Consider the following 57,671-nt stretch of genomic DNA (forward strand, 5'->3'; position numbering starts at 1 on the left):
TCCAGTGTAGCAACATCCAGTTCCTCAAACGATCTAACGTGCCACATGCCATTTCCTCCCTACTATCATCCATGATGCAAAATCAAAATGCTCATGTGTCATTTTTTATATTTTTATTCTTCAGTATAGCGACACTGAGTATATGGGGGATCGTGTGTACCGTATCGGGGAAGTGTTCTTCCAGATATGAGGCTACACGCGCCAATGTGTTCTTCCGCTGCTTCTCCTTCATTCCTGCCACCCAAGACACAGAGGACAGTCTGCCGATCCACTCTTCATTGGTGAACTTTACATCATAATCGATCTTGAACAGTTCCATTAGATCAAAACGTGCAGATTTCCATTCCTCAAACCACTCAACCGGAAAACTGTTGATCATCTGAGTCGCATTATCTTTTGTGCCTGCTGGCCGGATCTGTCTGTCTGGTGAATAGTTCTGTATCGTCTTCATCGATTCTTTGACGATTTTGGATGCGGAGGTAAACCCTGAATCCATGATGATCAGATGCCCACCAGGCTTTAGGATCCGCTGAACTTCTTTAATAGTCGCTTCCCGATCGAACCAATGCCAGGCGCGCATGACCGTGACGATATCATAATTTTTATCGATCAATCCCGTGTCTTCAGCATATCCTTCTCTGAAGACGACTTCCAGCTCATCTCCAATATGTCTTCGTCCAGCTTCAATCAATTCAGTAGAGGGCTCCACAGCATCTATGACAGCACCTCGTGCGCTGAGCATTTTACTGAGCAGGCCAGGTCCTGCGCCAAGTTCTGCTACTTTACTGCCTGAAATGACGACTTCACGCATCTCCAATTCCGTAACCAGACGTTTTGGAATATCATTTCTATACTTAAGGTAATTGTCCGCCACATTGCCAAAATCCACTTGCATTTTCCTACCCCCATATGAAGATATGATTGATAAATGGATCCATTTAAAACTCTAGTTTCCATTTAAGATTAAGTATAACATGATAAGGGTAAATCAAATAGAAAGGAGAGGATATCACTATGAGTAAATCAGTATTGATCATCGTAACCAACCATGGAACGATAAACAATGATGACAGTAGGCCAACAGGATTATGGCTGAGTGAAGCGGCGGAGCCGTATCATGTTTTCCAGGGAGCGGGTTATAGAGTGGACTTCGCATCACCGAAAGGCGGGTCAGTACCGCTCGATCCAAATTCCCTAGAAGGTGAACAGAACGAGAATGAGAAAGATATCATCAAGCTGCTTCAAGACACTAAACGTGTCAAAGACATGGTCTATGAAGGCTACGATGCAATCTTCTTCGCCGGAGGGCATGGCACAATGTATGACTTCCCTGGCCAGGCAGATATTCAAAATATCCTTGCGTTCTTCAAAGATGACGGCCGCACGATCGCAGCAGTCTGCCACGGCCCGGCAGCATTTGCAGATGCCAAGACGAAAGACGGCAAATATGTGGTCGATGGCGTCAAGCTGACAGGGTTTACAAATGAAGAAGAGAAAGCCATGAAACTCTACGACGATATGCCCTTTGCACTCCAATCCAAGCTGGAAGAAAACGGTGCAGGATTCGTAGTTGGAGAAGCGATGGAGGAACATGTCGTAAAAGACGGCAACTTCATCACGGGACAAAACCCTGCTTCAGCTGAAGCCGCTGCCCAAGCAGTCATAGATAAACTTGGAAAATAACATTTATACGCCGGCCTTTCGGGCCGGCTATTTTTATCCTCTGGAATCCTGATGGCATCAGAAAAAAAGGATCGGCATCCAAATGGATGCCGGTCCTTCAACATTTTATCGGTCTATCTTAGGAGACTCCCCTATTATCCAATACACGCTTCATTTCCTGCATTTTGCCTACATGCATCGCTTCATGGAGTGCAATGAATCCAACCTGTTCAAAGCGTTTGGTCATGCCCATGAATTCACGTGGGAGATCTTCCTGAAGTACTTCTTCTTCCATATCCTCAAGGCGAGCCATGTGACCGCGCAGTAATGCTTCGATTTCTTTAGTGTCTGGTGTGTCATCATCGAAGTCATCTGGGCTTGTGCCTGTACCGAAATACTTCGCATACCTTTTATAGGCGTCTGTATTTTTGTCCGTCACAGCGGCCGTCACCATTTCCATCATTGCAGCGACATGCCCGAATTGCCAATGCAGGCTGTTGTTGAAACCTTCAGGTATGTGATGCATATCTTCTTCATTTACTTCATCAAAGAGTCCGGTCGTCCAATTGCGTACAGTGTTCAATTCAAAAAGCAATAATTCTTTAGCCATTGATGTTGTACCTCCAATTTCTTTTCTTTCCGTCTATACTTTACATACCCGTTCACTGCGATTTTATTCATATGAATTCTTCCAACCCGCGCATCTTCCATTTTCACTTGCACAGATTTCCGGCCGATTGCATTTTCACCTTGGTAAAGAGATAATGATTTTAAGTAAACGTTTTCAAACATCGTCTCTGAGCATCGTATTACATTTTGGAGGTGCCTTTTATGGAACATCATCAAATTCTGATCATCGGCGGGGGTACAGCCGGCATTACTGTGGCTGCCCGCTTAAAACGGTTGTCACATACCCTGGATATCGCAATCATGGATCCTGCAGAGGATCATTATTACCAGCCTCTATGGACCTTGGTCGGTGCGGGCGAGGTGACGAAGCAGGAAACCGGACGCAAGGAAGCCGACCTGATTCCTAAAGGAGTTAAATGGTACAAAGACGCCGCCTTGGAAATCGATCCTTATGGACAGCGTGTTAAAACGCAATCAGGCGCTGAACTGCACTATCACTATCTTATAGTCTGCCCGGGACTTCAGCTTGACTGGGATAAAATTGAAGGTTTGGTGGATGGGCTTGGAAAATATGGCATATGCAGCAACTATTCCTATGAACATGTCCAATACACATGGGAAATGATCAGCAGCTTCACAGGAGGACGCGCCATCTTTACCCACCCTGCCTCCCCCATCAAATGCGGGGGCGCGCCCCAGAAGATCATGTATCTTGCAGAAGATGCCTTCCGAAGGCAAGGCGTGCGCGATGACTCTGAAGTGATGTTCATGTCAGCCAGCCCTTCCATCTTCCCCGTCGAAAGATACAGCAGGACTTTGGACGCTGTAATAGAACGGCGCGACATTAAGACCGGCTTTAAAAAAGATCTGGTTAAAATAGACGGACCCAATAAAAAAGCAACTTTCAAACATGTGGAGACCGGCGAGACCGAGACACTGGACTATGATATGATCCACGCTGTCCCCTACATGAGTGCGCCTGACTTCATCAAAGGCAGCGCCATTGCAGATGCGGAAGGCTGGGTCGATGTGGATGCATCTACACTCCAACATAAGAAGTTCAAAAATATATTCAGCTTGGGTGATGCCTCCAACCTACCGACCTCAAAAACGGGAGCGGCAATCAGAAAGCAGGCTCCTGTAGTCGTCTCCAACCTACACGCCCTGATCAAGAATAACGCGCCATGGAGAAGATACGATGGTTATACTTCCTGCCCTCTAGTCACAGGTTATGGCTCACTTGTCATGGCGGAATTCAAATATGATAATGTACCTTCTGAAACTTTCCCCTTCAACCAGGCTAAAGAGAGAAGGAGCATGTATCTCATGAAGAAATACGGCCTGCCGGTCATGTACTGGCACGGTATGATGAAAGGGCGCATGTAGCAGCGGCATCAGCTGCACTGGTTTACTGGAACAGAATAAAATATTAGATATGGGAGTGGACACCATGAGCCCGAAGATCCGTGAAATGACGAATTCAGATATTAAAGTTGTACAGGAGACTGCCACCGCCAGCTGGCATGCGGCATATGAGGGGATCATCCCCTCTGGTGTCCAGGAGCGTTTTTTAGACATGGCCTACAGCAATGACATGATGCACCGTAAACTTGCCCAATCGCATATGTTCGTAGCAGTAGAAGGCGGAAAAGTAATTGGCTTTGCCGAATTCACCCAGCCTGACACAGAAGGAAAGATCGTACTCAACGCCATCTACCTGCACCCGGACTCGCAGAATAAGGGTGTGGGTACTCTATTGCTGGAATACGGATTGGAACAGATTGAAGGTATAACCAACATCTATGTTGAAGTAGAAAAGGAAAATATGGTTGGCAGACGATTTTATGATGCCAGAGGGTTCAAGACGGTCAAGGAATATGACGATGATTTCGATGGCCACATCCTGAAGACCGTACTGATGACCCTCCATGTTTAATGGAATTAGAATATGCAACGTGCCTTGCATCGCAGGCGCGTACAAAAAAACATTCGGGTGCCTCTATGTGAGGTTCCCGAATGTTTTTTGTCGTTAATTTTTTATTTTCTCTCTTAAGCGCTCATATTCCTCTTCTGAAATTTCACCTTTGGCGAGGCGTTCGTTCAGTATATCGAGCGCACGATTCTCTGTCGGCTGACTATTATTTCTGTTATTCCCCCTCAGTGCCCAGATGAGTATAAGGAACATCGCAATGACGATGATCAGTCCGAAAAAGCCAAATCCAAAAAACCCGTCCATACCATAACCGTGCATCATTCTATGTCCTCCTCCATTCAATTTATCCTACTGTCCATGATACACCAAAAATGTGCATGAATTGTGCACAGTTTCTCGAAACTATTGGGTTATCCTGATAGCTGAGCGCAACAAAAAATTTCATGGAACAGAAAGAAGGTTTATGATAAATGGATAGAAAGTCTTCAGCAATGGGCGCATTCGCCCTAGCACTTGTAATCATCTTATCAGCCTGCGGAATCAGTGAGGCAGGCGAAGCTCCAGGGCAGAATTCGGATGGAAAGATGGGGATGCATGACGACTCCATGAATGGAAATAGCGAATCTCCACAAGGAGGCGAAATGGGAATGGGGGGAATGGGCAATCAGCATATGGATCATGATGATGTAGCCGCCCTGGACAGTTCCAGCGGAGACAACGAGCTGAACATCCCCCCTGTCCTAAAAAGTGACAGCACTGAAGAAACCAAATATACGGTGCGTGCCAAAATGGGAGAAACCGAAATATTCGACGGTACAAAGACGCAGACCTACGGTTATAATGGAGACTTCCTAGGACCGGTGCTGCAATTTGAAAAGGGAGAGACCGTGACCATAAACCTGATTAATGAGTTGGATGTGGGCACCACTTTCCATTGGCATGGCCTGAAGATTCCCGGAGAGGCCGATGGTGGCCCCCATAATGTAATCGAGCCGGGTGAAGAAGATACAATCAAGTTTGAAGTGACCCAGGAAGCCGCGACACTATGGTTCCACCCCCACCCGGATGGTGATACTTCAGAACAGGTATATAAAGGTTTGGCTGGACTGATCTATATAGAAGATGAAAATATAAAAGAACTTGATCTTCCTGATGACTACGGGAAAAATGACTTCCCACTGATTTTCCAGGACAGGACATTTGATGAGGATAAGCAGCTTAACTATGACGCAGTGATGAATGAAGACGGGACGGTTGGAGATGTCTCATTGATCAACGGTACTGTCAATCCAAAATTGACCGTCGGCCAAGAAAAGGTCAGACTGCGGCTATTGAACGGTTCCAATGCACGCAATTATACTTTTAAGATGAACACAGGAGATACTTTTGCGCAGATCGCCACCGATGGAGGGCTACTGAACGAACCAGTGGAAATGGAAGAGTTGACACTCACTCCTTCCGAGCGGGCGGAAATCGTCATCGACTTCTCCAAAATCGATGATGAGCGAGATGTCGCGCTGGTCAATGATTCGGATGATATTCTGCTGCCCTTTGAAGTGACGGATGAAGCAGCAGCCGAGATTGATATACCGGATAAAATGAACCAGTTTTCAGTTACAGAGGCAGAAAAAGACTTGCCGGTGACAAAGGAAGTCGAACTATTCGGCATGATGGATATGGTGACGATAAACGGCAAGAAATTCGACCCTGAGAGGATTGATTTCACACAGGAAAGAGGCGTCACTGAAGTCTGGGAGATATATAATAAACCCGATATGATGGGCGGGATGATCCATCCTTTCCATATTCATGGCGCACAGTTTAAAACCCTTTCCCGAGATGGAGAAGCACCTCCTAGAAATGAGCGCGGATGGAAAGATACCATTTCTGTTTCACCAGATGAAACCGTCAGACTGGCAGTCCAGTTTAATGATAAGGGCGTCTATATGTTCCACTGCCACATCCTTGAGCATGAAGATAACGGGATGATGGGTCAGATAAAGGTTGAATGATATCGAGCTTGACTACTGATCCACACGAATTGTCCGATATTGTCAAAATCTGCAGCATCCATCGTCAGATTATCAGAAGCACTATCAAAAAAGCAGCAATCCGACCAGAAAAACATCTGGCCGACTGCTGCTTTTTCAATTCCCTCTTCAACACGCTACACCTATGCTCCCCTATGAGTTTTGGGGGTGATTACTTTATTCATTTCTTAAGCCACTTGTAGCCGACACCCCATACTGTCTGAAGGTATTCATCCAATGGAAATCCGGCCCTTCTTATCTTATCGCGTATGTTCCGGACATGCGAATCCACTGTACGCCCTTCCGTTTCAGACTCCATCCCCCATATCAGTTCAATCAATTGCTCACGTGGAAACACCCTTCCCGGGTTTTTCATCAACATCCCGATCAATGAGAATTCCTTTGGCGTCAATCTGATCTCCTCGTCATTGTATGACAACTCAAATTGTTCCTCATCCCATACCAACCCACTCACCCTGATTTGGGTCGTTGGTTTCGTCCGCCTTAACAACGCATTGATGCGCGCAATCAACTCCCCTTCATCGAATGGTTTTGTAATGTAGTCATCCGCGCCCAGGCTGAGGCCTTTGACGATATCCCTCTGCTGTTCCCTGGCCGTCACCATGATGATCGGCACTTCAGAGAATCGGCGGATTTCTCCACAAAGGGCGAACCCGTCCATCCCTGGCATCATGATATCGAGCAGCACCACATCAAAAACTTCTTTTTCCAAGGCCCTCAACCCCGCTTCAGCGCCCAATGCCTTAGTGCATTTGAAGCGGTGCGGCTGCAGGTATAAGCTTAAAAGCTCCAGCATCCTTTCTTCATCATCAATCAGCAATACATTCTTCATATAGATCTCCTCTCTCTAAAGATACGGTGAATACGGTGCCTTCCCCTGGGGTGCTCTGTACACTGATCTGTCCACCATGCAGTTCGACGATTTCTTTGGCTATGGTCAGGCCAAGACCTGCGCCCCCCTGCAGCCTGCTCCTCGATTTTTCTGCACGATACAACCGTTCGAAGACATACGGTTCATCTGCCTGGTCAATCCCTATACCAGAATCCGAAATGGCTGTTATGATCTCATTCCGGCTTCCGGTGACTGATACTCCAATCCTGCCCGCCGGCGGGGTATATTTTATGGCGTTATCCAATATATTCAAAAACACCTGCTGCATCCTTTTTGGATCGACGACGGCCTCCAGCTCCCCTGAAGAAGAGAAAGTGAGTTCTATATTCTTTTTATCGACTGCAGGTTCGATACGTGCTATGACTGTTGAAATCAGGTCATCGAATGCAACTGCCTCTTTCTTGATGGCGAACTCATTCTGGTCTATTTTGGCCAGTTCAAATAAATTTTTGATAAGCCCGTTCAAATGAATGGTTTCTTCCTGGATTATGGTAAGATATTTCCTTCTGTCCTCCTTGGACAGATCCTCCCGCCTGAGAATGTCTGTATAACCCTTCAAATAAGTCAAAGGTGTACGCAATTCGTGGGAGACGCTGGCGAGAAACTCATTCCTCTCGTTCTTCAGCCGCTCCAAATCTCCAGACAACCGGGTGATGGCAGCAGCCAATTCTCCGAACTCATCCTTACGGTGAGGATAAAGTACCACTTCATGGTCTCCCCGGCTCAATTGTTCCGTTGCTTTTTTCATCGTCAGGACAGGCTGGGTGATGATCCGTGACAGGACGAGCACGGTCAAGATGGTCAAGACGATGGTCAACAGTCCGACAAAAAGAAATTGACGGCTCAAATGATCAATGATCCTTTTTATATCGGCACTATCAGCAAACATGAATACATGTCCGTTGTGTGAACCATCTTCAATGAGCGGACTCGCTGTTGACACATATTTTTCTTCCGACCAATCCGATACCAGAATAGATTCCTCCCCGGATATGCGCTCGTCATCCACATGGTCGATCACTTCAGCCATTTCCGCCTCAACTGGGTTGGAATGGATGACTATGTCCCCTTCCTGGTCTGTGATCACCACATTGAAATCCGATTCTGATTCCATAATCGCCACATGTTCAAGTGTGGTGGCATTATAGTGCTCTTCAAGTACGTCCCTGTGGGTGTTGCCCCTTGAGAGCAGGTCATCCATCACTTCCTCCACCCGGTCATCCACCAGATTCACATATAAAATATAAAACAGGATGACTTCAACAATGAATACCACAAGGAAAAATAACATCCCGATTTTAAGCGATAATTTATTCAGCATGGTGGCTCCTTCTTTCAGTTGGTTATTTTACTTCCGTACAGATTATAGCTGCCACATGTTGATTTTTTGTGCAGGTTCTTTATCACCCATCACATTATCCACCACTTAATTTTTAAAAATCTGCACATAAACTGCAAAATACGCAGGTAAGGTATATTAGAATAATATATACGGGAGGAATTGCATGTTGAAACATAGGATTTCATTAGGTTTTCTATCCATATTTGCTGTTCTTACATTGACGGCCTGTGGTGAAGGAGACACAAGCGGTGACAGCGGCGAATCGCAGACTACTGAACCACAGTCTGAAGAAAGTAGCGGCATGGAGCACTCTGCAGACGAGATGTCCAGCTCGGGGGAAGTGCCTGATGGTTTGGAGGAAGCAGATGAGCCAAAATTTGAAGTAGGCAGCACTGCCATCATCCAGGCTGATCATATGTCAGGCATGGATGGTGCTGAGGCAACCATCTCCGGCGCTTTTGATACGACTGTCTATACGGTCTCCTATATCCCTACAAATGGCGGAGATAAGGTTGAAGACCATAAATGGGTGATCCATGAAGAATTGGAGGACCCGGGTGATGCGCCACTTGAACAAGGTGATGAGGTCGTCATGAATGCACGGCATATGGTCGGTATGAACGGTGCTGAAGCCACGATCGATTCAGCTAAACAGACGACTGTCTATATGGTCGACTTTACAACCACCGATACCGATGAGGAAGTCGAGAACCATAAATGGGTTGTCGAAAGTGAACTCGCTTCACCTGAGGAAAAATAAAGTGCCGATGATTGGAAAAGCGCCCATCCTTTTAGGATGGGCGCTTTCTTTGTATCCAACATGGTTCATCATTCCATTTCGAAGCGGTGCAGGAGTTGGGCGTTGATTGCGACGATGATCGTACTCAAACTCATCAGTATCGCACCGACAGCTGGGCTCAGTACAATGCCCCATGGTGCGAGCACTCCTGCTGCCAATGGAATCGCAAATACGTTGTAACCCGTTGCCCATATCAGGTTCTGGACCATTTTATTGAAAGTTTTCTTAGACAGGCTGAATATACCGAGAATATCTTTTGGATTACTCTCAACCAGTATGATGTCTGCACTGTCCATTGCAATATCGGTGCCTGCGCCTACCGCAATGCCGACATCCGCCTCGGTCAACGCAGGTGCGTCATTGATGCCGTCCCCCGTCATTGCGACGACCAACCCGCGCTCTTTGATTTCCGTTATTTTCTTGGCTTTTTCATCCGGCAGCACTTCTGCATAGACTTCATCGATGCCAATCTGCTGTGCTACGTAATCCGCCACTTTTTGGTTATCTCCGGTGAGCATCATGGCTTTTATATTACGTTTGTGCAATTGATCGATCGTTTCTTTTGCACTTTCCTTTATCTTGTCCGCTAAAGCGATTGCGCCTGCCAACGACTCATCGATGACTAGAAATACAACCGTTTTACCTTGGCTCGACCAAGTATTGAAATTGTCATCATCAAATTCCATTTTCTGTTCCTTAATATATCCGGGGCTCACGACCTTCACATTTTTGCCGTCGATTGTCCCTTCAATTCCTACACCCGTTATGGAATTGAAATCCTTCATTTCGTACAGATCGAGTTCCCTCTTTGATGCTTCGTCGATTATGCCTCTAGCAATCGGGTGCTCCGAATCATTTTCTGCAGTTGCTGCGAAACTCAGCATCGTATCTTCATCCATGTCGCCGAATGTTTGCATATCCGTGACTCCGAATTCACCTTCGGTCAATGTACCCGTCTTATCGAATATTACAGCATCGATGTTCCGTGCCTGTTCAAATTGTGGTCTGTTGCGTATAAGCAATCCGTGCTTAGCGGACAGGGCGGTGGACACTGAAATGACCAACGGCGCCGCGAGTCCTAAGGCGTGCGGACATGTGATGACCATCACGGTAACCATCCTTTGGATTGAAGTATCAATGCTTGCTCCGATACCGATCCATACGAAGAATGTAATGATGCCAGCTGCCAAAGCGATATAGAATAGCCATTTGGCGGCCCGGTTCGTAATATCCTGCGTCCTCGACTTCGTAGCCTGGGACGCCTTCACCATTTCAATCACTTGATTCAAGTAGGAGTCATCCATCAGCTTTTCCACTTTGAGCGTGAGGGAACCTTCTTTATTGATGGATCCGCCGATCACTTCGTCATCAGTTGTCTTTTCAGTCGGTACAGATTCCCCTGTAAGCATTGACTCGTCCACTTGGGAAGATCCTTTAACGATTTTACCGTCCAGGGGTATCTTTTCTCCGGGTCTGACAAGCAGCAGATCGCCAGTCTGCAGATCATCCACCGCGACTTCTTCTACCTCATCGTCAGCAGAAATGCGGTTTGCGGTGTTCGGCATCAGTGAGGCCAGCGATTCCAACGCCTGTGATGCGTTGCTGATGGAGCGCATTTCTATCCAATGGCCAAGCAGCATGATCAACACCAGAGTCGCCAGTTCCCAGAATATCTGTTCCCCGTTAAACCCGAAGACGACTGCCATACTATAGAAGAATGCGATGGAGATCGCCATTCCGATTAATGTCATCATACCCGGTTCTTTTTCTTTAAGTTCGTCTATGCCGCCTTTAATGAAAGGCCAACCTCCATAGAAATAGACGAATGTCGAAAGCGCAGCTAAGATATACATGTCTCCTGGAAAGCGCCAGTCGACTCCCATGAACCCCTGTATCATCGGTGACAACAACATTATGGGAATCGTCACGACAAGTATTATGAAAAACTTCCTGCGGAATTCGGCCACCATATCTCCATGATCGTGATCGCCATGATTATGGCCACCACCGTGGTCGTGTCCGCCCTCGTGATCATGCGCATGCTTAGTGTCGTGATGATCATGGGATTCGTTATTTTGATCCGCCATTCCAATCACTCCTTCTATTCATTTCACTTTTATTATACCCTATATAGGTATTTATTCCAAGTGTTTTCTTAAAATATGAAGATCTAACTTGAGCCACTCAATCGATGCTCTTTAAACCATCTAGCCATCACCTACTATTTCTGGACGATTGAATTCGACCTTTTTTTCTATATAATCAATATTATGCATTGATATCTTTTTACTGCACCTATTTTCGGATAGCTTCGATGCTGACCTAATCCAAATAAACTTGAAGGAGACTCGTATAGTGACACGTTTTCTACTCAGCCTCATTCTGATGGGCATCGTTACATTGGCAATCTACTGGTTGCTCACCTCACTTGCGCCATCGTTCGGCAGTTTCGCCATACCGGTTTCACTGTTGCTCGGTATTACAATCGGATTCTATATCTACATCACCATCGATAATCGATTATAGCCGAGTGGAATCCCTTGCTTATTTCGTAAATCGGAATATAATAGGACTATTGATTTTAGAGAAATAGAGGGATTCAATGGAACAAAATATACAGCAGAAACCGGATTATCGTCTTATTTTTATATTACTTTCCGGTGCCTTCGTCGCACTGCTTTCCAACACTTTTTTGAATGTCGCCTTGCCATCCATTAAAAATGACTTTGACATCACGACATCCACTGTACAATGGGTATCCACTGCCTACATGCTTGTTAGTGGTATAGTCATCCCAACTACTGCTTTTCTGATGCAGCGCTTCAGTTCCAAAACACTATTCCTGGCTGCCATGCTGCTTTTTTTGACAGGTACACTTGTGGCCGGGCTATCGCCCGAATTCTACATTCTGCTGATTGGCCGGATGATCCAGGCGTCAGGCTCAGCAATATTGATGCCGCTCTTGATGACTGTCATGATTACGAGCTTTCCGCCTGCCCGCCGCGGAACGGCCATGGGCCTATTCAGCCTGGTCATGTTTTTTGCACCGGCCATCGGCCCGACCCTATCGGGATTCATCGTCCAAAGCTTTTCCTGGCATATGTTGTTTTTCATGATGGTTCCAGTGTTGCTTGTTGTTCTTACAATCGGATGGTTCAAACTCCCTAAAACAGAAACTAAAGATGCTATAAAGATCAATATTCCTTCAGTCATCCTATCAACGCTTGGTTTTGGCGGGATACTGTATGGCTTCAGTTCAGCGGGAAATGGTGGATGGACGCGTCCTGACGTCATCATCACGCTTGTTGTCGGGTTCATCAGTGTCTTCCTTTATGTACGTAAACAGACCCATATGGCACGACCGATGCTCGATTTTTCAGTCTACAAGTTTCCGATGTTCACCTTGTCCTCCATCCTCATCGGCACAATGAATATGGCGCTGTTTTCAGGCATGATCCTCATGCCGATCTATCTTCAGGATATCCAGGGGATATCGCCAATTGATACTGGGCTCCTGTTATTACCAGGCGCCCTGATCATGGGATTTATGAGCCCAGTCTCTGGTAAGCTCTTCGACATGTTCGGGCCGAAGCGGCTCGCAATCACCGGTCTCTTCTTGACTATCATAACCACCTACTTCTTCAGCCGGCTGACCTTCGACACCAGCTATGGTTTCCTGATCATGCTCTACTCGATCCGGGCATTCGGCATGACGCTTGTCATGACACCGGTGATGACCAACGGTATGAACCAGCTGACGCCAAAATTGACACCGCATGGCTCTTCCATCAACAGCATGTTGAATCAGGTATCTGGCGCCATCGGTACAGCACTTTTGATCACCATCATGCAGAACAGGATGAATGCAAAACTGCAGGGTGTTTCCTCAACTGACGAAGCTGTCATCAACCAGGCCATGCTCGACGGCATAAATTTCGCCTTCCTGATCGCCACATTGATGCTTCTGGTGGCACTAGGCCTGTCCTTTATGCTTAAGCGGGTCACCACGGATGAAATACTGGAAGACGGCATAACAAAAGCACGTCCAATAGAAGAGGATTAAAAAAAGCCTAGCCCGATGGGCTAGCTTTTTTCATCATCATGCTTTTGGACTCTTCAACCTGAATGATAGAAACAGTCCGACTATTGAGAGAAACGTCGCGAACATGAACGCGTAGTTTACCCCTTGGATCATGCCCTGCATACCTTCAGATGGCACTTGGGTATTTGTCATGATGGAGACAAGCAAGGCAGTCCCCACCGCACCCGCAATCTGGCGCATCGTGTTGTTCATGGCGGTACCATGTGGAATCAGCGTCGAAGAGAGCTGATTCAAGCCTGCCGTGGTGGAAGGCATCATCACCATCGAAACACCAAACATCCTGAATGCGTTGACCGTCGTCAAGTAGAGGAATGATGTCTCCGGCCGGATGAAGGTGAAGAAAAGTGACCCCAGGGTCACAAGCGATAGACCGATGATTGCCAGCCAACGGGCGCCGAATTTATCGAACAGCCTACCAGTGACAGGACTCATCCCTCCCATAATCAAGGCACCCGGCAAGAGCATCAATCCGGATTCTAATGCTGTAAAGCCCATCATGTCCTGCATGAGTATGGGCAGGAGCACAGCCCCACCAATCATGGACATGAAGACGATCATGCCAAGTGCTGTGGTCAGGGCAAAAATCTTGTTCTTGAAGACCCTGAATTCAAGGATTGGCTGTTCCAGCTTCTGCTGGCGTTTGATGAACAGATATAGGATTATAGCGCCAAAGCCGATTGACAGGAGTACAGGCGCACTCGTCCAGCCCGCACCTCCAGCGATGCTGAAACCGTAGAGCAAGCCACCGAATCCGAATGTCGACAGGATGATGGACAGCACGTCCAGTTTCGGATTCGTCCTTTCCGTAACGTTTTTAAGTATGAAGTATGCCACAATCAAGTCGATTATGACGATCGGCAGGATGATGAAGAATAATCCGCGCCAAGGGTACTGTTCTACAAACCAGCCCGAAAGCGTCGGACCGATAGCCGGCGCAAAGCCGATGACAAGTCCGAATATGCCCATGGCCTGCCCTCTTTTTTCCAGTGGATATATCAGGAAGATGATGGTCTGCATCAATGGCATGATGATCCCGGCACCGGATGCCTGCAGCACTCTGCCCATCAGCAGCACTCCGAAGTTTGGGGACAGCCCAGCAACCAGTGTACCGATACCGAACAGTCCCATTGCTGTGAAGAAAAGTGCTCGTGTCGTAAATTTATTGATCAAAAATGCTGTGACTGGAATCATGATACCGTTGACCAGCATGAATATGGACTGCAGCCACTGGGCCAGATCGGCCTCTATGTTAAGGTCCTCCATAATCGGTGGGATAGCAGTGGCTAAAAGCGTTTGGTTCAATATCGCAGCAAAAGCACCAGAGACAAGGACAGCCATCAATGGCAGCCGCTTGACTGTTGCACTGGGATGCTGTTCATTAGCCATTATTTATCCCTCTTTCATTGCTAAAACATAAAATAGTACTTCTGCCTGACGGCAAAAGCACTTATCGTCATCATGACATTCTACAGCGCAACGTCATTTTTGTAAAGCTGCGTTCCTGCTGATTTCGACGATTACAGACGCAGCTTTTACCATATTGTCAGTAGAGATGTATTCGAATTTCCCATGGAAGTTCTCACCACCGGTGAATATATTCGGTGTCGGGAGACCTTTATAGGATAGTTGTGAACCATCCGTCCCACCCCTTACCGGCTGGATAACCGGTTCGATATCCAACGACTCCATAGCTTCTCTCGCATACTCTACGATTTCCATACGCGGCTCGATCTTATCCCGCATATTATAGTACTGGTCGGCCATGTCCAAATGCACACGGCCCTCTCCGTACTGGGCCTGGAGTGCTTCTACATGGGATTCCATTTCCTTTTTCCGTTCCTCAAAGCGCGCTGCATCGAAATCCCGGATGATGTAGGTGGCTGTTGTTTCTTCAACGTCACCGGCGACATTGGTGAGATGGAAAAAACCTTCATAGCCTTCTGTATGTTCAGGCGTATCTTCCCGATCGAAACGGGTGATGAATTCAGCCGCCATACGCCCTGCATTGACCATCTTGTTCTTCGCTGTACCAGGGTGCACACTGTTGCCGATGAATGTAACGACGGCAGATGCTGCATTGAAACTCTCATACTGCAGCTCACCCAACGGGCCGCCGTCCACTGTATAGGCGAAGTCGGCACCGAACCGCTCGACATCAAAATCGCGGGGGCCCCGTCCGATTTCCTCATCCGGTGTAAATGCGACCCTTATGGTGCCATGTTCGATTTCAGGATGTTTGATGAGATGCTCCATGGCAGTCATGATTTCTGCAATTCCCGCCTTGTTGTCGGCACCAAGCAGCGTTGTGCCGTCAGTGGTCATCAGTTGATGTCCTATGTAACCCTCGAGTTCCGGAAACTCGGACACGGATAATACGACATCCTTCGCTTCACTCAGGACGATGTCCCCACCTTGATAATCGACAAGTTGCGGATTGACATTTTGGCCGGTGAAATCTGTCGCTGTATCCACATGAGCCAAAAAGCCGATTACAGGTGCATCTTCTACATTAGCCGGCAAAGTCGCCATCAGGTAGCCTTTGTCATCCACCTCGACATCGTGCATCCCTATTTCCTGCAATTCTGCTTCCAGTAGCCTGATCAGTTCCCACTGTTTATCCGTAGAGGGCACACTTTTACTTGAAGCGTCCGACTGCGTATCGATTTTCGCATACCGCATCAATCTCTCTGCCAATTGTTTCTTCACTTTTCCCATCCCCAATCCTGTTTTAATGTTGTGATTGATATTTATATACCATTCCGGGATTACATCAAATCCGTCTTCAATGCCTTTTCCCTTGAAGATCGTTCACGGGCCAGGCTGATCAGCTGATCCAACAATTCCGGATAGGCAATGCCTGAAGCTTCAAGCAGCTTCGGATACATGCTGATGCTCGTGAAACCGGGCAGCGTGTTCACTTCGTTGACGATGACGGCATCCTGGTCGGTCAGGAAGACATCGACACGCGCCATTCCTTCACAATCCAACGCCCGATACACATCAAGTGCTGTCCGCCTTATCGCATCAGATGTCTGGAGTGGCAATTTCGCCGGTATTTCAAGAGCTGCCCCATCTTCATCCTCATACTTCGATTCGTATGAATAGAAGTCGGTATTGGCAACAATTTCACCAGGCACTGACGCTGTCAGTTCCGCATTACCTAAAACGGATACCTCGATTTCCCGGCCGTTGACCGCGCTTTCAGCCATCACTTTCGTATCAAATTGGAAAGCCAGAGCCACTGCTTTGTCGAATGATGCCTTATCGGTGACTTTCGATACTCCGACTGAAGATCCCTGGTTTACAGGTTTGACGAACATCGGCAGACCAAGCTGTTCTTTTGCGATGTCGAAATCGACATCTTCTTTTTCATCATATCGATACACCACCCAGTCTGCAACTTGGATGCCTTCCAATTTCAACAGGCGTTTCGTCATATCTTTATCCATGCATACCGCGGAACTCCTCACGTTGCACCCTGCATACGGTATCCCCATCATTTCAAGCACACCCTGCACAACCCCATCTTCCCCTGCAGTACCATGCAGTATCGGAAGCATGACATCAAAACGGCAGGCGCCTTTTTGTGAGTTGAACTGCTGTGACGGCAGGATGGATAACTGTACAGCATTCTCACCGTCCACCAATGCTTCAATTTCTTCATTGTGGTCAGCAAGCAGCCACTCGCCTTCTTTCGTGATGTGGATCAGGCTGACATCGTACTTTGTTTTATCCAAAGCTTCCAGCACGCTCGCAGCAGAACGCATGGAGACCTCGTGCTCCGTCGACTGTCCGCCATATAATATACCTATACTCATTTTTTCCATATGAACACTCCTCGTTACATTGCACTACATCATATTCTAGAATGACAATTTAATATTATCACAGAGTGCGTTCGACTTCTTCAATTTATATTCGATTTTAAAGCTGATGATACCATAAATTTACCGAATATATTGACAATTTATAAACTGGCTGGTAACATGGATGCATTATTGATGAAACGAGTGTGTTCTATGAAGATGTACACATCAAATCAATTGAATATTTTCTTTTTCAGCCATTTTAGATAGCGTCCATATGCCATTACGGATGTGGACGCCCTCAATCCAAGATGGCTATTTGAAGTGGATATTTCCACATTCGGCCATCGGGCAATCCGTATGGCTGGGCTACTCATACCAAAACCATCCGGATTTCCTGGAACAGGAGATAGGATGGTTTTTTTATTATCATATTAGGAGTGGATTATTATGTTGATTGGATATCAAGGTACAGAAGGGGCTTACAGTGCTCTTGCATGCAAAGCGTTCATGGGCGAAGCGGCCTACACGACTAAAGGATATGCAACGTTTAAATCTCTGGTCGACGACATGATGCGGGACGTGGTCGATTACATTGCCCTGCCTGTTGAGAATTCCACCAGCGGCCCCATTACGCGGACGATCGACCTTATGAAATATCTGGAGGTTAGTGCTGTGGATGAAATATACATCAAAATCGATCATGCCCTCATCTCCAGAATGCCGATGGACATAGAGCAAGTCCAGCATGTCTACTCGCACCCCGAGGCGCTGGAGCAGTGCCATGGCTACTTAAATGACCATCCGACAATCAAACCCCACCAATATTCTGATACGGCAGAAGCGGTACAGATGGTTAAGCATGACGGGGACGACACTATGGCCGCCATAGCTGGAGCCCATGCGGCTGCACTCTATAATATGCACATCATCAGCGAAAACATCAGCGATAATCCCCTGAACACAACCCGCTTCCTAATTTTCAGGAAAGGGCGGATTCAGGACGCTGGTGGAGACAAGACTTCCCTCTATATCGAAACGAATCATAGTGCCGGCTCTCTAAACGAGATTCTGAACATATTCAGCACGCACGGCATCAACCTATTGAACCTCACTTCCAGGCCCATCCAACATAAACCGTTCTCCTATGGCTTCTTCATCGATGTCGAGACCGGTACGGGTGATGTACTAAATCGTGCACTGCATGATGTAGGGAAAGCGGGCAGATACATCAACATGCTTGGAGCCTACAGTAAAGGCGCGGTCCCCTGTTATGGGGACATTCAGTTCTGATCGAGTCATTTTTATAGTATAATCGGAGGGAATACAAGAAAGAAGGACTACATATGAAACAAAATAATGCAGAACGTCTCATCATCATATCGATTGTTGGCGCCATCGCCTTTGCTGTACTCGGTATCGTGTGGGGTATCATCGCAAAAAGCCAGATGATACAGTTCGACGGGTACTACTCGTTCATCAGTGTCATCTTGTCATTCATCTCCATGATTGCACTGCGGTTCATCAAAAAAGAAGATCCAGAGCGGTTTCCCTTCGGCAAGGAAAGCTTCATCCCATTGACGATCGTCATCAAATACTTCGGCATCCTTGTGCTGATCGTCATTTCGCTTGTACAGGCACTGGCCACTTTAGTTACGGGTGGAAATGAAGTCGCCATGTCGTCAGGTGTCATCTACGCATTCATTTCTACGGTCGGATGTTTCATCGCCTATTTCTATTTCAGGAAGTATGGCAAGGATAGTGAATTGATTGCGGCGGAAATGAACCAATGGCATATGGATGCATTGCTCAGCCTTGGTGTCTTCGTCGGTTTCATCATAGGTTGGGGCCTTGCATTTACACCACTTGATTTCATTGTGCCGTTTGTAGATCCACTGATGGTGCTGTTGGTAGCCGGCTATTTCATAAAGGTACCGCTGTCGGAAATGTATGGTGCATTGAGGGAGTTGCTTGAGATGGCGCCTGAACATGTCATTTCACAAGAAGTGGCTGGTCATGTGGCTGAACTCGGCAACACCTATTCTTTTGATTCCTATGATATGCGCCTCCAGAAAATGGGAAGTAAGCTATACATAGAAATCGATTATGTCGTTCCCCAGGGCAACCCAATCGACATCAGAACTATGGATCATATACGTTATCAGCTCAAAGAACGACTTCAAGAACTGCCTTTGAACCTTTGGACTACAATCGTCTTCACGCACGAGAAGCGTGGATGAAAAGCTAAAACGCCGGATGACTCTCAGTCATCCGGCGTTTTTTCAACCTTTCCTGTAACGCACCTTGTAGTACAGGTAATATAGGCTTGGTGTGGCGATCAGCGATAGGACAGTCGAGAATGCGATGCCTGCAATAACGGTTACAGCCAACGGCACGAACAGTACATCGCCTGAGAGTGCGACCGGTGTCAGGGCGATGATGCTCGTAAGCGTCGTCAGCGCAATCGGTTTGAACCGTGCCCGCCCGCTGTCATAGATTGCCTCTTCTATAGCGAAGGTTCCACTCTTACGCCTTGCTTCTATGAAATCAAGCAATACGACGGAGTTCCTGACGACGATACCGGATAGTGATACCATCCCCATTACACCGAGGAAACTGATTGGTGTCTGTGTTACGAATAGACCGATGATGCCCCCACTGATGGCCAGGAATATACTGAATACTATAATCAGCGGCATGACGATCGAATTGAATTCAATTGCGATAACCAGATACACCAGTACCAGTATGACCGCAAATAATATTCCGATTTCCACGAAGAAGTCGGTCTGGTCAGATGTTTCACCGCCGACGATAAGTTCACTTGAGTCGGGTAGATTTTCACTGAAAGAGGCTATTTCTTCCTTTACAGCCGCTTCATCATCGACATAGACTTTCAATTCTGCTGCCCGGTCCCCGTCCTGATGATGGATGTACTTATAGTCTTCCGTTTCCTCGACTTCAACAAAATCGGTCAGCGGAAATGTTTCCGGCTGCTCCCCTGTCATCTTGATGATGTCGACATCTTCTAGTTCAGAGGCATTCGAATATTTCAATGTTGTTCTCCGCTTTTCACCTTCTACGATGATGTCTTGAATCGGAATGCCTTGGGACAGCATATTCAGTTCGTTCTTGACTTGCGATACGGATATCCCGTCTTCTTCAAGCGCTTTGTAGTCGATACTGTAGTTGAGTGTCGGTACAGATTCACCGAGATTCGTCGTGACAAGCGCACCTTGTTCTTCAAGCGTTGTCTTCAGCTTGGTGGACTGATCCGACAGAAGCGACAAATCCTCTTCGTAGATTTCAACTGTAACCGGTGCACCGGCTGGTGGCCCCTGGACGGTGGTCTCCATGAATATCGTCGCTTCCGGGAAGGCCTCCCGCAGCTGATCTTCGTACTGATTGATCGTTTCCGAGGCACTGATCTGTTCTTTATCTATTTCCAGCGCCACCTGTGCTGTATTCGCACCGGACTGGTCAAGGGAAGCACCGAAAAGGTTCGGCAGACCTGTCCCTGTAAACAGCGATACCGCTTCTATGTGCGCCATTTCTGAAGTCATATAGTCCACGACTTCATTTGCATCATCATGCGTTTGATCAATCGTCTGTTCCTCATCGAATATCAAATCGACCGTCACTTCAGAGCGGTCTGCCTCAGGAAAGAATTCGAACGGTGTGAAACGCACAAGGCCAATTGATAGTATGCCGATGACAAGCACCGCCAGAAATGTGATCAATGGGCGTTTGATGATTGCGGGAAGAAACTTGTCGGCGTACAGGTCTCCGCCCTTTGCAAACAACCGGCCCAAAAGCCCCGGGTGAGTAGGTACTTTTTTACGGTTAAGAAGATAGCGTACAGCCGGCACGAAAGTCAGTGCCAAAACTGTGGACACGATCATTGTGGTGATCAATATGCTGGGGAGCGCTTTGATGAAATCGCCATTTGCCCCAGACAACAGCAGCAGCGGCATAAATGTGAAGACGATCGCGAGTGTGGATGAGATAACGGATGGTGCCACTTCCTTGATGCCGTTATAGACACCATTCAACCGATCATCCCCCAAAGTGAATCGGCGCTCGATATTATCGTTCACTACAATCGAATCGTCGACCAGTATACCAAGCGCGATGATTAGCCCGATGATGGATATCTGGTTCAGATCGACGCCGAACCATGGCACTGGAATGATGCCGATGATCACAGACAGTAGTACGGTAGCCATTACAGTTATTGAGCCAATCAGCGACAGTCCTAAAGATGTGCTCAAGATGACTGCGACCAGGGCGATGCCAAGGGACAAATAGAGGCCGACGAATATATCTTCTACGTTTTCGCGTTCTGAAGACAGTGTCGTCACATCAACCGTATCCGGTAATTCAGATATCCGCTCATCAACAACCGCCTCTACATCCTTTGATACAGAAGGCACATCCTGCCCCTTCGACAAGAAGACAGTAAAGGAGACGGCCCTATCCCCTTCATATTCCACTATATCTTCCGGATTGCCCATAGTTTCTTCTATGTTGGCGATTTCGGTCAGCGGCGTGCTTTCTGTGCCGATTCTGACTTGTCCAAGCACTTCAAGCGGTGTGCCATCTTCGAAGGATAGACGGATGATGTTTCCATCACTTTCCTCCTGACCAAGCGCGACAGGGTTCAGTGAAGCATTGATTTCGCTCAATATCTGATTTGGATTCACTTTGGCTGCCGTCATCGCTTCCCGATCCAATTCGATTTCAAATTCCTTGTCCGTGTATCCTTTGACGGTCACACCATCGATGCCATCAATCTGGGCGACTTCTCGCTTCAACTTCTCTATATCGCTTCTTATATCGTAGAGGTTTGCCATATCCCCACTATGGAATTGGTAGCTGAGTAAGGGAAAGGCATTGCTGATGGATTCAACTTCAGGTTCGGCTGCATTCTCCGGAAAACTGCCAGCCAGGCTTCCCATAAGATTGTTCACTTCATTCAATGCGGATTCGGCATCTGCCGAGTTGGACAGCTGCAAGTTGAGGACTGATATGTCATCCTGCGAAACGGAAGAGACATCCTCCACACCCGCCACACTGAATATCCGTGATTCGATGACCTCGGTAATACTGCTCTCGACATCCTGCTTGTCGGCTCCGGGCCATGCAGTAGTGATATTGATGATATTGACCTCAGTCTCCGGTATTTCCCGCTGTTCAACAGTCAGAAAAGTGTAGATGCCAAAGAGTGAAATGGTGATTATCAAAATGATGAATAGAAGGCTTCGTTCTAGGACCATTTCATAAATACGTTTCATTTTTCTGCCTCGTCTCTTTTTATGGTGGTATGATCATCATTCAACAGATGGACGTCAAGCATCAACTGTCGGCGTCAATCCATGTCGTCTTTTCTTCGTACGGTGTACGGGTTGCCTTTTTCTTCTCCACTTCAGGCTCCCCTAAAAAGATGACCCCAAGTATTTCCTCATCTTCCCTCAAGTTGAAGTATTCTTTGACGCCAGGGGTGTTATAGATTGGACCGCTACGCCATATTGCACCGAGCTCCAGGCTATGGGTTGCAAGCAGCATATTTTGTGAAGCAGCGGCAACAGCACAGACGTCTTCTATATATATCGCTTTTTCCTTGCCGCTTGGAGACAGGGCGACCACGATGACTGTTGGCGCGGCAAATGGTTTTCTGCTGATTTTTTCGATACGCTTTTGACCATTTTCGGATTCAGGATCGTCGACACGTCCCTTCGCCACTTCTCTCAGGACACGGGAGAATGGTCTTCTGCCTTCCCCACTGAGCACAAAAAATTTCCAAGGCTCCGTCATATGATGGTTCGGCGCCCAGACCGCAGCCTCCAATATCTTTTCGATTTTTTTCGGATCCACAGGCGCCTCTTTCAATTTCGGTGTACTACGCCTGTTTTTGATTGCACTCAACACATCCATTTTTTTAGCTCCTTTAATATGTATTCACTATAAAATTACAACTTGTTGGCTCAAGACTACCAGATTTCCCCGAATCTTTACATATTTATGATATCATTTGGCAATGACTTTATGAAAAGGGGGACTTCCTTTGATTCTGTTGCTCATCCTGGGCATATTTGCAGGTATGCTTGTGCCTGTGCAGACTTCTGTAAACAATCGCCTGTCGCACTTTACACATTCGCTCATAATGGCTTCGTTCTATTCATTTTTGACAGGTACATTGCTGCTGATTGGCCTCAATGTCGTCATGAATCCGGGGAAACTCTCGTTCGCTTTCTTATCGTCACATGACTTCTCATACATATGGTTCCTCGGTGGCCTGATGGGCGTCGTCTATCTGACCGGCAACATGATTCTATTGCCGAGGATTGGAGCAGCACTGACGGTGATTATGACGGTTGCAGGCCAAATGATCATCAGCCTCTTCATCGATACATTCGGCTGGTTCGATGCACCGCTCCAACCACTAGACATCAGGCGCATTACCGGTATCGCCATCATGATTATAGGCATCATATTCATGAACTATAAAAGAAAGTCAGCAAGACATGACGACAACCCTTCAAACATATGGCTCTTCTTTGGATTGATGACGGGCTCGATCCCTCCGGTGCAGACGGCAGTCAACAGTCTGCTGAGATATGAAGTCGGTTCCTTCTATATGGCGTCGTTGATTTCATTCGCCATAGGCACGCTGGCTCTTCTCCTGCTATCCCTCCTAAGCGCCGGACATCTTAAAGTGGCCCTTACAAACCAGGAAGGCGGACGGTTGCAGGCTTGGCATTTCATCGGAGGGGCACTCGGTGCCGTGTACATTACGACCAATATCATCCTTATGCCCCATCTTGGTACAACTTTGACCTTGATGAGCGTCATTTTTGGTCAGATGCTGACCGGTCTATTGATCGATCATTTCGGACTATTCGGCATACCACCCCAAGCCCTAGATAAGAGGCGGATTGCAGGTGCCATCATGATCCTCACCGGCATCATTCTTCTACAGATATAAAATTCCCCTTCAAAGCTTCTGCTATGAAGGGGAATGATGCTATTCGGTGCCTTTTCCTGACCCGTCATTATTCAATTTGTATACGAAATAACCGAATCCCCCTGCTGTAACCAATGCCATCATCTGTATCATGAAATCTGCCAAATTTGCTTCCATCTGCGTAACCCCTCGTTCTTTATTTTAGGAAATTATACCACATGGTTGGCCTGTGTAAATAGATTATTTGATTTATTTATAAATTCTTTATCAACCGCTTCCAAAGGTAAGATTTTTCAATATCATAAAACCGTGAAAATTTAGTTTGTGCCTTCTATACTCCCCTCTAATCAAATTACAGTTTTCGAATTTACAAGGCCGGCGTAACAGGCGTATAATGGTGGGAATAATACAGTAAAGGAGCAACACCATGAAGAGAATCATAATGGGCGGCGTCTTTTTTGCAGCAGGCGTCATCCACTTCCTGAAACCCGGAAAATTTGCCGGAATCGTCCCTGCCATAATACCGTTCAAAACCTTCATCGCTTATTTTACAGGTCTTCTCGAAATCATCTTTGGAATACTGTTGCTAGGCGGCAAAGTCCGCAATAGTCAACTGACCGCCATGCAAGCATTTTTATGGGCGGTTTTCCCGGCGAATATCTATATGTATACGCATCAAAGGCAACTTGGGTTGTCCCATCTCCCGAAATGGGCGTTGCTCGGCAGACTGCCGTTACAGAAACTGATGGTGGATATGCTTGGTGACATAAAAAAGTAGGACTTGGTCCTACTTTTCTACATTTCGAAGTATTTCCTTCATTTCTTTTGGATAGTCCGTCACCAGCGTACCCACGCCATGCCCAATAAGGTCTGCCGCCGTTTCCCAATCATTGACCGTCCACGCCCTTATCCTCTCCCCGATGCCACTGATCCGTTCTGGTTGTTCCAGTATCGCCTTCCAACTGATATGCAGGGCTTCGAGTGAATGCTTGCCCATATAATGCTCTGCCCGTTCCGGCACCTCTTTCGTCAACCACGCGAGACGCGCCTCTGGATGAGCCATTTTCATGCGTGCAAGACTCGACAAATTAAATGATGAATAGATCACCTTCTCATGACATCCATATGCTCCGACGATATCAAACACCCTTCTTTCAATCCCTTCATATTGTATGACATCCGTCTTCAATTCGATATTCAGTTCGACATTGTACCCCTCAGCCAACGCGAGCACTTCATTTAATGTAGGAATCTTTTCCTTTTTCCATACCTCCGGGTCGTAGTACTTGTAGTCGGAGAACGTGACGCCGGCGCTCACCTCCCTGAGTGTTTCCAATGTCATATCCCGGACTGCCCCATGGCCATCGGTTGTGCGCTTTATATCTTCGTCATGTATGACGACAACTTCCCCATCCCTACTCAAATGAACATCGATTTCCAGACCATCAATACTTGCGTCCAGTGCCTTTTTAAAAGCAAGTAATGTATTTTCCGGATAGTCGCCCATCGCACCTCTGTGCGCAAAAACTTTCGTCCACATCAAATCTCTCCTTTCCGCATGCTTCCATAAATTCGTTTTTCATATACAGTGAATACCTTACTCCATCGTCTGCACTTTTGCATGTCCAAAAATCCACCGGCCAAAGGGAGCGATAATGTTTGACTAGATACCATTTATGATACAGAATTATGATGTATAGTGAAATACGTTATACACTTCCCGTTTTCGGGAATAGTATAAAGAACACGAAAAATAAAAGGAGTGGAATTCATGAATCAACAACAGCTCGAAAAAGTAAGAAATGGAAAAGGCTTCATCGCAGCACTCGACCAGAGTGGCGGTAGTACACCAAAAGCACTGCTCGCATATGGCGTACAAGAGGATGCTTATTCCAATGAAGCTGAAATGTTCGACCTTGTACATGAAATGCGTACGCGCATCATCACTTCCCCTTCCTTCAATTCTGATCAGATTCTAGGGGCCATCCTGTTCGAGCAGACTATGGACCGGGAAATTGAAGGCAAGTATACAGCTGATTACCTTGCAGATAAAGGTATCGCCCCATTCCTCAAAGTCGACAAAGGCTTGGCTGACGAGAAAGATGGTGTCCAGCTCATGAAGCCGATGCCGGAATTGGATGACTTGTTGAAGCGTGCCAACGAACGCAATATCTTCGGCACAAAGATGCGCTCAAATATTCTTGAGCCGAATGCACAAGGCATCAAAGAAGTCGTTGAGCAGCAGTTTGAAGTCGCACATAAGATTCTCAATGCCGGCCTGATGCCAATCATCGAACCAGAAGTGAACGTCTACAGCGACAACAAGGAACAGTCCGAAGAAATATTGAGGAAAGAGATTGAAAAGCACCTTGATCAGCTCTCAGATGATCAGGAAGTGATGCTCAAACTTTCCATTCCTACAAAAGCAAATGCATATAAACCACTCATCGATCACGATAAGGTAGTACGTGTCGTTGCATTGTCAGGTGGCTATTCAAGGGATGAAGCCAATGAAAAGCTCCGTGAAAACGATGGCTTGATCGCAAGTTTCTCCCGCGCATTAGCAGCAGACCTCAACGTCAACCAATCCGACGAGGAGTTCGATAAAAACCTGAAGGATGCTGTAGATACAATCTATGATGCTTCAGTGAACAAGAAGTAAGATTCCAGACCCTCCTAATTAGGAGGGTCAAATCTTTTTCAAAATAAATAGCCCTTTCCTATAGACAAGATCCCTTTAATGATGTATAGTTACTTTAATAAGTCTTATAAGTACAACTCAGTATCTAATTCACATATTACAAATAGTAATCGTGATCTTAGCCGGTACTCTTTGTAATGTGTGAATTTTTTTATGTTTTCGCACTTAAGATATTATTAAATTTTTATTTGGAGGTCATTTATATGACACAAGGTACAGTTAAATGGTTCAATGCAGACAAAGGTTTCGGTTTCATCGAAGTTGAAGGCGGAGACGACGTATTCGCTCACTTCTCCAACATCGAAGGCGAAGGCTACAAAACACTTGACGAAGGTCAAGCAGTAGAATTCAGCGTTGAAGAAGGTCAGCGTGGACCACAAGCTGTTAACATCGTTAAACTTTAATAATATTTTAAGTAATATTTTAGTAGTTTATGTTAGTTAATGGAAACCCCATCTCATATGAGATGGGGTTTTTTTGTCTCTGATAAAATCAAGCCTCCTTGATCCCGATTCCAGATTCAAGGAGGCTCTGCACTACAAGTTGTCTACTGTTCTCTCAATTCATCATGTATTTCCGCAAATTTCTTCGCTGTATATTCACTCATGCCCCTATCTTCCACTTCTTCTACATATAAGCTGAGCATCATGTCTTTCTCATTCTGATCGTAGCCGATGAACCAGCCAGTCTCCTCCCCTCTTGCATCCTGCGAACTTTTATTTTCACTCGTGCCAGTCTTACCGGCAAATTGGGCATAATCACGTTCTGCATCATCAGGGTGGTTCAGCTTGACCACATCACGCATCGCCGATTCCAGATAGTCGAGGTCCTCCTCGGGCGCAATATCTTCAGCAAGTGTCTCCATCTCAGAGTCTGCCAAGACATGCGGCACGTGGATATCTCCTCCGTTGACTACTCCTGCATAGATTGTTGCAATTTGGATTGGGGAAATCAACAGTTCCCCTTGCCCATAGCTCGTATCGGCAAGCAGTATATCACTGTCGATTGTACCTTCATTGGAAACCTGACTTGTATAGATTGGATAATCCGTATCATATTCGTGGCCGATACCAAGATCTTTCATACCTTCAATAAAGCGATCAGAACCGATTTCAAGTGCAGTACGTGCCATATAGATGTTGTCGGAGTACGTCAGAGCCTTCTTCAAATCGAAGGATTCGTTCATCACATGATAACGGTTCACTTCATAACCACCCCACGAAGCATCCTTCTGCCAACCTTTCCCATTTATTTCCATATTGGCGTCGGGATCAAATCCGTCGGTGTTCATGGCAATCAGTGCAGTGAGCAGCTTCTGGGTCGAACCAGGGGACGCTGCCCGGTTAAATTTGTTGAGCAGTGGCTGATCTTTATCCGTTTCCAACTCTTCATAATCTGAGGTGGATATTCCGAACATGAAATCATATGGGCTCGGCGCGGGATAGCTAACCGCAGATAAAATATCACCATTATCAGGATCCACTGCAACACTCGCTCCAGAATCTGAAGATAGTTTACTATATACTGTCGACTGCAGGGTTTCATCTATGGTGAGTGTAATGTCCTCCCCATCTTCTGCCTTTTCATCGAATAACGTTTCAATTACATTACCTGCGTCATCGACTATTGAAATGGTGTAGCCCCTTTTTGGCTTGAGTCGTTCTTCATAAAGCTGCTCGAGTCCCCTCTTGCCTATCATGTCGCCCGTGCTATAACCTTCATTCTCTTCGATATCTTCTGCTGTTACAGGACCCACATAACCGATGAGATGGAATGCCGCTTCATCCAACGTATATTCCCTGGAAGGATACTCCCGGATGGATAAGCCGTAGGAAGCGAATTCTTCTCTCTTCTCTTCATTGAAGCGGTGTGCATCTTTAAGCGGAACAAATTGGCCTTCTTCTATCCATCCCTGCTCCGTGACATCCGTCAATGCTGACTCCTTCATGTCGAGGACATCCGAAGCTTCCATCACCTCCTCTTTTTCCGTCTGACCGGCAATATAACCGACCGTCTCCTTTATGCCATTTGACGCAAGGGGTGTGCCGGAACTGGCCAATATTTCACCGCGTTCTCCAGCTGTGAACTCCATCGCCACTTCACCATCATCAAGGTCCGGAATGATCATGTTTGGAGACCAGTCTATAAACCAATCATTTTCATCCTGATTGTAGACCAAGGGAATATCAAACTCGCGTTCTAAGTTTCCATATGTACTTTCCAGCACGAGCGTCCCCACATGTGACTTGACACCCTTCTTTTCAGTGTCCTTGGCTTCAAGCCCCTTCAATTTCACATTTTCGACTTTCAGAGATCCATATATATCGGCTGTTCTGCCGCTCACTTCCTTTTTCTCATAATTGTCTTTGGCTTCTTTTGTCAGAAGCGGATAAATGGCCTCATAGTCGCCGTTCTCAAACGCTTCCGTGAAACGCTCCACAGTCTCCTCTTCAGACTTTTGAAAAAAACCGGAAGCAACGAGCAGATAGGCCCCCACTCCTAGGGCGAGCAAAACCGCTAGCACCAGCCACACTGATTTCTTCATGCAAACTCTCCTTATTCCCATTTCCCCCATTATATCAATCGTCATATGCACCGCAACAGCATGTTACTATAAATGTATAGCGTAAAACTAAAGGAGTGATTACATGTGTCTGATACTATTCCAAAAGAATCAACATCCCGAATATAAACTTGTAATTGGTGCAAACCGCGACGAAGCATATGACCGTCCGACTGCTCCCGCTCACTTTTGGGAAGAACACCCCGATATTCTGGCCGGACGTGATCTTTCAAAATGCGGAACGTGGCTCGGCATTACAAAATCCGGCCGAATAGCTGCAGTCACCAACATCAGATCTAACGAAGAACAAGGAGAGAAAAAGTCGAGGGGAGACCTCATCCGTAACTTCCTCGTCCAGGATACTTCTCCAAAATCCTACTTAAAAGCACTGGAACGTGATAAGCATGCCTATGCTGGATTCAATCTTCTGGTGGGAAACCCAGATGAATTGTTCTACCTTAATAATGACGAGAGTCCAATTGTACAGGTGACAGATGGAGTACATGGGCTTAGCAACCATCATCTTGATACGCCCTGGCCGAAAGTCGTAAATGGCACTAAAGGCTTGAACTCCCATCTGGACGCGACACATCAAGCTGATCCGGAGGTCATTTTCGAGCTATTGGCAAATGAGGACAAAGCAGTTGAGAATCTGCCTGCTACGGGACTTCCCGAAGAGTTGGAACGCAGCCTATCCCCTGCCTTCATAGATATAGGGAATTACGGGACACGCTCTTCCACCGTGCTCCTTGTCGATCACGACGATAAGGTGACCTTCATTGAGCGTACTTTTAAAAACAGAAGACAGATTGATGAATCCCGCTTCCAATTTGATATCAGACGATAGTCGGATAATTGGACTCTTAATTGACCTCCCCTATTTTTTGCCGTATTATTGAAATATAGATTGGGCAGCCAACATGATCACAGTTAGACATTGATTTTTATATTTTGAATCTTGATTCATATTTTTTACGCTATGCAGCGAACGAATCTTATATAGAGTAAGGAGGGATACCAATGGCTTATGTAATCCTTCAACCATGTATGGAAGAGAAGTCCGGAGAGTGTGTAGATGTCTGTCCAGTCGATTGCATCGAGGAAGGTGAGGATCAGTTCTATATTGATCCAGATATCTGCATCGACTGCGGAGCATGTGTAGCAGTCTGCCCCGTCGACGCGATAGTAGAGGAGTATGAAATGACTCCTGAAGAGGAACCATTCCTTGAAAAAGCAGAGAAATTCTTTGCAAGCAAATAATTACACAATGTTTTGGAATGCTCCAAAACCAAAAAGATTCCTTTGAAAAACTTCAAAGGAATCTTTTTTATATAAATATTTTAACCTTTCACTACTTCCTGACCCCGAACATTAAAGGTGACTGCAAACAGGATGATTGCGAGTATACATGAATCTATCGGTAGAAAAATAATTCTCGATTCATTTAGGGAATCCGTGTCTCAATATAGTTTTCTTGCAGTGTTTTTGGTGGTCTTCATCTTAACTTTTTCAGCCGTCTCATAATTTTTGATGGCCAATCCTGTACATATGAGGTCAATCAGAAATAACTGAGTGATCTTTGAGGTCAATGAACCGCTTTCCAATGGGCTTTCCTTAGATGAAGAGAGCAGGACGATATCTGCGTGTCGCGTTAAAGGTGATTTTACATAATTCGTAAGCGCTATAACTTTAGCTCCATTTTCTTTTGCTATAGCCGAGCTATCAACTATATCTTTTGTACTCCCCGTTAAACTGATTGCAATTACTACAGTCTCATCATTCATGGAAGATGCACGCATAAATTGGAAATGCGGATCTGTAACACAATCCACATGCTTTCCTATCCGCATCAACCGCGTCTGCATATCTTGGGCGGCTATCCCTGAAGAGCCTACACCGAATATCACCACATCGGAATTCTGATGAATTATCTCTATACAATCCTCCAACAATTCATGATCGATTATGTCATAGGAGTCTTCAATTGCCTGGATTGTATTATGCTTTATTTTCTCGACGTAAGTCTCACACTCTTCATAATCGGATTTAGTTGATACTTCCTGGGCAAATAAAAACTTGAAGTCCTGAAACCCCTTAAAGCCTAATTTACGGAAGAACCTTAGCACCGTCGCTTCAGCTACTCCACTTGCCTCTGACAATTCAGTCAGCGAATGATAAAGTACTTCTTCACTGTTATTCATGATATAGTGATGAATTTTGCATTCAGATTTTGTAAAGCTTTGTTTGTTCTGCTCCATGACAATCGATGGTTTGCCAATAATCTTATGTCGTTTCTCCAACATGTTTCACTACTTTCTAATATGTTTGGAATCGAAGAAATGTTTCGCGGCACCTATTAGATTTGCATCATTGCCATGCTCTGCTGCAACTATTTCCAGTCGCCTTCTATGATTAGGCATGATTTTAGGCTCCACTGACTTGATGATCTGTTGTATCAGCAAGTCTCCTTGTTCTGAAATTCCTCCTCCAACCACGATAAGTGAAGGATTCAATACATGTACTGTTGACTGCAGACCTGTGGCCAAATCCTCTACCCATTTATGGAATACTTCAAGGGACCCAATATCACTCTCTCTCACTTTTTCAAAAAAGTGTCTTAGATCAGTTTCTTCTTTAAACAATTCATCCACCGATCTTTGAAGAGCTGAGGTTGATGCATATTGTTCATAACATCCTGAGTTACCACAAGTGCATGGCCGCCCCCCCGGATACAGAGACATATGCCCTATTTCCCCTGCTCCAAACGTGTCACCTGTATATAAAGAGCCATTCAAGAAGAGGGCACCACCTATGCCTGTACCCAACGTCAGGCATAGGAAATCATTTGAATCACGTGCCGCGCCCTTCCAGTATTCACCGAGAGCCGTGCAGTTCACATCATTCTCCACTTCAGCCGGAAGTCCCGTCTCTCTTTCAATCATACTTTTGATTTCCAGTCCGGTGTAATTGGGGATGTTGTCTGTGGCATGAACTACCATTCCCTCATGAGAATCAATCTGTCCTGCTGTACTGACAGCTACCCCTTCTATTTGCCAATCTTTTTCAAGTAATCCAATCTGTTGGATTATCTTACGGATGATCCGTTCGCCACCTATATGAATATCTGAAGGGAAAGAACTTTTGAATAAGATTTTACCCTCTTGGTCGACAATGCCAAATTTTATGGAGGTGCCTCCTATATCAAATGCAGTAATCATAAAATATACTCCTTTCAATAAAATATAAAGGGAAATCTTTTCAGATTTCCCTCTCCATCTATGGACTCAATAAATTTGGCAAAAATAGAACTATTTCTGGGAATATTGTAATAATCAGCAATGTTATAAATAGAGGTATCCAGAATGGTATTACACCTTTAGTAATGGTATGAATAGGAATATCTCCTACTTTTGAAACAACGAACAACGCCATTCCCATAGGTGGTGTCAATATACCAATCATCAGGTTAAGGATTACAATGATTCCAAAGTGTACTGGATCCACACCCGCTGCCATAACTACCGGCACCAAGATCGGAATCAGTAGGATAAGTAAAGCTAATGATTCGATGAATGTGCCCAAAAGTATCAGCAAGAGGTTGATCAGCAGCAATAATATTATTGGATTGTCCGTAACGTTGATGAAGAAATCAGCTATTTTCATAGCCACACGTTCGTGTGCAATCATCTGTCCAAAAAACTCTACTGCTATAATCATAAGAATTGCGACACCTGTTAACTTTAGCGAATCCACAACATTATTGAAGAACTTTTTAATTGTAAGCTCTTTGTATAGGAAAAAGCCAAGTATCATGGCGTAGACTGTCGCAATCACCGCTGCTTCTGTAGCCGTAAACATCCCGGAAAATATGCCACCAATAATGATGACTGGTGTCAATAATGCCCAGAAAGCTTCCTTGAAACTGACAGCCCGCTGTTTAATAGTTGCTTTTTCTTCTTTCGGGAAGCCGCGCTTCTTTGCGAATACATACGCAACTACCATCAATGAAACTGCCATCAAAACGCCTGGGACTACGCCTGCTAAAAAGAGTTTTGCAATGGATTGGTCCGAGACTACACCATAAATAATCAATGGAATACTCGGTGGAATGATTGGACCGATGATTGCAGATGCTGCGGTCAATCCACCCGCGTAATCATCATCATACTTCCCATCACGCATTGATTTTATCTCCAGTTGACCAAGGCCGCCTGCATCAGCCAATGCTGAACCTGACATCCCTGAAAACATTAGACTTGCCATTATGTTCACATGACCGAGCCCTCCAGTGAAATGACCGACCAGTGACTTGGCGAAGCTGAATATGCGCTCAGTAATGCCTGATGAGTTCATCAGTGTGCCTGTCAAGATGAAAAACGGAACTGCAAGAAGTGAAAATACATCGAGGCTCTCCACTAACTTTGCACCGGTAAAGAATACGAGGCTCCAATCGTTTGTTATGAAGTAGGCAAAAGCGGCAAGTAGTAATGTAAAACCTACCGGCATACCGAGGAGCAGAAACACTACCCAGAGGAGCAAAACAAATAATACATCCACTTATTTTGCCCCCTTTCTTTTTCTGATATTCTTCACATTAACTTCAATCAATCTGTAGAGCATGAGAAGTGACAGCAATGGTAGAGCCATATACATATAAACGTATGAAATATTGAGTGAAACGATTTCGACTGGCACTTTACGCATACTCAATTCATAACCCACGTAAGCCATCAGTATCAAAATGATACCCATCAGGACTTGAAATGTATAATGTATTACAATCTGCACTTTTTCAGGCATCTTGTCGAAAAAGTATTCAATTCTTACATGCCCTTCATTCTTAATTTCAGAGGAGATGGCAAGGTATCCCACATATACAAATAGAAATCTTGCGAGTTGCTCAGACCAGGTATTTGGATCATCCAATATTTGTCTCGAAAATATTTGGAGCCCCAACACTATGAGGATCACAATGAATAGTGATCCTCCGATAATTTCTTCTAGATTATTAAAGAACTTTTTCATATACATTCCCCTAGAGTAGCTTCAAAATTAACGTACTTCGTCAATCTGTTCTAAAATAGCATCTCCATCTTCAACATCTTCCAAGTACTTAGGATATGCTTCCTCAACCGCTTCTTTGAATGGTCCAAGGTCTGGTTCTGTTACTGTAACGCCCTCGTCTTCGAATTTAGAGATCAAATCCGCTTCTTCCTGCTCGAAAAGTGAAGTATGCTCTTCTACAGCCATATCAATACCTTCTTGTAGAATATTCTGCAGATCTTTAGGCAGCTTTTCCCAAGTGTCATTGCTTACTACATAGTTCGCATCGTTCACTACGTGGTTCGTCATAGCGAGATAGTCTTGTACTTCATAAAATTTTTGTGCATCGATTGTAGACAATGGATTCTCCTGGCCATCAACTGAATTAGTCTGAAGTGCCATATAAACTTCTGTGAATGCCATAGGGGTAGGCGCAGCACCTGTGTATTTAGCATAGTCCAATAGATTGTCTGCTTCAGGAACCCTCAACTTCAAATTTTCCATATCTGCCAATTCATTGATTTCCTTATTAGCAGTAGTTTGTCTTGTTCCGTTATACGCTGTTCCTGCAATCTTCCAATTATGTTCTTCAACCAATTCTTTACGCAGATCTTCACCATATTCCGTTTCAGTTACTACTTTCTTGAGATGATCAAAATCATCCACGATGTAAGGCAAGCCCATCAGTTCTGCACGTGGTACCCAGATGCCAAAGCGTCCTGTTTCGGCAAAAGTAATATCCAGGCTATTTTCCCTCACTTGTTCGAGCATTGCACGGTCATCTCCGAGCTGAGAATCTGGATAGAGATTTATCGTCAATTGTCCATCACTTTCTTTTTCGACATAATCTGCCAGTTTTTCAGCAGCTTTGTATTCATTCTGGACTGTGCCTGCTACCATACCGAACTTCAATTCATAGCTTTCTGTTGCTTCACTACCGGATTCTGATTCTGAAGAATCGGCTTCCCCTTCGTTGGAACATGCTCCTAACACTAGTATCAACATGAACAATGAAACCATACTAAGTAATTTTTTTGACATTCTAAAGTCCCCCATATCCTTTTATTATTTGTTTTCAAAATACTTTTTTTGGATTTCTGCAGCAAACTTAATCTGTGATTCAGTAGCTGATTTCATAGGTTTTCTGCATACCCCTGCATCGACACCTCTGACTTTCAGAACTTCTTTTATCGTCTGATACAAACCATTTGATAAAACATCGGAAATCATATCATTCGTTTCTTTCTGAAGCTTCCTCGCCTTCTCCAAATCACCCTTTTGAGCGGATTCGAATATCTCCCTTGCTTTCACTCCGTTGAGATTGAATGTACTTCCTATTGCGCCATCTATCCCCAATACGCTTGCTGGAAGAAGCATTTCATCAAAGCCTGAATAAATCAGCTTTTCAGGGAAGGCATGCCTCAACCTTTCCAATAGGAAGAAATCTGGGGCTGTGAATTTTACGCCTGTAATTTTTTCATTCTCAAAAAGTTCTCTGAACTGCTCTAGATTCATATTCACGCCCGTCAAGGCTGGTATAGAATAAACAATCATCTGATTATCGACTTCTTCCAGGATGGCATTGTAATAATCCTTTATTTCTTCGAAATCAAACTTATAGTAGAACGGTGTCACAGCTGATAATGCATCATATCCCAATTCTGTAGTGAATTTTGCAAGTTCGATGGATTCTTCTAAATTCAAGGAACCAACTTGTGCGATCAGCTTCACTTCCTGACCTGCTTCATCCTTCACTATTTCAAAAACTTTCTTTTTTTGCGGCGTAGATAATAGGAAGTTCTCACCTGTACTCCCATTCACATATAATCCATCAACTTTTGAGTGATCGATGTTATACCGTACTATTTCTCTCAGACCTTTTTCATTGATCTGGCCCTGCTCATCAAAAGCGCCTATAAGCGCTGTAAAAATGCCCTTCATAAATAAGTCCTCCATCATAATTCATATACTCGTTCATTTATTTTTAATTCCTGCTACAAACTTTTGGGTTATTATCTGAGGTCTTGTGATTGCACTTCCCACTACGACTGAATGTGCGCCTAGATCAAGTGCCTTCTGAACTTTTTCTACAGAATCGTAATTTCCTTCGGCAATGACAGGTTTTTTGGTCCTTTTCAATATTTCATCTAACACTTCAAGCGGCTTATCCTCTTTTGTATAAGATGTATATCCAACAAGTGTGGTGGCGATGATGTCCACACCTTCCCTTTCAGCCATCAATGCTTCTTCTACAGTAGAAACGTCAGCCATGAATAGCTGATCAGGGAATTTATGTTTTACTTCCCTGAAAAATTCCGGGAAGGATTTTCCATCCGGACGCTCCCTCTCTGTTGCATCAAAAGCAATAATCTCACACCCTGCTTCTTGGAGTGCTGAGACTTCCTTGATTGTAGGTGTAATGAAGACATCGTTCCCCGGGTGTTCATTCTTTATGATACCGATGATGGGGAGTGATACATTATTTTTGATTTCTTTAATGTCTTCAACTGTATTGGCGCGGATGCCCGATGCTCCACCCTCCAAGGCCGCCAAAGCCATTCTTCCCATGATGAATGAACTGTGCAAAGGTTCCTCTTCTAAAGCTTGGCAGGACACTATCAGATTCGCTCTGATTTTGTCCATTACTTCCATAAGATTTCCTCCTTTCGTAAAATGTCACTTGCTTGATAACCATAAAGCGCTTTCATTAGTTTCAATATACTGTAATTATACTTAGTTGTCAATTTAAATTTATTTTTGATTGCCAATGATCATTTAATGTTTTACGCCTTCTCCATCTAAAATCAATTTCATACTCTCTCTAGTAGATACAGTATTGCCTTCATTGTGAATTATCATACAGTCGTATTCTTTACTAAATTTTATCCTTCGTAGGCTACTCTCTAATTCATGTGAGTCAACATATTGATCTAATCAAAACAATCTGCCCAACAAAAAAGTAGTGCCACAGGAACTGTAGCACTACTTTTAATATATCTAATAACAAAGATTCAATTTCAAATACTTAGCCTTTTACTACTTCCTGGCCACGGACATTCCAGGTAACCGCAAATAGGATGATTGCAAGTATACATGAGCCTGTCAGTAGAAGGAAGCCTGCATCCCAGCCGAAACCTTGCACGACATATCCCATAATTGCGTTAGCTGATACTGCGCCACCTATATAACCAAAGAATCCGGTAAGACCTGCTGCTGTTCCAGCAGCTTTCTTAGGTACAAAATCCAAGGCTTGCAAGCCAATCAGCATAACCGGTCCATATATCAGGAAACCTATTGCTATAAGTGCAAAGTTATCAATCAACGGATTTCCTGCTGGATTGAACCAATACACCAGTACGGCGACAAGCACCCCGACCATGAAAACCACACCTGCTGGCCCACGTCGTCCCTTAAAGACTTTATCTGAGATGTACCCACACAACAATGTGCCTGGGATACCAGCCCATTCATAAAGGAAATATGCAATACCTGATTCGTTCATGCTAAAGCCTTTCTCTTCACTCAAATAAGTCGGTGCCCAATCAAGGACCCCGTAGCGGACAAAGTAGACAAATATATTGGCAATCGCAATTGCCCATACCCACTTATTGTTCAAAACGTATTTAAATAGAATTTCTTTTGTTGTCAGTTCTGTCTCAAATGTCTTCTTTGATTTGTTCGGATAGTCATCCCGATGTTCTTCAATCGGTGGCAATCCCATGGATTGTGGGGTATCTCGGATTAACGCAAATGCCGCAACCGCTATGACAATTGCAACAAGGGCAGGCAAAATGAAAACACCTTCGTATCCTGCATACGAGGCACCAAAATAAGTGGAGACGATTGCTACCCCGCCAATTGCAAGGGGGGCCATCAATCCGCCTCCGACATTGTGTGCAACGTTCCAGATAGCCGTCTTACCGCCCCTCTCACTTACGCTGAACCAATGGACGAGCACCCGACCCGATGGTGGCCACCCCATCCCCTGTACCCATCCGTTCAGGAAAAGGAGGATGAACATGATGGTAACTGTTGAAGTGAAAAAGGGTACGAAGCCCATCAATAAGTTTATGATCGCAGATAATATCAACCCTGTAGCCAGGAAGACTCTGGCATTACTTCGGTCTGATATGGTGGCCATCACAAACTTACTTATTCCATAAGCGATGGAAATCGCGGAGAGTGCCAATCCAAGTTCTCCTTTTGTAAACCCTTCTTCAGTCAAATAAGGGATAGCGAGCGAAAAGTTTTTTCTTATTAAATAATAAGCTGCATATCCTATGAATATCCCCATAAAAACTTGAAATCTCAGCTTTTTGTAATCTGAATTCACCTGATCTTCGGGAAGCCTTTCCTTAGCTTTAGGTGGTTTGAAGAAATTCCTCATATTCTCTCCTCTTTTCTAATATGGTTTTAAACAAACTACAATTAAAGCATAAAAAAAGCACACTAAAATCCATATTCGTCTTCTAAAAGACGAATGATGGCAGCGTGGTCTCTAAATCCGCTTTTTTTAACTTGTGAGACAATAATAATCCAACTTTCCAATTATGTCAACGCTTTCATAAACATTTACATGATTTTCACATGTTACTGTAATAACGACAGATCATGGTAAAATTGCTTCACATCTACTATTACTTCTCAGGCTGCAGAATGGTCCTCTGCAATATACCAGGTCCCATGGAAACATTGCGCTCCACTAAAGTATAACGCTTGCCATCCACTATAAATGTGGTACCCCCTTGGTAACTGGCTTCTCGTCCCTCTTTCTTGAGTTCTGAAAGTACGGCTTTTACATACGCATCATGATCGGTGTAGCGCTCTTCAAAATCGAATACTATATTTTCCTTTTTGTATCCCATCAGTTTATTGAAACCAAAAAGCCCCAGGGCAAAAACTGCCACAACCATTATCACTTGCATAAAATCCCATCCTTTGTCGTCTTCTAAAACCAATTATATCAAAACGTAGCTCTGATTGAATGTCTATAATCTAAATATTCGCTAATTAACTAGATTTGAAATGATGAACATAAAAAAACCTGCGATCAGCAGGCTTTAACTTTACATAGCTTCCTTGATGCCTCTTTTAACCAGCCACCAGTTGACCGGATAACTTGTCAGGAACCCTAGGATCATGGCAATCTGCATCATGAACCAATATGCTCCTTCATTAGGTTCCGGAGGTGTTGAGAAGATGACTAGGTTGACAAGTGCCATCCAACCAAACATACCGACTTCAAAGGCGATCAGTGACAATGTGTCTGCTTTGATGGCAGATTTGAAGGCCCTCTTCACCCCGGCCTTCTTGTTCATTGGATAGATTGCATAAAACTGGAAAAGTATACCAAAGATATAGGCTAGGATGAACTGCGCTGTAAAATGGGCATATAAAGTCGATCCAGCTATCGTCAATGCCCCCAACGTAACGATGGGCACCCCGAGTGCATCCCCGAGCGTACATCCTGCGGAACAATGGCTTGTAGATACGAAGACTTTTGCGCCATTGCCCCTGCTGTCCTCGAGGTCCAGGTTTTTGGCATTTATGCGTCCCCATTTAAAATATGTCCATAAGGCTATAGGACCGAAGAACCACCCGTTGATCGGCCAAACGATATTCATGATCGTCATATGCTGAGGATGCCTGAATACATCCACTATAATGATTATTGAAGAGATTGCTCCGATTCCGAGGGCAATCCATGAAATGATGCTGAGCATTTAAACCACCTCATACATTAAAAAGTAATTTATACCGGCATAACTCCATCTTTCAGGCAGTCATACAAGATACCTTAAGTAAACGATCAGGATGATGAAAATCCATACCAGATCGACGAAGTGCCAGTAATAGGAAAAAATCTTGAATTTTTCGTAGTAGAGTGTTTTCGGGAACTGAGGGAGAAATCTTTGTATAAACAAGATACCCATCCAGAAACAACCGAACAGCACATGTGCGGCATGCAGCCCGACCAGTACATAATACGAGCTCAAGAAGGAACTCGTTGATGTCGTGTACCCTTCTGAAACGAAATGGCTGAACTCTGATATTTCAAATACCATAAAGATGACCGCGAATAGGAACGTGACACCCAACCAGACCAGCATACTCTTCTTTTTATCTGAAGATAACGCCTTCTCGGAAAAAAAGAGCGTACCACTGCTTGAGAGTAGGAAGATGGATGACAATGTCACTGTCATTGCATCGAATACCTCGGATGGATGGGGCCCTTCGGAAGAAGGCGTGAAAATGAAGTACGTCACAAAAAGTGTCAGGAACATCAATGCTTCAACACCTAAGTATATGAAGAAGCCAATCTGCTTATCGCGGAATAGTTCCGCTTCATTAACATTCATCTCCATCAGGAAGCCTCCCCCTTTCCATAGTGATCCTTTTTTTCATCCGTAAATGAACGGACGATGAAGAGCGCGAATAACCCTGCTGCAAAAATCGCTGAGGCGATGAACCATTGGTAGATCATACAGAAAGTGAGTCCGGCTAATGAAAGAGCCATCAGCACAGGTAGGATGGAATCCTTGGCGATGGGTGCACTTCTGTGGTCCGTAGTGGTCTTCATTGGCCGCTCCTCTTTTTTTGCTATCCAAAGCGGATCCAGCCCTTCGACCACAGGCATCGGATCGAATGTCTCTTCCGGCGAAGGGGATGGGACGGTCCATTCCAATGTCCTGCCGTTCCAAGGATCGTCTGACACTGGTTCATTTTCACGATGTGTCTTGAAAATATTCCACAAGAAGAATAATATGCCGGCTCCCATCAAGAAGGCGCCTATTGTGCTCATGAAGTTCGTTACAGCCAGTCCATCTCCAGGATCATAAGTGAACACTCGCCTTGGCATGCCGTTTAGACCGGTAATATGCATCGGGAAAAATGTGAGATGATACCCGATCAAAAAGAGCCAGAAATGCCACTTACCTAAAGTTTCATCCAGTCTTAGACCCATTATCTTTGGATAGTAGTAATAGATTCCGGCAAATATCCCAAGTATCGTCGATGCGAGAATAACGTAGTGGAAATGCGCCACGACGAACTGCGAATCGTGGAACTGGAAATCTGCAGCGGATACCGATAGCATGACACCTGTAACGCCGCCCATCACAAATGATGGGATGAATCCCAAGGAGAAAAGCATCGGCACAGTGAATCTGATAAGACCCCCCTGTAATGTGAACAGCCAGTTGAATATCTTGATGCCGGTCGGTACGGCAATCGTCATCGTCGTAATCGCAAAGAAAGTATTAAGTAACGGCCCGAGCCCCACCGTCAGCATATGGTGGGCCCAGACGGTAAAGGACAGGAAGCCGATCAGGACGATCGAGAATACCATGGATGAATAGCCGAATATCCTTTTTCCTGCGAATGTAGGGATGATATCTGAAAATATTCCGAAGGCCGGCAAAGCGAGGATATATACTTCAGGGTGACCGAAAATCCAGAATAGATGCTGCCAATAGACCGGGTCGCCATCTGGACCAGAGAAAAATTTCGTACCGAACATACGATCGAACATCAGCAGGTAAAGGGCGATTGCCAACACTGTAAACGCCAGCAGAATCATTATTGCGGTCACAAATGTCGCCCAGGTAAAGAGCGGCATCCTGAACCACTTCATGCCCGGTGCCCGGTGTCTGATGATTGTCACTATCAGGTTCAGTGCCGTAAATATTGTGCCGAGACCTGACACTTGGACCCCAAAGACGTAGTAGTCACTATTGACGTCAGGAGTGAATATGGAGGTGGAGAGTGGCGCATAACCAGTCCAACCGATCCCTGGTGCACTGTTTAGGAAGAAAGAGAAATTGAATATCATTGCACCTGCAAAAAACAGCCAGAAGCCTACAGCATTAAGAAAGGGAAATGCGAGATCCCTTGCACCGATCTGAAGTGGCACGACGACGTTCATCAGCCCAAGCAGCATCGGCATAGCCGCAAAGAATATCATTATCGTACCGTGGGTCGTGAACAACTGGTCATACTTTTCAAACTGGAACAACCAGAACTCGTTGTTTGGCACAGCGAGCTGCAGCCTTATCAAGAGAGCGTCCAGTCCAGCACGTATAAAGAATAGAAATCCAAATAATATGTAGAGTGTACCGATTTTACGGTGGTTGGTCGTCCTGAGATAATCCCACATAAGGGGGAATTTGTTAGTCTTGACTACATAGAATGTTATAACACCGCCCAATATCACAGCGGATATCCAGGCTGCAATGACATCGGATGGTGCAGATACAGAAAATCCGGATATAGATATCTTCATAATCCAAACTCCCCCTCTACTTAAGATTGTTTATATAAGTGCTATAGTCTTCTTTACTTATCACTTTGACGGAAAAAGTCATATTCGTATGTTGGACACCGCAAAACTCGGCACATTTCCCCTCATATTCTCCGCGCTCGACGTCCCGTATGATGTAAGTCAGTTCTTTATTTGGGAAAACATCTACCTTCCCCGCCAATTCCGGTATCCAGAATGAATGGATGAGATCCTCGGAATGGAGATTGAACTCGATATCCTCATCCTCAGGCAGGACGAGCTCATCTTTCACTTCAGCGCCATTTCCATGCTTGAATTCCCACTCGAATTGTCTTCCCGTCACTTCAATTTTAGTGGTCCCATCTTCCGGGGTCTGGGAGGCTGTAGTATCTGGCGATTGCTCCATCGTAATCCTTACAGTCGGTACCGCAAGAATGATCAGCAGGATGACGGGGATGATCGTATAGGTCAATTCAAGCTTGCGGTTACCGTCCACATCCACTGGCTTATAGTCCTTCCGCGCTTTGGAATAACGATATTTATAGACAAAATATGTAAAAAGAATGAAGACCACAACCAGTACTAGGGTCATGATGGCCAAACTGAGCCAAATCAGATACGCCTGGTCCTTCCCCGTGGAACTCTTCGGGTCTAAAACATTTATCCCGCTGCAGCCGCTCAACATCAGAGTAAAGCCCGATAAAATAAGTGAACCAAGCTTCTTCATAGTCGGACTCCTTTCTAACATGGTTTTATACTTACTATCCCACTCGGACTTGTCCTTCAAACATAATTCATGCTTTTTTCATGTTTTAATAATTTTGATGTCGTCTGCGGCTCAATGTTATCTGTTTTTCGAAAATAATTGGTGTTATAAATATAAAAATCCGGATGATGAATGCCTTGTCCAAGCACTCCGTCATCCGGATGGAAATCAAATTGTAGTACGTTCCGCATCGAAATTTTTATGATGGTGCAGAACCGGAAGTCAATTAAAATCCAATCCATGCATTAAATACGCGAGAGATGATTGAATGTATGTCTCTGGCGACACATCTCGACCACTCCTCCTCCATTCGGCAGAAGCACCATACATGCTCCAGCTCAGCATGACTGCAGTCAATTTCACCCCTTCCTCATCCGACGCGCCACTCCGCTTAGCCAGCATTTTGAAGAAGATTACTTCAAGCTGCTCACGTATGATGCGTGCTATGGTCTCTTCGTAACCCCTATGGCACCGGTTGGCTAAAGATTGCTGAAAGTTTGTGATTGCTGTAAATATACGGATGAATGTATCTTCATCAAGTGCTTCTTCTTCATAGTTTGCATAGTCCAGATTCACAAGCAGCACTTCCGACAGCACCTTCTCCAGCAGATCATATATATCCTCAAAGTGATAGTAGAATGTCGCTCGGTTGATCATTGCTTCCGTGGCAATATCTTTCACGGTAATATCCTTAAAATCTTTCTGCTCTGAAAGCGTCATGAAAGAATCCATGATAAATTTGCGTGTGCGTTGAATACGAAGATCCACTTTTGGTTGAGTCAAATCGATATCCTCCCTATCGTCCAACATTATCGTCATTGTGTTGGATAACCGACATAATCGCTCATGTACTGGTTCCAAGTAACCTAATTATCTTATACAATTGATACATAAGCAAAATATACAGTCGTGACACTCACGCTCCGTTTGGAGACGTGAGCTTGATAACGATAATCTAGTTTGAAAGAGGAGAATGTCAAATGGATGACAATAAAAATATGATATGTGACCTGGAGACTGGCATATGTAAAGAAACAGAAGCTGAAGATACTGGGCTCATCGATTTCAGCCAGACTAAAAAGACGCTCGATGTCTACTATATAACAGACCCGATATGTTCCCATTGCTGGGCCCAGGAACCTGTCTTCCGCCGCTTCACCGAACAGTACGGCCACCATTTTAATTTTCATACTGTCATGGGTGGATTGCTTGAAAAGTGGCATGATGGCCCGATCGACCCTGCTAACGGCATATATAAACCAGCCGATGTTGCCGGACACTGGAGAGAAGTCGGCGTCCAGACACGCATGCCGATTGATGGCAATGTCATGATCCAAGACCCCGTCCAATCATCCTTCCCGGCTTCCCGCGTATTTAAAGTCATACAGCGTGATCATTCCGACAAAATGGCGACTGTCTATCTGCGCCGCGTCCGGGAGGCAGTTTTCGTCAATAACCGTAATATTTCCGATGCAGCTGTATTAGCTGATGTCATAGATGATATGGGACTTGATGGCAGCTCGATTGTATCGGAATCAGAAAAAACCGAGGCACATAATCTGCTGCAGGAAGACTTTGCACTCACCGCACAGTTGGGTGCCCGAGGATTCCCTACCATAATCATGATTAATGCGGATAATCAGGGCGTGAAGATTGTCGGTGGCCGTTCATTCGAATCCTATGTCGATGGCCTGGAACAGGTGATGGCCCCTGCAAGCCCTGAACCAAAGCAACAGCCAAACTTGTTGACTCTGCTCGAGAAGGAAACATTCCTATTCTCAAGGGAGATTGAAGAGATGTATGGACTTGCGAAAGAAGAAGTCCCCTCTTTCGTAGAATCATCCCTTAAAACCACACAGTATGAATCCCGTGAATTTTTGGGCGAGAACTATTTTACTCTGTCGAAGTAAGTGCATCTTGATGCAAGTTCTGATTATTTCATTGAAACTTAAAAAGGACACTCGTTTATAGCCACCTTGAATAATGCAACCCCGTCCCCATCCATCATCTGGACACCGTTATATAGTCTTAATGTCCTTGTAACAGTAAATCCTACGCTTTCGTGATAGAATACCGCCCAACAGATATTAAAGGAAATGAAGCACCCGCCTCAAACCAATTATTGCTGTATTTTCATGACTGTCGCCAATAATTTAAGGCAGATGGACAGTATGTTAAAAAGCATAGGGTGGGAAGGAAAATAAAGGGGAATCATTCCTGAGCGATATTAGACAAAGCGAGGTAGAGAACCAGTGGGGCGTAATTATATGATTGATTATGTGAAGGGGTTTGCAATATTTTTCGTTGTGGCCATCCACTCGAAAACAGTTCAAGGTACCCATATTGGAATGTTCAACGGTGATGACGCAAACTTCGTCATCAATATGTTTGCACGGTTTGCAGTGCCTTTCTTCTTTGTGGCGTCAGGATATTTATTTGTACAGAAATTAAATAGGATCACCCAAGAAAATGAAAATGGAAACCGACAAGCCCAATTTCATTATTTCAAGAAATATCTTGGTAAACTGATCAAACTATATGTGGCGTGGCTTGCTTTCTATTTCGTTTTTGAGCTTGGTGTAAAGTTTATTGAGAGAGGAAATAGTAGTGAGACACTCCTCGAGATGTTCATAAGCTCTATAAGCCATTTCAACCTGTGGAGTCTTATATACTTTGGGGAGGGCTCGCCTGGTTATCACTTATGGTTCCTGCCGGCCCTCATATATGCGGTGCTCCTGTTATTCTTATTTGCTCAAATGCGATTGATTATGGTCTTATTCGTAATCAGTATAGGATTGCATCTTTTCGGTCTGTTTGGTCAAGCTTACTCTTTCCTTTATGATGTCCCTTTTAATACGAGGGAAGGTATCTTTTTCGCCCTATTTTATGTAACATTCGGTGGAGTTGTTGCCAAGTACAGTTCATTCTTCAACTCATTCCTTTCAAAAATACCGACATGGTCTGTCGTTATTTCACTTATCATCCTTTCACTTATGCAAATACTGGAAGGTTTCATTACGTTACAGCTATACGAGGGAAAAGAAGAGAATTATTTTTTCTTCACTATTCCATTGGTCATGACACTATTCATGCTGGCCCTCAAACATCAGCAGATGGGGAAAAATTCTATTTTCACTAAAATTGGTGCCAATGCGGTGGGGATTTATGTATCCCATGTATTTATCATGGAGCTTATGCAGGTTCTCATACGCCGAATGGAGTTGACCATTGTGGAAGATTCACTTCTTTGGAAAGTGATGTTGACGCCCCTCGTACTTGTTATCGCCCTTGCCTTCTATAACCAATTACAGAATGGGAAGAAAGCTGTAAAGTCCATCTATCAGTAAGGGATCGGCATGATATATAAAACATGAAGACTATAAGCCTCTAAGATATTATATTTCCTGACCTCAATTCAATATACGTTTTTTCATATAGAAACACCTTCAAAATGATGCTCATCGCAACGTTTCGAAGGTGTTTTTTTATTGAAGATCATTTGCGTAATTTATTTAATTCACTACGGGTTTTTTCCGATAAAGAAGCTCCAATATCCATCAATTCAATCATATCCTTAAATGCCTGCTCGGGAATTGCGAGATCTTTTATTTTATCCTCAGTGAATTCTAGATCAATATCATCTTCACGCCCATTTGCTATTTTAGTGACAAATTCAGGTTCTGTGACAAATGGTGTGGAAGCACCTACCATATCGGCACACTCTATTGCTTCAAGTGCTTTATCAGGAGTGTTAATGCCGCCAGTTGCCATTACAGCTGTCCGTCCAGCAATATGGTCATAGACCACTTTATTCATCAATTCTCCTTCATATTCCCCTTGTCGGATGGTTTGCCTATAAATATTTTTACCCCAACTTGCTGTAGCCAGATAATGAATGTCGGCCGTCTCCATCGCACGGTCTATGAAATACAAAAACTCTTCGGCACTATAACCCACCTCGCTTCCACGCGTTTCTTCAGGAGTACCGCGGTAACCGAGGATAAATCCATCAGGTGCTTCTGCGTCAATCACTTGCTGTACAGCCTCGAGCACTTCAATCCCAAAGCGTATCCGGTTATCAAGAGTGTCAGCACCATATTCATCTTCACGCTTATTGGAGAACGTGGAGAGGAATGTCTGGATCAGCAACCGTTGTGCGCCTGAAATTTCAACCCCGTCAAAACCAGCTTTGATCGCCCGTCTCGTGGCATCAGCGTATTGTGTAATCACATGACTGATCTTTCGTCTGCTCATGGCTATCACGGTGTGTTCCACTGGACTATTCAATTTCATCTCACTCGGACCATAGACGACCCCGAAGTCTTTTAGTGATATCTTCGAGAAACGACCTGCATGTGTCAGTTGAATGACTGCTTTTGCCCCTTCTTTTTTCATAGCTTCTGCGACTTGCTTCAACCCTTCTATGCTGCGATCATCGTCAATGCTGAAGCCATATTCGAACAGTTGGGCGTATTCCTCTATGTAGGCTGCGCCAGTGATTGCTATCGGGGCAGAAGCGGCGCGTCTTTTCGCATAGGCGATGTCTTCTTCTGTCACATGCCCTTCTTTAGTTGATGAATTTGTGATCATTGGAGATAATGCAAAACGGTTGTCCAATACTACTCCGTTAGACAATCTGATCGGTTCAAACAGTGGTCTATACTTTCTGGTCATATTCATGGAATTATTCCTCGATTTCATAAAATTAAATTAATGGAGTTCCTGTTAAATTATCACTTGATACAAATATTGTCAATTTGATAAAAACTTAAAAATTGATATAATGAAGTCGGCATTAGAATCGCTCTCAAAAAGCTTTATATCTTTGTACATCAATACAGAAAGAGGGAAAAGTAATGAAGAAACGCAGCGACTTTTTATTTATCGAGAAAGAGGATCAGACGTATACATTAAGTATGACGCCTGAGTTGCAGGATGACATTGGTACGGTCGGTTTCGTGGAATTTACAATGGGGGACGAAATCAAAAAAGATGACACTATATTGAGTCTAGAAGCGTCCAAAACAGTACTCGAATTGGAATCGCCGATTGCTGGTAAGGTCGTTGAACACAACGATTCGTTAATAAGTGAACCTGCCCTCCTGAATTCCTCCAAACCTGAAGAAAATTGGATTGTTAAATTAAAAGATATAGACGAAGATGTGTTCAATCAGTTAGAAAACGCTTAGTGAAATCCATCTGCAGTAGGCAGACGGTGGATATCCATTAACGCCGTCTCCTATTGTAACGCATTCACGATAAGGAGAAGTATATGGAGCAGGAAGTGCGACTTGACTATTTGATCGATCATTTGATGCGTGAAAATGGCAGTACAAGTACTGATATTGAAGCATTTAAAACAGATACGTTCGAAGAGAAGCTTGAACTCTTTCAAGGTTTGTGTAATGTCAGAGATCCGAAACAGGTGAATAGTGAGTTCATTGAAATTCAAGACGCTTTTTTGACACAGTGGAATCGCGACCGGACTTTGACTACAATACACGACTTGACAGCTGTAGAGCCACAACTCTACATTTGGCAAGGTGATATCACCAGTTTAAAGGTAGATGCCATCGTCAATGCGGCCAACAGCAGATTTATCGGTTGCACCCAAGCGAATCATACATGTATTGACAACATCATCCACACACGGGCCGGGGTACAACTGCGCCTTGCTTGTGCCGATATAATCAAGTCTCAAGGTCGAAAAGAAGCGTCAGGCAAAGCAAAAATAACTGACGCATACAATCTGCCGGCGGATTTTGTCATCCACACGGTCGGACCTTTCATTGATGAACGTGGGGTTTCTCCGCTAAAAGAACGGTTGTTGGCTTCGTCTTACCGGTCATCACTTATCCTCGCAGATGAACATCACCTGTCTACTATTGCATTTTGCTGCATTTCGACAGGCGAATTTAATTTCCCAAATCAACGTGCTGCTGAAATTGCTGTGAAAACTGTCGAGAACTATCTAGAAGAAACGGAAAGTAAACTTAACGTCATCTTTAATGTTTTTAAAGATGAAGATTTTCGTATATATCAATCGCTCTTTGAGCAGTCAGAATAGGTGATCATGATGCAACAAGTAGAAAATTACTGGAATACATTATCAAATGAATCAGACATGTCCCAAGCAGACATGTTACATAACTTAATTGAAGAGTCTGAAGCAGTCGTGATCGGTATTGGTGCAGGAATGTCTGCAGCAACTGGATTTACTTATGTCGGAGAACGCTTTACGAATGCTTTTCCGGACTTCATAAAGAAGTACCGTCTCCTTGATATGCTGCAGGCAAGCCTATTTGAATTTGAAGATGTGCAGGAATATTGGGCCTTTCAAAGCCGCTTCTCACTGCTGAACTTCTTTGATCAACCGACGGGACAGGCTTATGTCGACTTAAAAGAGATTGTTGCCGGGAAGGACTACCATATCATTACAACGAATGCGGATAATGCTTTTTATGCAGCCGAATACGACATGGACAAGGTCTTTAGAATCCAAGGCGAGTACGGCTTATGGCAGTGCACCAGACATTGTCATCAACAAACATATCAAAATGAAGCCCTCATTCGTCAGATGGTCAAAGAGCAGAGTGATATGAAGGTGCCAGAAACTCTGGTCCCCTATTGCCCAGAGTGCGGTGCGCCTCTTGAAGTGAATAAACGTACCGAAGAAAAGGGCATGGTGGAAGATGCACACTTCCACGAACAAAGGCAGCGCTATGAACAATTCCTGGAACAAACAGAAGGCAAACGTACTTTATTTTTGGAAATTGGCGTCGGAAATACGACACCGCAATTCATCAAGCATCCTTTTCAGCGAATGACGGAAGATAATCCAAAAGCACTATTCGTCACGATGAACCAAAAAGATTATTTCATCCCCCATGCAATTCGCCCAAGGACAGTACGAATTGATGAGGACATTGAGGACGTGTTTCACACTATAGCTGAAAATGATGAATCGAGGGACCGCTGATGTATTTAGTCATGCCCGAACGCAATGGTGAGTGGGTCTATGATCCGAGTGTCTCCATGGCTCTACAAGTATATGTGAAAGACCATTTGTTCCTGGACGATGACGTGCTGTTTCCTTATATGATGGACCCTGTCGTCCAAATAGGAAAATTCCAGAATGCCTATGAAGAAGTGAATCAGCCCTATATGGACGAACATAATATCCAAATGCTCCGCCGCGATACGGGGGGCGGAGCCGTTTATCTGGACGATCGGAATATGAGCTTTTGTTTCCTCTTCAATGGCGACAACAATATCTATAATAATTACGGTAAGTTATATGAACCAGCCATCAAGGCTTTGGAAAAATTGGGCGTTGAAAATTTAGCGCAGCGAGGCCGAAATGATTTGACGATAGATGGGAAGAAAATATCCGGTGCCGCCATGACGCTCGAAAACGGTCGCATCTACGCAGGCTATTCCTTATTGCTCGACCCGAATTATGAAGCAATGGTCGCTGCACTAAATCCCAATCAGAAAAAAATTCAGTCACATGGCATCAAGTCCGTCAGAAGCCGCGTCGATGCCATCCGCCCTCACCTTTCATCGGAATATCAATCCATGACGGTTTGGGAATTTACCGATCATATGATATGTGAACTGTTGGACATTGATCACATCGATCAGGCAAAGCGTTATGTATTAACAGAAGACGACTGGGATCATATTGATCGTCTGGCTGCCGAAAAGTACAGCAATTGGGATTGGACTTACGGGAGATTCCAGCATTTTGAGTACGAGGTGTCAGAGCGTTTTCCAATTGGTACGATCAGTTTTGGCTTAAGCGTCGACCATGCCCGGATAACTGATATACAGATTACAGGGGATTTCTTCGGCAAAAAGGATGTTGGAGAAATCGAGGAAGCACTTGTTGGTGTCCGCTTAAGAAAAGACGATCTGTTGCAGGCTCTCGAGGGATTCCATATCACAGATTATTTTGGTGACATAACACCTGAGGCTCTAGTAAATGTCATCTTAAGCATCCCTGTGAAGTAAACAATATTAATAACTGGAAAGAAGGATGCAAGTGGTTAAGATAGGCGTGCTCGATTACGCACAAATTGATGAAGGTAAAAATGCCGCTCAAGCTCTACAGGAGACTGTCATCCTAGCGCGTCTGGCTGAATCACTCGGATATGAACGATTTTGGGTGGCGGAACACCATAATGTCCCCGCTTTCGCCAACAGTTCACCAGAAGTGCTCATGATGCGGTTGGCGGATGCCACAAGTACCATCCGCATTGGTTCCGGAGGCGTCATGCTGCCACATTACAGTCCTTATAAAATCGCTGAAAACTTTCGCCTGCTGGAGGCTTTCCATCCCAACCGAATCGATTTAGGTTTTGGCAATACGATCGGTACCCCGCTCGTCAATCGTACGTTGAATGAGAACAAAGAGCGTAAACTCCCGTATGAACAAAGCGTTGCCGATCTGGTTCATTACTTAGGCGGGACAATGGACGAATCACACCGCTTCCATGGCATCACCGCCAATCCAGCCATTGAGACTGTGCCACAGATGTGGGTGTTATCGGCAAGCATCAAAAGTGCTGAAGTCGCCGCGGCATACGGAATTGGATATACGTTCGGGTTATTCCCCTTCATTGGTCCTGAAAAATTAAAGGCCGGGATGGAAGCTGTAGAAATTTACCGGGAGACATTCAAACCTTCTCGGTTCATGCCGAAATCAAAGGTCTCCATTGCACCGTTTGTCGCCATCGCTGAAACAGAAGAAGAAGCAGAGGCTTACGGTAAAGCACTCGATCTCTGGCTGCTTGGTAAGGATAACTTTGGTGAATTAAAGGCGTTCCCTTCTGTAGATACAGCCTTGAACTATCCCTATTCAGAAAGGGATAAAGCAGTAATTAAAGCAAACCGAGAGCGTATCATCGTCGGAAGTAAGGAAAGTGTGCAGGAAGCGCTCAGTGAATTGGTCGCTCAATTTGGGGCTGATGAAGTATTGGTGATTCCTTTAATACCTAACCTCGAAGCACGCAAAAATGCCTATCGACTGCTTGCAGATGTAGGCAAGCATATATAGGAAGAATACTTTTATCTTCAATTTAAATGGCGCATCACGCAACGTAATATGTATTTTTATATCAAACTGAAAATGGATGATTGATTTATATTAAAAATAGCTTTAGATGGAGTCTTGTATGTTCAACACAAATGAAAAAATAGTTTTAGGCCTTGTCATTCTAATTTATTTTATCGCTTTATTTGCATTATCTTTATATATGAAACGCAAAACCAAAACATACGAAGATTATAATGTGGCTGGACGATCCGTTTCCATCTTTCCACTGATACTGACATTTGTAGGGACCGGAGTTGGCGGCGCAACGCTGTTAGGGTATATGGAAAATGGTTACAGTCTAGGGATGGGAGAACAATGGATACATATCACGATGTTCTTCGCCGTTATAATACTATCGTTATTCCTTCTTAAGCCAATTAGAGAGTTGGGCGAGAAGCATAACATGATCACAGTCGGAGACTATACTGCCTTGCGTTATGGAGAAAAAGCGCGTATTCCTACTGTCATCAGTTTTCTGTTCTCCTACTGTGCCATGACGGGGATGCAGTTTGCCGCCATTGCCTCCATATTGAATCTGACCATCGGTTTGAACATGACTTTAGGCATCCTGATTGGTTGGGCTTTACTGACCGTAAAGACATATGTGGGGGGACTGAAAGCCGTCATTTGGCAGGACGTCATCCAAGGAACCATTTTGACATTAGGTATCATCCTGCTATTTATCATGGTCCTTAGATATTCCGGCGGATGGCAAAATATTTCTGATAGTGCCAGTACGGCAAACCAAAGTGACATGTTGAATCTCCTTAACATTACCCCTAGTGAGATCATGATCTACCTTTTGACCTTGGCATTCTACCAATTCATCAGGCAGGATGTATGGCAGCGCATTTGGGCCGCGAAGAGCATTAAAACAGCAAGAAGCGGCTATTGGATTTCGATGATCATTGCGGTAGCACTCGGTTCCATTGTAATGACAATCGGGGTATTCAGTCGTTTTGGTTTAAACCTCGGTAATATCGACCCCACACTCGTCTACTATAATGTCATTGAAAATGTATTTCCTTTTTCCATCGTAGTCATTATGATCATTGCACTGCTTGCAGCTGTTATATCAAGTGCGGACTCTTTCTTTATTGCAGGTTCATCATCCATTGTAAATGACCTTATCCGCCCGAATGTGAAACATCCGACTGATAAGAAGATGTTAGCTTACAGCAGAGTTTCTGTACTCCTAGTGTCTGCCATTGCGCTTGTATTGACCTTAACCATTCCAGGATTGGTCAATTTGATGGTGACAGGTACTGCGATGTCGGTTTCAGGTTTATTGGCACCAGTCATATTTGGCTTGTTCTGGAAAAAACCGACAGGAATTGCCGGCCTATCCGCCATGTGGACAGGGCTTGGCTCAGCAGTCATTTGGCAAGTCCTAGGTCATCCTTTTGGTATCCATCCCATCATGGTCGGTTTACCACTATCAACTGCAGTTCTATTGATTATGACAGTGTTAACGAAAGATACGGAAAATGAAAGCTTATTGATGAAAGCCAAATAACCTGAGTAAACGTTTAAAGCGGCGTTTACAATAAATGTAGCACCCCTGAAAAATCTGGTTTATAGAGTAGAGAAATCTGCTCTATTTTTTATGCGCTTTTCTACAATGTTTTTGTAGTAAAAAAAGCCCATACGAACGGGCTCTTTACATTGTTCTTATATCAAACTCTTTTAAGGTTTCACTTCATATGTTTGTCTTTGCGCGAAAAATACACCTAATGGTTTAATATTGCAAAAGTAAGATTCAGATCTTTAGCGAGCCACGAAAACCCCTTGCAGCATAATAGGAGTCCGCCCCATTATGGTATACAAATACAGTGTCGTAGCGGTAGTCACAAAAAATGGCCCCGCCAAGCTTCCTAATATTATCAGGTGTTTTCACCCAACTCGATGTTTTCGCATCGAAGTTTCCAAGTCCTTGCAACTGCCGATATTCTTTTTCAGTTAGAAGCTCAATTCCCATGGCATCAGCCATATCAACAGCATTATTTTCCGGTTTATGTTTCTTCCTTGACTCCAATGCCTCGCGGTCGTAACAAACACTTCTACGACCTTTAGGACTTTCCGCTGAACAGTCGTTAAATATAAATTCACCGGTCCCATTGTCCATCCCGACAACATCCGGTTCACCACCCGTTCTTTCCATCTCATTGAGAGACCACAGTTTATTGGTACTGGCTAGCAACCTTTCTTGCACGTTGGCCCACTCTAACCCTTTATGGCGATCCATGTTCTTCTCAAAACGGACTTGGAGCACTCTTAATAACTCTTCCCGCTGCTCCATTGACAACTCTTTTCCATTATTTATTTTATTATTCTTTGGCATTATTAGCCCCCTATCGTTTTCCCTTGAAATGGCTGAACTGCAGCATTACCTGTCGCCGTATTTTAAAAGATATTATTTCCGCAAGATTTTTGTCATCGCTTTTCCCTTTGCCAACTCATCGATTAACTTATCCAAATAGCGAATTTCCTGCATTGTTGTTTCCTCAATATCTTCAACTCGGACGCCACAAATCATACCTTTGATCAAAGCCCGCGAAGGATTCATTTTGGGGGCTTCTTCAAAGAAAGCCTCAAAGTCTACCTGCTCTTCCAGTTGCACTTCCAACTCTTCTTGGCTATATCCTGTCAACCAACGGATGATTTCATCAACTTCAGCTTTCGTACGCCCTTTTTTCTCTGCCTTCATCACATACAGGGGATAGACTTTTGCGACACTCATTGTATAAATCTTATGTTTGGTCATATTACACCCCTTCTTTTATGTCACGTCTATTATATCCTAGATACCCTATTATCATTAAAAGGATGCTAACCACAGTTATTGTAATGGAAACTGTTGCATCAAAATCCTCCATTGGCATTCTTGGAAGCCAACTTTGGATGGCTGTTTTTGATAAGCCTTCTGGTAAATCCAGGATACCGCCAAAATAATTCAGCATAAAGGAATAGATGAGATAAATATACACGGCTTTACCAAATTTCGGCACCCATCCAAGGGCTAAAGCGGCTAGACCAATAAAGAATAGTACGGCCGGCAGCAAATTGTAGCCCGCAACGAGGAAATCAATTAAATCCATCGTCCCACCGTCCCCCATGGCATTAATTGCTGTGCCACCAAGACCACCTGCAGCTAGTAGAATACCTATTATACCTGAAGAAACAGCTAAACCAATGCTGGTCCAATATAATTGGCTGCGGGTCATTTTTGTTGCATAAAGCTGACTTAAGCGTAATCGACTCTCTTCAGAAAAAAGTTTATTGACTACAGCAATTGGTAGGATGGAAACCAAACTAATCAGAACCATCATAATCGTACCGGTGAATGATTCTTCAATAGAAATGCCTGAATGTGTAAACATTTGTTTTACCACTTCGCTACTTTCCAGGAAAGTCTGCATATCTCCATAGATCGAGCCATAAGCCGCCCCCATAATAACAAAAGTGATGAACCAACTAATGATAGTGCCTTTGTTGAGCTTGATGAACAAACCACGAACAGACAACAACGACTTTTTCGCATTTGCTCGTCCTTCTCTTTCAGGTAAATAACCAGAGCCCATATCACGAGCTCCTTCAAGTGCAAAAGCAATGATTGCAATGATTACGCTAAATATCAAAGCAAAAACTAGCGGTGTCCAATTATTTTCTGTAAAGGGATAAGTTAAATAGGTCCATCCAAGCGGATTAATCATGGATAAATCCATATTCGATATATCTGTGGCAGCACGCACGATATAGAGTAGACCGATAAGCCCTAAGGACGAACCTGTCGCTGCTGATGAAGTTGGCGTAATCTGTGCCATCAAAAGAGCAATCCCGGCACCGATCATTCCTGCTGTTCCAATCGATGCCCCAAATAAAAAGGATCCTTGAGCATTAATCGTATCAGCACCAAAGCTTATCATAATAATGGCAATAAAAATGGCCAATAGAATATTAATGAAGATTGTTTCTGTCATCGTAGCGAAAGAATTTGCTTGACGACCGACCTGAAATGACCGCACGAGTTCTGTCAGACCAAGATCTTCTTCCTTTCGTGTATGGCTTACCACATGCAAGGCTGAGATGATCATCGCAAATAAGCTACAGAACAATAACATATTTTGAGTGTAAAATGCTCCTAATGTATAATCAGCAGCTGCTTCTATAGGTGTAGGGCCGACCATGGATACCATGGCGGGGTTTTTTAATGTTTCGTACATTCCGATCAATCCCTGACCCTTGGTGATTTCTTCAAAAGCTGGTACATATGCAGCTGAAAACAAACCAAGCCCTGCTATCCATATAATCATTTTTTTCCAATCACGTTTTAGATATTGTAAAAACAATGTGTTCCAGCGTGCTAATTTTTGGTTCATCATTTCATCCCCCTTCCCACTGCCTAGCCTTCATAATGACGCATGAACAAATCTTCAAGTGTTGGTGGTACAGCTTCAAATTTTTTGACGCCCAACTTGCTTGCTTTCATTAAAATATCATTGAAATGTTGGTTGTCCGCCGAAAATGTCGCCTGATTATCTTTTTGTTCGAAATTAAAGACACCCTTCAGGTCGGCCATTTCAGACACATCACCATCTGTTTCTAAAGTTATTGTAGAACGAGTCAAATGACGCAATTCATCAAGGGATCCCGTTTCTACAATTTCACCTTGGCGAATGATGGCAACTTTATCCGCCAAGCGTTCTACTTCACTCAGAATATGAGAGGACAACAGAATCGCTTTACCTGATTCTTTGATCTTTTCGACTTCTTCCTGGAAAACTTGCTCCATCAAAGGGTCAAGTCCAGAAGTTGGCTCATCAAAAATATATAAATCTGAATCGACGGATAAAGCCGCGATCAAACCAACTTTTTGACGATTTCCCTTCGAATATGTTTTAGCTTTTTTCTTAGGATCCAATTCAAATCGGTCAATTAAATGATCACGCTTTTTCTTGTCTCCGCTGCCATGCAACTTCATAAATAGGTCTATAATTTCACCACCTGTTAGATTGCCCCATAGCGAGACATCTCCAGGGACA

At 44.5% G+C, this 57,671-nt stretch carries 56 protein-coding genes (2 of these 56 running past the window's edge); 23 read left to right on the top strand and 33 right to left on the bottom strand.

From position 1 onward, the window contains the following. Both ACZ43I_RS09460 and ACZ43I_RS09465 read right to left on the bottom strand, forming a co-directional pair. Positions 1-47, bottom strand: the start of a protein-coding gene (locus tag ACZ43I_RS09460) for a GNAT family N-acetyltransferase (RefSeq protein WP_344703972.1). 385 nt of this gene lie to the left of the window's left edge; the window shows 47 of its 432 coding nt (coding positions 1-47); it begins with the start codon at positions 45-47; the stop codon falls past the left edge of the window. Between the two features lie 44 nt (positions 48-91). Further along, on the bottom strand, positions 92-895 hold the full coding sequence (locus ACZ43I_RS09465) for a class I SAM-dependent methyltransferase (RefSeq protein WP_344703974.1): 804 nt from the start codon (positions 893-895) through the stop codon (positions 92-94). A gap of 119 nt (positions 896-1,014) precedes the next feature. On the opposite strand from ACZ43I_RS09465, the gene ACZ43I_RS09470 reads away from it, so the two are divergent. Beyond that, positions 1,015-1,683, top strand: a complete 669-nt coding sequence (locus ACZ43I_RS09470) for a type 1 glutamine amidotransferase domain-containing protein (RefSeq protein ID WP_344703976.1) — start codon at positions 1,015-1,017, stop codon at positions 1,681-1,683. Between the two features lie 118 nt (positions 1,684-1,801). On the opposite strand, the gene ACZ43I_RS09475 is transcribed toward ACZ43I_RS09470, so the two are convergent. After that, positions 1,802-2,272 (bottom strand): DinB family protein, encoded by a 471-nt coding sequence (locus ACZ43I_RS09475; protein ID WP_344703979.1) that lies wholly within the window; start codon positions 2,270-2,272, stop codon positions 1,802-1,804. A 221-nt stretch (positions 2,273-2,493) separates the two neighbouring features. Between ACZ43I_RS09475 and ACZ43I_RS09480 the strand changes: the two genes are divergently transcribed. Together ACZ43I_RS09480 and ACZ43I_RS09485 are read left to right on the top strand one after the other, a co-directional pair. Beyond that, the gene (locus tag ACZ43I_RS09480; RefSeq protein WP_344703981.1) at positions 2,494-3,678 is read left to right on the top strand and encodes an NAD(P)/FAD-dependent oxidoreductase; all 1,185 of its coding nucleotides are present in this window, start codon (positions 2,494-2,496) and stop codon (positions 3,676-3,678) included. 64 nt (positions 3,679-3,742) lie between these two features. Continuing rightward, on the top strand, positions 3,743-4,228 hold the full coding sequence (locus ACZ43I_RS09485; RefSeq protein ID WP_344703983.1) for a GNAT family N-acetyltransferase: 486 nt from the start codon (positions 3,743-3,745) through the stop codon (positions 4,226-4,228). A gap of 93 nt (positions 4,229-4,321) precedes the next feature. On the opposite strand, the gene ACZ43I_RS09490 is transcribed toward ACZ43I_RS09485, so the two are convergent. Beyond that, on the bottom strand, positions 4,322-4,546 hold the full coding sequence (locus tag ACZ43I_RS09490) for an SHOCT domain-containing protein (protein WP_344703985.1): 225 nt from the start codon (positions 4,544-4,546) through the stop codon (positions 4,322-4,324). Between the two features lie 170 nt (positions 4,547-4,716). Between ACZ43I_RS09490 and ACZ43I_RS09495 the strand changes: the two genes are divergently transcribed. Further along, a complete protein-coding gene (locus ACZ43I_RS09495) occupies positions 4,717-6,237 on the top strand; it encodes a multicopper oxidase family protein (protein ID WP_425568412.1) in 1,521 nt (506 codons plus the stop codon). Between the two features lie 199 nt (positions 6,238-6,436). On the opposite strand, the gene ACZ43I_RS09500 is transcribed toward ACZ43I_RS09495, so the two are convergent. After that, positions 6,437-7,108: a response regulator transcription factor gene (locus tag ACZ43I_RS09500; RefSeq protein ID WP_344703988.1), complete on the bottom strand. Its 672-nt coding sequence runs from the start codon at positions 7,106-7,108 to the stop codon at positions 6,437-6,439. Further along, positions 7,086-8,489, bottom strand: a complete 1,404-nt coding sequence (locus ACZ43I_RS09505; RefSeq protein ID WP_344703990.1) for a sensor histidine kinase — start codon at positions 8,487-8,489, stop codon at positions 7,086-7,088. The genes ACZ43I_RS09500 and ACZ43I_RS09505 overlap by 23 nt, the downstream gene beginning before the upstream one ends. A gap of 184 nt (positions 8,490-8,673) precedes the next feature. Between ACZ43I_RS09505 and ACZ43I_RS09510 the strand changes: the two genes are divergently transcribed. Then, on the top strand, positions 8,674-9,270 hold the full coding sequence (locus ACZ43I_RS09510; RefSeq protein ID WP_344703992.1) for a YdhK family protein: 597 nt from the start codon (positions 8,674-8,676) through the stop codon (positions 9,268-9,270). A gap of 68 nt (positions 9,271-9,338) precedes the next feature. Here the strand turns inward: ACZ43I_RS09510 and ACZ43I_RS09515 are convergent, their stop codons facing one another. Further along, positions 9,339-11,396 (bottom strand): copper-translocating P-type ATPase, encoded by a 2,058-nt coding sequence (locus tag ACZ43I_RS09515; protein ID WP_344703994.1) that lies wholly within the window; start codon positions 11,394-11,396, stop codon positions 9,339-9,341. A gap of 268 nt (positions 11,397-11,664) precedes the next feature. Between ACZ43I_RS09515 and ACZ43I_RS09520 the strand changes: the two genes are divergently transcribed. Both ACZ43I_RS09520 and ACZ43I_RS09525 read left to right on the top strand, forming a co-directional pair. Next, the gene (locus tag ACZ43I_RS09520; RefSeq protein ID WP_344703996.1) at positions 11,665-11,835 is read left to right on the top strand and encodes a hypothetical protein; all 171 of its coding nucleotides are present in this window, start codon (positions 11,665-11,667) and stop codon (positions 11,833-11,835) included. A 76-nt stretch (positions 11,836-11,911) separates the two neighbouring features. After that, the gene (locus tag ACZ43I_RS09525; protein ID WP_344703998.1) at positions 11,912-13,372 is read left to right on the top strand and encodes a DHA2 family efflux MFS transporter permease subunit; all 1,461 of its coding nucleotides are present in this window, start codon (positions 11,912-11,914) and stop codon (positions 13,370-13,372) included. Positions 13,373-13,408: 36 nt separating this feature from the next. Here the strand turns inward: ACZ43I_RS09525 and ACZ43I_RS09530 are convergent, their stop codons facing one another. The 3 genes from ACZ43I_RS09530 to ACZ43I_RS09540 form a co-directional block, all read right to left on the bottom strand. Continuing rightward, positions 13,409-14,797, bottom strand: coding sequence for an MDR family MFS transporter (locus ACZ43I_RS09530; RefSeq protein WP_344703999.1), 1,389 nt, complete (start codon positions 14,795-14,797; stop codon positions 13,409-13,411). 93 nt (positions 14,798-14,890) lie between these two features. Further along, positions 14,891-16,117 (bottom strand): peptidase T, encoded by a 1,227-nt coding sequence (gene pepT, locus ACZ43I_RS09535; protein WP_344704001.1) that lies wholly within the window; start codon positions 16,115-16,117, stop codon positions 14,891-14,893. A 59-nt stretch (positions 16,118-16,176) separates the two neighbouring features. Continuing rightward, entirely contained in the window at positions 16,177-17,238 is a 1,062-nt protein-coding gene (locus tag ACZ43I_RS09540; protein WP_344704003.1) for a D-alanine--D-alanine ligase family protein, read from the bottom strand. Positions 17,239-17,667: 429 nt separating this feature from the next. Here ACZ43I_RS09540 and ACZ43I_RS09545 point away from each other — a divergent pair, with 429 nt between their 5' ends. Beyond that, entirely contained in the window at positions 17,668-18,510 is an 843-nt protein-coding gene (locus tag ACZ43I_RS09545) for a prephenate dehydratase (protein WP_344704005.1), read from the top strand. Between the two features lie 53 nt (positions 18,511-18,563). Beyond that, on the top strand, positions 18,564-19,457 hold the full coding sequence (locus tag ACZ43I_RS09550) for a cation diffusion facilitator family transporter (protein WP_344704007.1): 894 nt from the start codon (positions 18,564-18,566) through the stop codon (positions 19,455-19,457). 42 nt (positions 19,458-19,499) lie between these two features. On the opposite strand, the gene ACZ43I_RS09555 is transcribed toward ACZ43I_RS09550, so the two are convergent. Then, positions 19,500-22,511, bottom strand: a complete 3,012-nt coding sequence (locus ACZ43I_RS09555; protein ID WP_344704009.1) for an efflux RND transporter permease subunit — start codon at positions 22,509-22,511, stop codon at positions 19,500-19,502. A gap of 61 nt (positions 22,512-22,572) precedes the next feature. Further along, positions 22,573-23,151, bottom strand: a complete 579-nt coding sequence (locus ACZ43I_RS09560) for a nitroreductase family protein (protein WP_344704011.1) — start codon at positions 23,149-23,151, stop codon at positions 22,573-22,575. A 130-nt stretch (positions 23,152-23,281) separates the two neighbouring features. On the opposite strand from ACZ43I_RS09560, the gene ACZ43I_RS09565 reads away from it, so the two are divergent. Together ACZ43I_RS09565 and ACZ43I_RS09570 are read left to right on the top strand one after the other, a co-directional pair. Beyond that, on the top strand, positions 23,282-24,202 hold the full coding sequence (locus tag ACZ43I_RS09565; RefSeq protein WP_344704013.1) for a DMT family transporter: 921 nt from the start codon (positions 23,282-23,284) through the stop codon (positions 24,200-24,202). A gap of 406 nt (positions 24,203-24,608) precedes the next feature. Beyond that, the gene (locus tag ACZ43I_RS09570) at positions 24,609-24,959 is read left to right on the top strand and encodes a DoxX family protein (protein WP_344704016.1); all 351 of its coding nucleotides are present in this window, start codon (positions 24,609-24,611) and stop codon (positions 24,957-24,959) included. Between the two features lie 9 nt (positions 24,960-24,968). Here ACZ43I_RS09570 and ACZ43I_RS09575 read toward each other — a convergent pair whose 3' ends face one another. Then, positions 24,969-25,721: a glycerophosphodiester phosphodiesterase gene (locus ACZ43I_RS09575; protein WP_344704019.1), complete on the bottom strand. Its 753-nt coding sequence runs from the start codon at positions 25,719-25,721 to the stop codon at positions 24,969-24,971. A 231-nt stretch (positions 25,722-25,952) separates the two neighbouring features. On the opposite strand from ACZ43I_RS09575, the gene ACZ43I_RS09580 reads away from it, so the two are divergent. Both ACZ43I_RS09580 and ACZ43I_RS09585 read left to right on the top strand, forming a co-directional pair. Further along, entirely contained in the window at positions 25,953-26,843 is an 891-nt protein-coding gene (locus ACZ43I_RS09580; RefSeq protein WP_344704021.1) for a fructose bisphosphate aldolase, read from the top strand. A 242-nt stretch (positions 26,844-27,085) separates the two neighbouring features. Further along, entirely contained in the window at positions 27,086-27,286 is a 201-nt protein-coding gene (locus ACZ43I_RS09585; RefSeq protein WP_031546097.1) for a cold-shock protein, read from the top strand. Between the two features lie 143 nt (positions 27,287-27,429). Here the strand turns inward: ACZ43I_RS09585 and ACZ43I_RS09590 are convergent, their stop codons facing one another. Next, the gene (locus ACZ43I_RS09590) at positions 27,430-29,427 is read right to left on the bottom strand and encodes a penicillin-binding transpeptidase domain-containing protein (RefSeq protein WP_344704024.1); all 1,998 of its coding nucleotides are present in this window, start codon (positions 29,425-29,427) and stop codon (positions 27,430-27,432) included. 103 nt (positions 29,428-29,530) lie between these two features. Between ACZ43I_RS09590 and ACZ43I_RS09595 the strand changes: the two genes are divergently transcribed. Together ACZ43I_RS09595 and ACZ43I_RS09600 are read left to right on the top strand one after the other, a co-directional pair. Beyond that, on the top strand, positions 29,531-30,292 hold the full coding sequence (locus ACZ43I_RS09595) for an NRDE family protein (protein WP_344704026.1): 762 nt from the start codon (positions 29,531-29,533) through the stop codon (positions 30,290-30,292). A gap of 173 nt (positions 30,293-30,465) precedes the next feature. Next, the gene (locus ACZ43I_RS09600) at positions 30,466-30,705 is read left to right on the top strand and encodes an indolepyruvate ferredoxin oxidoreductase subunit alpha (RefSeq protein WP_344704028.1); all 240 of its coding nucleotides are present in this window, start codon (positions 30,466-30,468) and stop codon (positions 30,703-30,705) included. Between the two features lie 200 nt (positions 30,706-30,905). Here ACZ43I_RS09600 and ACZ43I_RS09605 read toward each other — a convergent pair whose 3' ends face one another. The 14 genes from ACZ43I_RS09605 to ACZ43I_RS09670 form a co-directional block, all read right to left on the bottom strand. Then, complete coding sequence (locus tag ACZ43I_RS09605; RefSeq protein ID WP_344704030.1) at positions 30,906-31,748, bottom strand: MurR/RpiR family transcriptional regulator; 843 nt, start codon at positions 31,746-31,748, stop codon at positions 30,906-30,908. Positions 31,749-31,754: 6 nt separating this feature from the next. After that, positions 31,755-32,663 carry an ROK family protein gene (locus tag ACZ43I_RS09610; protein WP_344704032.1) on the bottom strand — a complete coding sequence of 303 codons (909 nt, stop codon included), beginning with the start codon at positions 32,661-32,663 and terminating at the stop codon, positions 31,755-31,757. Between the two features lie 58 nt (positions 32,664-32,721). Continuing rightward, positions 32,722-34,002 (bottom strand): TRAP transporter large permease, encoded by a 1,281-nt coding sequence (locus tag ACZ43I_RS09615; protein WP_344704034.1) that lies wholly within the window; start codon positions 34,000-34,002, stop codon positions 32,722-32,724. Continuing rightward, positions 34,003-34,470: a TRAP transporter small permease gene (locus tag ACZ43I_RS09620; RefSeq protein ID WP_344704036.1), complete on the bottom strand. Its 468-nt coding sequence runs from the start codon at positions 34,468-34,470 to the stop codon at positions 34,003-34,005. It abuts the gene before it with no gap. Positions 34,471-34,497: 27 nt separating this feature from the next. Next, positions 34,498-35,529, bottom strand: coding sequence for a sialic acid TRAP transporter substrate-binding protein SiaP (locus ACZ43I_RS09625; RefSeq protein WP_344704038.1), 1,032 nt, complete (start codon positions 35,527-35,529; stop codon positions 34,498-34,500). Positions 35,530-35,553: 24 nt separating this feature from the next. Next, positions 35,554-36,429: an N-acetylneuraminate lyase gene (locus ACZ43I_RS09630; RefSeq protein ID WP_344704040.1), complete on the bottom strand. Its 876-nt coding sequence runs from the start codon at positions 36,427-36,429 to the stop codon at positions 35,554-35,556. A 33-nt stretch (positions 36,430-36,462) separates the two neighbouring features. Continuing rightward, a complete protein-coding gene (locus ACZ43I_RS09635; RefSeq protein WP_344704042.1) occupies positions 36,463-37,140 on the bottom strand; it encodes an N-acetylmannosamine-6-phosphate 2-epimerase in 678 nt (225 codons plus the stop codon). A 373-nt stretch (positions 37,141-37,513) separates the two neighbouring features. Then, the gene (gene glpT / locus ACZ43I_RS09640; protein WP_344704043.1) at positions 37,514-38,875 is read right to left on the bottom strand and encodes a glycerol-3-phosphate transporter; all 1,362 of its coding nucleotides are present in this window, start codon (positions 38,873-38,875) and stop codon (positions 37,514-37,516) included. Between the two features lie 250 nt (positions 38,876-39,125). Continuing rightward, positions 39,126-39,413, bottom strand: a complete 288-nt coding sequence (locus tag ACZ43I_RS09645; protein ID WP_344704045.1) for a hypothetical protein — start codon at positions 39,411-39,413, stop codon at positions 39,126-39,128. 141 nt (positions 39,414-39,554) lie between these two features. Beyond that, the gene (locus ACZ43I_RS09650; RefSeq protein ID WP_344704047.1) at positions 39,555-40,211 is read right to left on the bottom strand and encodes a DUF4396 domain-containing protein; all 657 of its coding nucleotides are present in this window, start codon (positions 40,209-40,211) and stop codon (positions 39,555-39,557) included. Between the two features lie 60 nt (positions 40,212-40,271). Continuing rightward, entirely contained in the window at positions 40,272-40,853 is a 582-nt protein-coding gene (locus ACZ43I_RS09655; protein WP_344704049.1) for a cytochrome c oxidase subunit 3, read from the bottom strand. Continuing rightward, the gene (locus tag ACZ43I_RS09660; RefSeq protein WP_344704051.1) at positions 40,853-42,769 is read right to left on the bottom strand and encodes a cytochrome c oxidase subunit I; all 1,917 of its coding nucleotides are present in this window, start codon (positions 42,767-42,769) and stop codon (positions 40,853-40,855) included. Before ACZ43I_RS09660 ends, ACZ43I_RS09655 begins: the two co-directional genes overlap by 1 nt. Before the next feature lie 16 nt (positions 42,770-42,785). Further along, entirely contained in the window at positions 42,786-43,493 is a 708-nt protein-coding gene (gene coxB, locus ACZ43I_RS09665; RefSeq protein ID WP_344704053.1) for a cytochrome c oxidase subunit II, read from the bottom strand. 261 nt (positions 43,494-43,754) lie between these two features. Then, the gene (locus ACZ43I_RS09670) at positions 43,755-44,315 is read right to left on the bottom strand and encodes a TetR/AcrR family transcriptional regulator (RefSeq protein ID WP_344704055.1); all 561 of its coding nucleotides are present in this window, start codon (positions 44,313-44,315) and stop codon (positions 43,755-43,757) included. Positions 44,316-44,512: 197 nt separating this feature from the next. On the opposite strand from ACZ43I_RS09670, the gene ACZ43I_RS09675 reads away from it, so the two are divergent. Next, positions 44,513-45,442 carry a DsbA family protein gene (locus ACZ43I_RS09675; protein WP_344704057.1) on the top strand — a complete coding sequence of 310 codons (930 nt, stop codon included), beginning with the start codon at positions 44,513-44,515 and terminating at the stop codon, positions 45,440-45,442. Between the two features lie 357 nt (positions 45,443-45,799). Beyond that, positions 45,800-46,879: an acyltransferase gene (locus ACZ43I_RS09680; RefSeq protein ID WP_344704059.1), complete on the top strand. Its 1,080-nt coding sequence runs from the start codon at positions 45,800-45,802 to the stop codon at positions 46,877-46,879. A gap of 148 nt (positions 46,880-47,027) precedes the next feature. Here ACZ43I_RS09680 and ACZ43I_RS09685 read toward each other — a convergent pair whose 3' ends face one another. Further along, the gene (locus ACZ43I_RS09685) at positions 47,028-48,206 is read right to left on the bottom strand and encodes an NADH-dependent flavin oxidoreductase (protein WP_344704090.1); all 1,179 of its coding nucleotides are present in this window, start codon (positions 48,204-48,206) and stop codon (positions 47,028-47,030) included. Between the two features lie 182 nt (positions 48,207-48,388). Between ACZ43I_RS09685 and ACZ43I_RS09690 the strand changes: the two genes are divergently transcribed. From ACZ43I_RS09690 to ACZ43I_RS09715, 6 genes are all read left to right on the top strand, one after another. After that, the gene (locus ACZ43I_RS09690; protein ID WP_344704061.1) at positions 48,389-48,721 is read left to right on the top strand and encodes a glycine cleavage system H family protein; all 333 of its coding nucleotides are present in this window, start codon (positions 48,389-48,391) and stop codon (positions 48,719-48,721) included. A gap of 83 nt (positions 48,722-48,804) precedes the next feature. Continuing rightward, on the top strand, positions 48,805-49,599 hold the full coding sequence (locus tag ACZ43I_RS09695) for a protein-ADP-ribose hydrolase (RefSeq protein WP_344704063.1): 795 nt from the start codon (positions 48,805-48,807) through the stop codon (positions 49,597-49,599). Between the two features lie 9 nt (positions 49,600-49,608). Beyond that, complete coding sequence (locus ACZ43I_RS09700; RefSeq protein WP_344704092.1) at positions 49,609-50,511, top strand: SIR2 family NAD-dependent protein deacylase; 903 nt, start codon at positions 49,609-49,611, stop codon at positions 50,509-50,511. Then, the gene (locus ACZ43I_RS09705; RefSeq protein WP_344704065.1) at positions 50,511-51,545 is read left to right on the top strand and encodes a lipoate--protein ligase; all 1,035 of its coding nucleotides are present in this window, start codon (positions 50,511-50,513) and stop codon (positions 51,543-51,545) included. Before ACZ43I_RS09700 ends, ACZ43I_RS09705 begins: the two co-directional genes overlap by 1 nt. A 31-nt stretch (positions 51,546-51,576) precedes the next feature. Continuing rightward, positions 51,577-52,590, top strand: a complete 1,014-nt coding sequence (locus tag ACZ43I_RS09710) for an LLM class flavin-dependent oxidoreductase (protein WP_344704067.1) — start codon at positions 51,577-51,579, stop codon at positions 52,588-52,590. A gap of 118 nt (positions 52,591-52,708) precedes the next feature. Then, positions 52,709-54,145 (top strand): sodium:solute symporter family protein, encoded by a 1,437-nt coding sequence (locus ACZ43I_RS09715; protein ID WP_344704069.1) that lies wholly within the window; start codon positions 52,709-52,711, stop codon positions 54,143-54,145. 243 nt (positions 54,146-54,388) lie between these two features. On the opposite strand, the gene ACZ43I_RS09720 is transcribed toward ACZ43I_RS09715, so the two are convergent. From ACZ43I_RS09720 to ACZ43I_RS09735, 4 genes are all read right to left on the bottom strand, one after another. Next, positions 54,389-54,970: a DUF4256 domain-containing protein gene (locus ACZ43I_RS09720; RefSeq protein ID WP_344704071.1), complete on the bottom strand. Its 582-nt coding sequence runs from the start codon at positions 54,968-54,970 to the stop codon at positions 54,389-54,391. 72 nt (positions 54,971-55,042) lie between these two features. Then, positions 55,043-55,393 carry a DUF2200 domain-containing protein gene (locus tag ACZ43I_RS09725; RefSeq protein ID WP_344704073.1) on the bottom strand — a complete coding sequence of 117 codons (351 nt, stop codon included), beginning with the start codon at positions 55,391-55,393 and terminating at the stop codon, positions 55,043-55,045. Position 55,394: 1 nt separating this feature from the next. Further along, positions 55,395-57,011 carry an ABC transporter permease gene (locus tag ACZ43I_RS09730; protein ID WP_344704075.1) on the bottom strand — a complete coding sequence of 539 codons (1,617 nt, stop codon included), beginning with the start codon at positions 57,009-57,011 and terminating at the stop codon, positions 55,395-55,397. Positions 57,012-57,031: 20 nt separating this feature from the next. Then, on the bottom strand, positions 57,032-57,671 hold the 3' portion of the coding sequence (locus ACZ43I_RS09735) for an ABC transporter ATP-binding protein (protein WP_344704077.1). 242 nt of this gene lie beyond the right edge of the window; the window shows 640 of its 882 coding nt (coding positions 243-882); its start codon lies beyond the right edge, outside the window — the gene reads right to left on this strand; it ends in the stop codon at positions 57,032-57,034.

Source organism: Salinicoccus jeotgali (assembly GCF_055379195.1).

What these genes read in the sequence shown, in the direction of transcription:
- ACZ43I_RS09465 (WP_344703974.1), bottom strand. Translation starts at nt 895, where the DNA reads ATGCAAGTGGATTTTGGCAATGTGGCGGACAATTACCTTAAGTATAGA.
- ACZ43I_RS09470 (WP_344703976.1), top strand. Translation starts at nt 1,015, where the DNA reads ATGAGTAAATCAGTATTGATCATCGTAACCAACCATGGAACGATAAAC.
- ACZ43I_RS09475 (WP_344703979.1), bottom strand. Translation starts at nt 2,272, where the DNA reads ATGGCTAAAGAATTATTGCTTTTTGAATTGAACACTGTACGCAATTGG.
- ACZ43I_RS09480 (WP_344703981.1), top strand. Translation starts at nt 2,494, where the DNA reads ATGGAACATCATCAAATTCTGATCATCGGCGGGGGTACAGCCGGCATT.
- ACZ43I_RS09485 (WP_344703983.1), top strand. Translation starts at nt 3,743, where the DNA reads ATGAGCCCGAAGATCCGTGAAATGACGAATTCAGATATTAAAGTTGTA.
- ACZ43I_RS09490 (WP_344703985.1), bottom strand. Translation starts at nt 4,546, where the DNA reads ATGATGCACGGTTATGGTATGGACGGGTTTTTTGGATTTGGCTTTTTC.
- ACZ43I_RS09495 (WP_425568412.1), top strand. Translation starts at nt 4,717, where the DNA reads ATGGGCGCATTCGCCCTAGCACTTGTAATCATCTTATCAGCCTGCGGA.
- ACZ43I_RS09500 (WP_344703988.1), bottom strand. Translation starts at nt 7,108, where the DNA reads ATGAAGAATGTATTGCTGATTGATGATGAAGAAAGGATGCTGGAGCTT.
- ACZ43I_RS09505 (WP_344703990.1), bottom strand. Translation starts at nt 8,489, where the DNA reads ATGCTGAATAAATTATCGCTTAAAATCGGGATGTTATTTTTCCTTGTG.
- ACZ43I_RS09510 (WP_344703992.1), top strand. Translation starts at nt 8,674, where the DNA reads ATGTTGAAACATAGGATTTCATTAGGTTTTCTATCCATATTTGCTGTT.
- ACZ43I_RS09515 (WP_344703994.1), bottom strand. Translation starts at nt 11,396, where the DNA reads ATGGCGGATCAAAATAACGAATCCCATGATCATCACGACACTAAGCAT.
- ACZ43I_RS09525 (WP_344703998.1), top strand. Translation starts at nt 11,912, where the DNA reads ATGGAACAAAATATACAGCAGAAACCGGATTATCGTCTTATTTTTATA.
- ACZ43I_RS09530 (WP_344703999.1), bottom strand. Translation starts at nt 14,797, where the DNA reads ATGGCTAATGAACAGCATCCCAGTGCAACAGTCAAGCGGCTGCCATTG.
- ACZ43I_RS09540 (WP_344704003.1), bottom strand. Translation starts at nt 17,238, where the DNA reads ATGGAAAAAATGAGTATAGGTATATTATATGGCGGACAGTCGACGGAG.
- ACZ43I_RS09545 (WP_344704005.1), top strand. Translation starts at nt 17,668, where the DNA reads ATGTTGATTGGATATCAAGGTACAGAAGGGGCTTACAGTGCTCTTGCA.
- ACZ43I_RS09550 (WP_344704007.1), top strand. Translation starts at nt 18,564, where the DNA reads ATGAAACAAAATAATGCAGAACGTCTCATCATCATATCGATTGTTGGC.
- ACZ43I_RS09555 (WP_344704009.1), bottom strand. Translation starts at nt 22,511, where the DNA reads ATGAAACGTATTTATGAAATGGTCCTAGAACGAAGCCTTCTATTCATC.
- ACZ43I_RS09560 (WP_344704011.1), bottom strand. Translation starts at nt 23,151, where the DNA reads ATGGATGTGTTGAGTGCAATCAAAAACAGGCGTAGTACACCGAAATTG.
- ACZ43I_RS09570 (WP_344704016.1), top strand. Translation starts at nt 24,609, where the DNA reads ATGAAGAGAATCATAATGGGCGGCGTCTTTTTTGCAGCAGGCGTCATC.
- ACZ43I_RS09575 (WP_344704019.1), bottom strand. Translation starts at nt 25,721, where the DNA reads ATGTGGACGAAAGTTTTTGCGCACAGAGGTGCGATGGGCGACTATCCG.
- ACZ43I_RS09580 (WP_344704021.1), top strand. Translation starts at nt 25,953, where the DNA reads ATGAATCAACAACAGCTCGAAAAAGTAAGAAATGGAAAAGGCTTCATC.
- ACZ43I_RS09585 (WP_031546097.1), top strand. Translation starts at nt 27,086, where the DNA reads ATGACACAAGGTACAGTTAAATGGTTCAATGCAGACAAAGGTTTCGGT.
- ACZ43I_RS09590 (WP_344704024.1), bottom strand. Translation starts at nt 29,427, where the DNA reads ATGAAGAAATCAGTGTGGCTGGTGCTAGCGGTTTTGCTCGCCCTAGGA.
- ACZ43I_RS09595 (WP_344704026.1), top strand. Translation starts at nt 29,531, where the DNA reads ATGTGTCTGATACTATTCCAAAAGAATCAACATCCCGAATATAAACTT.
- ACZ43I_RS09600 (WP_344704028.1), top strand. Translation starts at nt 30,466, where the DNA reads ATGGCTTATGTAATCCTTCAACCATGTATGGAAGAGAAGTCCGGAGAG.
- ACZ43I_RS09605 (WP_344704030.1), bottom strand. Translation starts at nt 31,748, where the DNA reads ATGTTGGAGAAACGACATAAGATTATTGGCAAACCATCGATTGTCATG.
- ACZ43I_RS09610 (WP_344704032.1), bottom strand. Translation starts at nt 32,663, where the DNA reads ATGATTACTGCATTTGATATAGGAGGCACCTCCATAAAATTTGGCATT.
- ACZ43I_RS09620 (WP_344704036.1), bottom strand. Translation starts at nt 34,470, where the DNA reads ATGAAAAAGTTCTTTAATAATCTAGAAGAAATTATCGGAGGATCACTA.
- ACZ43I_RS09625 (WP_344704038.1), bottom strand. Translation starts at nt 35,529, where the DNA reads ATGTCAAAAAAATTACTTAGTATGGTTTCATTGTTCATGTTGATACTA.
- ACZ43I_RS09630 (WP_344704040.1), bottom strand. Translation starts at nt 36,429, where the DNA reads ATGAAGGGCATTTTTACAGCGCTTATAGGCGCTTTTGATGAGCAGGGC.
- ACZ43I_RS09635 (WP_344704042.1), bottom strand. Translation starts at nt 37,140, where the DNA reads ATGGAAGTAATGGACAAAATCAGAGCGAATCTGATAGTGTCCTGCCAA.
- glpT (WP_344704043.1), bottom strand. Translation starts at nt 38,875, where the DNA reads ATGAGGAATTTCTTCAAACCACCTAAAGCTAAGGAAAGGCTTCCCGAA.
- ACZ43I_RS09645 (WP_344704045.1), bottom strand. Translation starts at nt 39,413, where the DNA reads ATGCAAGTGATAATGGTTGTGGCAGTTTTTGCCCTGGGGCTTTTTGGT.
- ACZ43I_RS09650 (WP_344704047.1), bottom strand. Translation starts at nt 40,211, where the DNA reads ATGCTCAGCATCATTTCATGGATTGCCCTCGGAATCGGAGCAATCTCT.
- ACZ43I_RS09655 (WP_344704049.1), bottom strand. Translation starts at nt 40,853, where the DNA reads ATGGAGATGAATGTTAATGAAGCGGAACTATTCCGCGATAAGCAGATT.
- ACZ43I_RS09660 (WP_344704051.1), bottom strand. Translation starts at nt 42,769, where the DNA reads ATGAAGATATCTATATCCGGATTTTCTGTATCTGCACCATCCGATGTC.
- coxB (WP_344704053.1), bottom strand. Translation starts at nt 43,493, where the DNA reads ATGAAGAAGCTTGGTTCACTTATTTTATCGGGCTTTACTCTGATGTTG.
- ACZ43I_RS09675 (WP_344704057.1), top strand. Translation starts at nt 44,513, where the DNA reads ATGGATGACAATAAAAATATGATATGTGACCTGGAGACTGGCATATGT.
- ACZ43I_RS09680 (WP_344704059.1), top strand. Translation starts at nt 45,800, where the DNA reads ATGATTGATTATGTGAAGGGGTTTGCAATATTTTTCGTTGTGGCCATC.
- ACZ43I_RS09685 (WP_344704090.1), bottom strand. Translation starts at nt 48,206, where the DNA reads ATGACCAGAAAGTATAGACCACTGTTTGAACCGATCAGATTGTCTAAC.
- ACZ43I_RS09690 (WP_344704061.1), top strand. Translation starts at nt 48,389, where the DNA reads ATGAAGAAACGCAGCGACTTTTTATTTATCGAGAAAGAGGATCAGACG.
- ACZ43I_RS09695 (WP_344704063.1), top strand. Translation starts at nt 48,805, where the DNA reads ATGGAGCAGGAAGTGCGACTTGACTATTTGATCGATCATTTGATGCGT.
- ACZ43I_RS09700 (WP_344704092.1), top strand. Translation starts at nt 49,609, where the DNA reads ATGCAACAAGTAGAAAATTACTGGAATACATTATCAAATGAATCAGAC.
- ACZ43I_RS09705 (WP_344704065.1), top strand. Translation starts at nt 50,511, where the DNA reads ATGTATTTAGTCATGCCCGAACGCAATGGTGAGTGGGTCTATGATCCG.
- ACZ43I_RS09715 (WP_344704069.1), top strand. Translation starts at nt 52,709, where the DNA reads ATGTTCAACACAAATGAAAAAATAGTTTTAGGCCTTGTCATTCTAATT.
- ACZ43I_RS09720 (WP_344704071.1), bottom strand. Translation starts at nt 54,970, where the DNA reads ATGCCAAAGAATAATAAAATAAATAATGGAAAAGAGTTGTCAATGGAG.
- ACZ43I_RS09725 (WP_344704073.1), bottom strand. Translation starts at nt 55,393, where the DNA reads ATGACCAAACATAAGATTTATACAATGAGTGTCGCAAAAGTCTATCCC.
- ACZ43I_RS09730 (WP_344704075.1), bottom strand. Translation starts at nt 57,011, where the DNA reads ATGATGAACCAAAAATTAGCACGCTGGAACACATTGTTTTTACAATAT.